45 protein-coding genes (2 of these 45 cut by a window edge) are annotated in these 57,671 nt (G+C 48.5%); 35 read left to right on the top strand and 10 right to left on the bottom strand.

The window, feature by feature from the left end:
• The 3 genes from rfbD to KXJ70_RS15895 all read left to right on the top strand — a co-directional run.
• Nucleotides 1-74: the 3' end of a dTDP-4-dehydrorhamnose reductase gene (gene rfbD, locus KXJ70_RS15905; protein WP_255558520.1), read on the top strand. 826 nt of this gene lie to the left of the window's left edge; the window shows 74 of its 900 coding nt (coding positions 827-900); its start codon lies off the left edge, out of view; the stop codon is at nucleotides 72-74.
• Nucleotides 75-128: 54 nt separating this feature from the next.
• Nucleotides 129-923, top strand: coding sequence for a glycosyltransferase family 2 protein (locus tag KXJ70_RS15900; protein ID WP_219044516.1), 795 nt, complete (start codon nucleotides 129-131; stop codon nucleotides 921-923).
• 107 nt (nucleotides 924-1,030) lie between these two features.
• Nucleotides 1,031-2,056, top strand: coding sequence for a hypothetical protein (locus tag KXJ70_RS15895; protein ID WP_219044515.1), 1,026 nt, complete (start codon nucleotides 1,031-1,033; stop codon nucleotides 2,054-2,056).
• 6 nt (nucleotides 2,057-2,062) lie between these two features.
• On the opposite strand, the gene glf is transcribed toward KXJ70_RS15895, so the two are convergent.
• Nucleotides 2,063-3,157, bottom strand: coding sequence for a UDP-galactopyranose mutase (glf, locus tag KXJ70_RS15890; protein WP_219044514.1), 1,095 nt, complete (start codon nucleotides 3,155-3,157; stop codon nucleotides 2,063-2,065).
• Nucleotides 3,158-3,443: 286 nt separating this feature from the next.
• Between glf and KXJ70_RS15885 the strand changes: the two genes are divergently transcribed.
• From KXJ70_RS15885 to KXJ70_RS15875, 3 genes are all read left to right on the top strand, one after another.
• On the top strand, nucleotides 3,444-4,409 hold the full coding sequence (locus KXJ70_RS15885; protein WP_219044513.1) for a glycosyltransferase family 2 protein: 966 nt from the start codon (nucleotides 3,444-3,446) through the stop codon (nucleotides 4,407-4,409).
• Between the two features lie 497 nt (nucleotides 4,410-4,906).
• Nucleotides 4,907-6,400, top strand: coding sequence for a SulP family inorganic anion transporter (locus KXJ70_RS15880; protein ID WP_219044512.1), 1,494 nt, complete (start codon nucleotides 4,907-4,909; stop codon nucleotides 6,398-6,400).
• Entirely contained in the window at nucleotides 6,400-7,251 is an 852-nt protein-coding gene (locus tag KXJ70_RS15875) for a universal stress protein (RefSeq protein ID WP_219044511.1), read from the top strand. The genes KXJ70_RS15880 and KXJ70_RS15875 overlap by 1 nt, the downstream gene beginning before the upstream one ends.
• Before the next feature lie 114 nt (nucleotides 7,252-7,365).
• Here the strand turns inward: KXJ70_RS15875 and pta are convergent, their stop codons facing one another.
• From pta to KXJ70_RS15855, 4 genes are all read right to left on the bottom strand, one after another.
• On the bottom strand, nucleotides 7,366-8,328 hold the full coding sequence (gene pta / locus KXJ70_RS15870) for a phosphate acetyltransferase (RefSeq protein ID WP_219044510.1): 963 nt from the start codon (nucleotides 8,326-8,328) through the stop codon (nucleotides 7,366-7,368).
• A gap of 125 nt (nucleotides 8,329-8,453) precedes the next feature.
• Nucleotides 8,454-8,786, bottom strand: coding sequence for an AtuA-related protein (locus tag KXJ70_RS15865; protein ID WP_219044509.1), 333 nt, complete (start codon nucleotides 8,784-8,786; stop codon nucleotides 8,454-8,456).
• 1 nt (nucleotide 8,787) lies between these two features.
• Nucleotides 8,788-10,158 (bottom strand): acyclic terpene utilization AtuA family protein, encoded by a 1,371-nt coding sequence (locus KXJ70_RS15860; RefSeq protein ID WP_219044508.1) that lies wholly within the window; start codon nucleotides 10,156-10,158, stop codon nucleotides 8,788-8,790.
• A gap of 54 nt (nucleotides 10,159-10,212) precedes the next feature.
• Complete coding sequence (locus tag KXJ70_RS15855; RefSeq protein ID WP_219044507.1) at nucleotides 10,213-11,001, bottom strand: enoyl-CoA hydratase/isomerase family protein; 789 nt, start codon at nucleotides 10,999-11,001, stop codon at nucleotides 10,213-10,215.
• A 479-nt stretch (nucleotides 11,002-11,480) separates the two neighbouring features.
• On the opposite strand from KXJ70_RS15855, the gene KXJ70_RS15850 reads away from it, so the two are divergent.
• Genes KXJ70_RS15850 through KXJ70_RS15810 form a run of 9 tightly spaced genes read left to right on the top strand, consistent with a single transcriptional unit; the run spans nucleotide 11,481 to nucleotide 22,016 of the window.
• Nucleotides 11,481-13,826 (top strand): TonB-dependent receptor, encoded by a 2,346-nt coding sequence (locus tag KXJ70_RS15850; protein ID WP_219044506.1) that lies wholly within the window; start codon nucleotides 11,481-11,483, stop codon nucleotides 13,824-13,826.
• A gap of 18 nt (nucleotides 13,827-13,844) precedes the next feature.
• Nucleotides 13,845-14,123, top strand: a complete 279-nt coding sequence (locus KXJ70_RS15845) for a hypothetical protein (RefSeq protein ID WP_219044505.1) — start codon at nucleotides 13,845-13,847, stop codon at nucleotides 14,121-14,123.
• On the top strand, nucleotides 14,120-14,737 hold the full coding sequence (locus KXJ70_RS15840) for a gluconate 2-dehydrogenase subunit 3 family protein (protein WP_219044504.1): 618 nt from the start codon (nucleotides 14,120-14,122) through the stop codon (nucleotides 14,735-14,737). The genes KXJ70_RS15845 and KXJ70_RS15840 overlap by 4 nt, the downstream gene beginning before the upstream one ends.
• Before the next feature lie 10 nt (nucleotides 14,738-14,747).
• Nucleotides 14,748-16,445, top strand: coding sequence for a GMC oxidoreductase (locus KXJ70_RS15835; protein WP_219044503.1), 1,698 nt, complete (start codon nucleotides 14,748-14,750; stop codon nucleotides 16,443-16,445).
• 40 nt (nucleotides 16,446-16,485) lie between these two features.
• Entirely contained in the window at nucleotides 16,486-17,397 is a 912-nt protein-coding gene (locus tag KXJ70_RS15830) for a ThuA domain-containing protein (RefSeq protein ID WP_219044502.1), read from the top strand.
• Nucleotides 17,394-18,578, top strand: a complete 1,185-nt coding sequence (locus KXJ70_RS15825; protein ID WP_255558517.1) for a Gfo/Idh/MocA family protein — start codon at nucleotides 17,394-17,396, stop codon at nucleotides 18,576-18,578. Before KXJ70_RS15830 ends, KXJ70_RS15825 begins: the two co-directional genes overlap by 4 nt.
• The gene (locus KXJ70_RS15820; protein ID WP_219044501.1) at nucleotides 18,578-19,630 is read left to right on the top strand and encodes a sugar phosphate isomerase/epimerase family protein; all 1,053 of its coding nucleotides are present in this window, start codon (nucleotides 18,578-18,580) and stop codon (nucleotides 19,628-19,630) included. The genes KXJ70_RS15825 and KXJ70_RS15820 overlap by 1 nt, the downstream gene beginning before the upstream one ends.
• A 46-nt stretch (nucleotides 19,631-19,676) precedes the next feature.
• On the top strand, nucleotides 19,677-20,978 hold the full coding sequence (locus KXJ70_RS15815; RefSeq protein ID WP_219044500.1) for an MFS transporter: 1,302 nt from the start codon (nucleotides 19,677-19,679) through the stop codon (nucleotides 20,976-20,978).
• A gap of 27 nt (nucleotides 20,979-21,005) precedes the next feature.
• A complete protein-coding gene (locus KXJ70_RS15810) occupies nucleotides 21,006-22,016 on the top strand; it encodes a LacI family DNA-binding transcriptional regulator (RefSeq protein ID WP_219044499.1) in 1,011 nt (336 codons plus the stop codon).
• A gap of 270 nt (nucleotides 22,017-22,286) precedes the next feature.
• Here KXJ70_RS15810 and KXJ70_RS15805 read toward each other — a convergent pair whose 3' ends face one another.
• The 4 genes from KXJ70_RS15805 to KXJ70_RS15790 all read right to left on the bottom strand — a co-directional run bounded on the left by KXJ70_RS15805 (nucleotide 22,287) and on the right by KXJ70_RS15790 (nucleotide 26,908).
• The gene (locus KXJ70_RS15805; RefSeq protein WP_219044498.1) at nucleotides 22,287-22,778 is read right to left on the bottom strand and encodes an AP2 domain-containing protein; all 492 of its coding nucleotides are present in this window, start codon (nucleotides 22,776-22,778) and stop codon (nucleotides 22,287-22,289) included.
• A 552-nt stretch (nucleotides 22,779-23,330) separates the two neighbouring features.
• Nucleotides 23,331-24,920, bottom strand: coding sequence for a class I adenylate-forming enzyme family protein (locus tag KXJ70_RS15800; protein WP_219044497.1), 1,590 nt, complete (start codon nucleotides 24,918-24,920; stop codon nucleotides 23,331-23,333).
• 2 nt (nucleotides 24,921-24,922) lie between these two features.
• Nucleotides 24,923-26,374 carry an aldehyde dehydrogenase family protein gene (locus tag KXJ70_RS15795; protein WP_219044496.1) on the bottom strand — a complete coding sequence of 484 codons (1,452 nt, stop codon included), beginning with the start codon at nucleotides 26,372-26,374 and terminating at the stop codon, nucleotides 24,923-24,925.
• Nucleotides 26,375-26,434: 60 nt separating this feature from the next.
• Complete coding sequence (locus KXJ70_RS15790) at nucleotides 26,435-26,908, bottom strand: styrene oxide isomerase (RefSeq protein WP_219044495.1); 474 nt, start codon at nucleotides 26,906-26,908, stop codon at nucleotides 26,435-26,437.
• 482 nt (nucleotides 26,909-27,390) lie between these two features.
• Here KXJ70_RS15790 and KXJ70_RS19610 point away from each other — a divergent pair, with 482 nt between their 5' ends.
• The 12 genes from KXJ70_RS19610 to KXJ70_RS19455 all read left to right on the top strand — a co-directional run bounded on the left by KXJ70_RS19610 (nucleotide 27,391) and on the right by KXJ70_RS19455 (nucleotide 44,534).
• Nucleotides 27,391-30,174, top strand: a complete 2,784-nt coding sequence (locus KXJ70_RS19610) for a winged helix-turn-helix domain-containing protein (protein ID WP_219044494.1) — start codon at nucleotides 27,391-27,393, stop codon at nucleotides 30,172-30,174.
• Between the two features lie 325 nt (nucleotides 30,175-30,499).
• The gene (locus tag KXJ70_RS15780) at nucleotides 30,500-31,399 is read left to right on the top strand and encodes a metal-dependent hydrolase (RefSeq protein ID WP_219044493.1); all 900 of its coding nucleotides are present in this window, start codon (nucleotides 30,500-30,502) and stop codon (nucleotides 31,397-31,399) included.
• 54 nt (nucleotides 31,400-31,453) lie between these two features.
• Nucleotides 31,454-31,783 (top strand): 2Fe-2S iron-sulfur cluster-binding family protein, encoded by a 330-nt coding sequence (locus KXJ70_RS15775; protein ID WP_219044492.1) that lies wholly within the window; start codon nucleotides 31,454-31,456, stop codon nucleotides 31,781-31,783.
• A 62-nt stretch (nucleotides 31,784-31,845) separates the two neighbouring features.
• Nucleotides 31,846-34,323 (top strand): efflux RND transporter permease subunit, encoded by a 2,478-nt coding sequence (locus KXJ70_RS15770; RefSeq protein WP_219044491.1) that lies wholly within the window; start codon nucleotides 31,846-31,848, stop codon nucleotides 34,321-34,323.
• A gap of 44 nt (nucleotides 34,324-34,367) precedes the next feature.
• Entirely contained in the window at nucleotides 34,368-35,756 is a 1,389-nt protein-coding gene (locus tag KXJ70_RS15765; RefSeq protein ID WP_219044490.1) for a DUF1329 domain-containing protein, read from the top strand.
• 48 nt (nucleotides 35,757-35,804) lie between these two features.
• Entirely contained in the window at nucleotides 35,805-36,809 is a 1,005-nt protein-coding gene (locus tag KXJ70_RS15760; protein WP_219044489.1) for a WD40/YVTN/BNR-like repeat-containing protein, read from the top strand.
• Nucleotides 36,810-36,860: 51 nt separating this feature from the next.
• Nucleotides 36,861-38,939: a DUF1302 family protein gene (locus KXJ70_RS15755; RefSeq protein ID WP_219044488.1), complete on the top strand. Its 2,079-nt coding sequence runs from the start codon at nucleotides 36,861-36,863 to the stop codon at nucleotides 38,937-38,939.
• Nucleotides 38,940-39,030: 91 nt separating this feature from the next.
• A complete protein-coding gene (locus KXJ70_RS15750) occupies nucleotides 39,031-40,407 on the top strand; it encodes a DUF1329 domain-containing protein (protein ID WP_219044487.1) in 1,377 nt (458 codons plus the stop codon).
• A gap of 41 nt (nucleotides 40,408-40,448) precedes the next feature.
• The gene (locus KXJ70_RS15745; RefSeq protein ID WP_219044486.1) at nucleotides 40,449-42,197 is read left to right on the top strand and encodes an acyl-CoA dehydrogenase family protein; all 1,749 of its coding nucleotides are present in this window, start codon (nucleotides 40,449-40,451) and stop codon (nucleotides 42,195-42,197) included.
• Between the two features lie 119 nt (nucleotides 42,198-42,316).
• Entirely contained in the window at nucleotides 42,317-43,198 is an 882-nt protein-coding gene (locus tag KXJ70_RS15740; protein ID WP_219044485.1) for an enoyl-CoA hydratase-related protein, read from the top strand.
• Nucleotides 43,199-43,629: 431 nt separating this feature from the next.
• Nucleotides 43,630-44,286 (top strand): aldo/keto reductase, encoded by a 657-nt coding sequence (locus KXJ70_RS15735; RefSeq protein ID WP_255558516.1) that lies wholly within the window; start codon nucleotides 43,630-43,632, stop codon nucleotides 44,284-44,286.
• Nucleotides 44,283-44,534 (top strand): hypothetical protein, encoded by a 252-nt coding sequence (locus tag KXJ70_RS19455; RefSeq protein ID WP_255558515.1) that lies wholly within the window; start codon nucleotides 44,283-44,285, stop codon nucleotides 44,532-44,534. Before KXJ70_RS15735 ends, KXJ70_RS19455 begins: the two co-directional genes overlap by 4 nt.
• 189 nt (nucleotides 44,535-44,723) lie before the next feature.
• On the opposite strand, the gene KXJ70_RS15730 is transcribed toward KXJ70_RS19455, so the two are convergent.
• Complete coding sequence (locus KXJ70_RS15730) at nucleotides 44,724-45,722, bottom strand: LacI family DNA-binding transcriptional regulator (protein ID WP_219044484.1); 999 nt, start codon at nucleotides 45,720-45,722, stop codon at nucleotides 44,724-44,726.
• 527 nt (nucleotides 45,723-46,249) lie between these two features.
• On the opposite strand from KXJ70_RS15730, the gene KXJ70_RS15725 reads away from it, so the two are divergent.
• The 8 genes from KXJ70_RS15725 to edd all read left to right on the top strand — a co-directional run.
• Complete coding sequence (locus KXJ70_RS15725) at nucleotides 46,250-47,164, top strand: alpha/beta hydrolase (protein ID WP_219044483.1); 915 nt, start codon at nucleotides 46,250-46,252, stop codon at nucleotides 47,162-47,164.
• Entirely contained in the window at nucleotides 47,164-48,954 is a 1,791-nt protein-coding gene (locus tag KXJ70_RS15720; protein WP_219044482.1) for a trehalase family glycosidase, read from the top strand. The genes KXJ70_RS15725 and KXJ70_RS15720 overlap by 1 nt, the downstream gene beginning before the upstream one ends.
• Complete coding sequence (locus KXJ70_RS15715) at nucleotides 48,947-51,250, top strand: TonB-dependent receptor (RefSeq protein ID WP_219044481.1); 2,304 nt, start codon at nucleotides 48,947-48,949, stop codon at nucleotides 51,248-51,250. The genes KXJ70_RS15720 and KXJ70_RS15715 overlap by 8 nt, the downstream gene beginning before the upstream one ends.
• 27 nt (nucleotides 51,251-51,277) lie before the next feature.
• Complete coding sequence (locus KXJ70_RS15710) at nucleotides 51,278-52,966, top strand: AMP-binding protein (protein WP_219044480.1); 1,689 nt, start codon at nucleotides 51,278-51,280, stop codon at nucleotides 52,964-52,966.
• A 78-nt stretch (nucleotides 52,967-53,044) separates the two neighbouring features.
• A complete protein-coding gene (locus tag KXJ70_RS15705; protein ID WP_219044479.1) occupies nucleotides 53,045-53,953 on the top strand; it encodes an alpha/beta hydrolase in 909 nt (302 codons plus the stop codon).
• Nucleotides 53,954-54,002: 49 nt separating this feature from the next.
• The gene (locus tag KXJ70_RS15700; RefSeq protein WP_219044478.1) at nucleotides 54,003-55,481 is read left to right on the top strand and encodes an AMP-binding protein; all 1,479 of its coding nucleotides are present in this window, start codon (nucleotides 54,003-54,005) and stop codon (nucleotides 55,479-55,481) included.
• Between the two features lie 134 nt (nucleotides 55,482-55,615).
• Entirely contained in the window at nucleotides 55,616-56,530 is a 915-nt protein-coding gene (locus tag KXJ70_RS15695) for an SDR family oxidoreductase (protein ID WP_219044477.1), read from the top strand.
• Nucleotides 56,531-56,618: 88 nt separating this feature from the next.
• A protein-coding gene (gene edd / locus KXJ70_RS15690; RefSeq protein ID WP_219044476.1) for a phosphogluconate dehydratase crosses the window boundary here: on the top strand, nucleotides 56,619-57,671 show its 5' portion. Its footprint extends 774 nt past the window's final position; only the first 1,053 of its 1,827 coding nucleotides appear in the window; it begins with the start codon at nucleotides 56,619-56,621; its stop codon lies beyond the right edge, outside the window.

The following is a 57,671-nucleotide window of genomic DNA, read 5'->3' as shown; positions in this document are numbered from 1 at the left end:
AGAAACTCTTGGCCGCTTATGGCGTGGCGCCAAGTGATTGGCGAGTGGCCTGTCATAAGCTACTTGCAAACTAGCATTAGCGAACTGCGCATGGCAGAAAAATTAATGGTTTGGAGTCATCACTACAGATGCAAGATTTGTTGAGCGAGTTAACCTTAGTTACAGTAACGTTTAATAGTGCTGAGGTGCTTGAAGCGCATATTGCGTCGTTGCGAGAAACTGCCACTGCAGCTATGCCGCGCTGGATTGTGGTCGACAATGCCAGCACCGACGCCACCGACGCAATTGCGGCCGCGAACAGCGATTGTGTCGAAATGCTGAAAAGCGACAAGAATCTCGGCTTTGGTGCCGCCTGTAATCTTGGGATTCATGCAAGCAAAACACGCTATGTCATGGTGCTGAACCCCGATACACAGCTTTCAGAAGCGGCTATCGATCAGTTGCTTGCTGAATTAAAAGCGCGAGGTGCGGCGATTGCCGGTCCCGCTTTAGAGCCGGAAGAAGATAAATCAATTATCGATGCGCCTTGGTTAGTTGGTGCTGTGTTGCTGTTTGATACGCAGCTAATGAATCCGGTCGGCTATTTTGATGAACGGTTTTTTTTATATGAAGAAGACAAGGATGTGTGCAAGTGTGCGAATGATGCGGGCTTAAAAGTTATCCATTGCCGCAATGTGAGTATCCCGCATGTTGGCGGCGCTTCAACGGTTAGAACTAGAACAGTAAATGAGTTTATTCATTTTCATAAGGGCCGATCCTATGTGCTTTATGCTAAAAAGCACGGTTTAGGTAGTGAGAATATTGATCGATATATCCAAAAGAACAAGAAGCGTATGCTGATTGCTTTATTCAGTTTTGGAGTAAATCGGTATGCGAGAGCTAAGGCAAAAATTAAGGGTGTTCGATCTGTGTCGGAAGCTTAAATTGACACAAAGCAGCGTACGTTAATCGCTAGGGAATAAAGTTTTATGTTGGTACCTAGTCGTTCGTGAAAATATACAGTTGTTAATTTGGTATGGCGGGAATGTAGATGCTTGATAAGGACTTTGATATTGTTTACGTCGCAGCGCCTGCAAATCAGGCTTCTGGCGGGCCAGAGTTATTACACCAACTCGTGGCGGCACTTCGGCAAAATGGTGTTAAAGCATATATTTATTATTATCGACGGATTCCCGGTCGTGATCCCATCCATCAAGAGTTCGCGGGCTATGGAAATTTATACGTTGATACCATAGATGACTCGCCAAAAAATATCTTGATAGCCCCAGAAACGCAAACTGATATTCTTGATAATTATACATGGTTGAAAAAAACTATCTGGTGGATGAGTGTTGATTTCTACTATAAATCCCTAGGGTTCTCAATCAAACGGCATAAAATGCTGAAAAATAAATGGTTGAGATATCTATTACTCCTTGGTAAGTCATCGAAGACTAAGCGCTATTTCTTTTTTTCTAAGGATGGTACAGAGAGCTATGTTCATTTTGTGCAATCTGAATATGCGCGAGGCCACTTGTTGGAAAAAGGAATTCATAGCGGGAGTATTTTATTTTTATCAGATTATCTAAATTCAAGTTTTATATCTCTAAGTGTTCAGGCCTTAAAAGTTGAAAAAAAGGACATAGTGGCGTTTAATCCCAAAAAAGGCGCTGAATTTACAAATAAATTGCGTGCTTCGATGCCTGATGTGGAATTTGTGCCAATAGAGAACATGTCACGCGCACAAGTCATTGAATTGCTGAGCACCGCGAAAGTCTATATTGATTTTGGCGAGCATCCTGGTAAGGATCGTATTCCTAGAGAGGCTTGTATCTTGGGGGCTTGTATTTTAACTGGGCGGGATGGATCAGCGGCTTATGATGTCGATGTTCCAATACCATCAGATTACAAATACAAGCGCCATCCCAACTCAATATCTGAGATAGATATAAAAATTCGCCAGTGCTTTGCTGACTATCATCTTCTCTGTAAAGATTTTGATGATTATCGAGAAATGATTCGTAATGAAGAAGCTCGTTTTGTTCGTGATGTGAGACAAATTTTTGTAAATACATAAATTCCTTCATGGCATTTTCTTTAAGTCTTTAAGTGCTGACGCAATTATTTGATGCATGTCGTAGTAGCGATACTCCGCAAGTCGGCCGCCGAAAAATGTATTATTCTCTAGTTTACTTAGTTCGCGATATTGACGATACAGGGCGTCATTTTTTTCATTATTGACTGGGTAGTAAGGTTCTAATCCGTCTTCCCACTCTGCAGGGTATTCCTTCGTGATGACAGAGTTCGGAGTGTCTACGGGGTCAAAATGTTTGTGTTCAATTATACGTGTGTACGGCACTTCCCGTTCAGTGTAATTGACCACCGCGTTGCCTTGCACATTAGGTTTACTGATTATTTCGGTTTCAAATCGTAGACTCCGGTATTCCAGCTTTCCGTAGCAATAATTAAAATAACGATCAATTTGGCCGGAATAGATAACGGTTTTGCTGATTTGATCTAGCTCATCTCGATGTTGGAAATAGTCCGTATTGCAGCGAACGTCAATTCCCGCGAGCATCTTCTCGATTATTTGGGTGTAGCCACCTATCGGAATTCCTTGAAACTTGTCATTAAAATAATTGTTGTCGTAGGTAAATCTCACTGGTAGGCGTTTAATGATAAATGCGGGCAGTTCGGTGGCTGGGCGCCCCCACTGCTTTTCTGTATACCCTTTGACCAGCTTTTCATAGATATCTCGCCCAACTAATCGTATTGCTTGCTCTTCGAGATTGGTCGGCGTCTTTTGACCAAGTTCAGATTGTTGTTCGTCGATTTTGGCCTGCGCTTGCTCAGGGGTAATTACACCCCAAAGCTGATTAAACGTGTTCATATTAAAGGGGAGGTTGTAAATTTTCCCCTTGAAGTTTGCTACTGGGGAGTTGGTATAGCGATTAAATTCTGCAAATTGATTAACGTAGTCCCATATTTCCTTATTATTAGTGTGAAAGATGTGCGCGCCGTACTTGTGCACTTGTATATCACTTATGTTTTCGGTGTATATATTTCCGCCGATGTGCTTGCGTTGTTCAATAACGAGTACGCTCTTACCGCGTTTTTTTAGCTCATAGGCGCAGGTGCTTCCGTATAGTCCACTGCCGACTATTAGGTAGTCATACATTGCTTTTATTTCTCCGAACTGTTTTTTGCTGGATTGACGCACGTGTCGCATCGTTGAGAATAAATCTTAGGTACATAATACCTAGCAATTATAGACAATGCTGTATAATGTTGTCGATTTGCGCTACTTGTAAGCTGGATTGTCAAGTACGTTTTGAAAGTGGTTGAGCCTTACTCGTGCTTTATAATTGATATTCGCTTTGTGCCGTCCGGTGTTCGCGCAATTATCGTCTTTAAAGTAATTATATTATGTCGTTAACTCATTTTTAAGAAACTATAGAGACCTAATGGACAGTAAAGAAAATATTTCGATAGTAGGTTGTGATGGCGGTCTTGTTTCGATAGCGATGTGTACTTTTAACGGTGAGCAGTATCTGGTTGAGCAGTTAGACTCGATTGTTAGCCAAAGTTACACGAATCTTGAAATCGTTATCGTTGATGATTGTTCGTCTGATGGCACCGTAGACATACTGAAAAAATATGCAAAATGCGATAGGCGCATTCGTCTAATATGTAATGATGAAAATCTCGGCTTCGTTAGAAATTTTGAGAAGGCAATTAACGAGTGCCGTGGTGAGTTTATCGCACTGGCTGATCAAGATGATATTTGGTTTGATGAAAAAATTAGTCGTTTGGTAGCGGATATTGGTGAAAATTGGCTGATATATTCGAAAGTAGCGGTTATTGATAGTGGCGGTGTTCGGCAGGATGTAGAATTTCCTACGGTAAATCGCCTAGAGGGGTACTGTGCCCTGTCACTGATTCTTAATAACTGTGTTACTGGGCATGCCTGCTTAATGAGGCGCGAGCTGTTAGAGCTCGCTATGCCTGCCATGTCAAAAATGCCCTACCACGATCAGTGGCTTGCGATTGTAGCTGCCTCGCGTGGAAAGCTGAAGGCTGGCAGTGAAATTTTGTCACTGTATAGAAAGCACAATAGTAATGCGGTTTGGAGCGCAAAATCGAAACGTCGAATTCCTAAGTATGTTCATGTCTCAAATAAAATTCAAAAGACCTGTGATTTTATATCTTTAGTGATTTCAAGCGGTGTTCTAGATTCCGATGAGAGGGGCCTCTTAGAGATACTTTATAGAAAGTACATTCGAAATGACATCGTGTTTTTTAATTACGAGTTGAAAAGGTTTCTTTTGTCGAATCATGATAAATTCCTTGGGTTATTCAAGGAAAAAGAGCGATACGTTAAGAGGCTGTGCCGAGGAAAGTGGTATTTTATTCTTATTCCCTTTGCTTGATGATGGTTTTTAGGTGTTGCGTTGTATTGATGTTGTTAGGTGGATGCTTCGTTGGCTTTGCTTCCATAGGAAGTGGCGGCTAATTTAAATCGTTGTGGGGTTTTTTTGCCCTTGGGATGAGGCCGATGTACACTTTTTATGCCGTAATGTGCGGCTTTTTAAGTGTTGTTATTCCGAAAAGCTATGCCGCTGGTGACGCATGGATCGCGAAAACCTCATCTAAAATACCGCATTGCTTATATAGAGAATGGTTTAGATTATGCTCGTCTGACTTAGGTCGCAGTTGTTAAGTGCGTCCAGCACTTAAAGCAAAGCAGTTTAGTGTCAGTTCATAGGTTTACAGTTATTACCTGAGACCGTTCCTGTTAGGTTCCTAGTTCCAAAATCAGTGGCGGGATTACGATCAGTAGGCAGCCATAATGTGCTAATTCACGGTGCTCCTCTTTACGTGTGTATAATGCGCGCTCTTCTGAGTGTCATTTTGTGTCGAGTTTTATATGTTATTGCTTTCAAAAAAAGAAGATTGGTTAGGAAATATTCGCGGCGATATCCTCGCGGGCTTGGTCGTCGCTCTCGCGCTTATTCCCGAGGCTATCGCCTTTTCTATTATCGCGGGTGTTGACCCAAAGATTGGTCTATATGCCTCGTTTTGTATTGCGGTGGTCACGGCAATTGTGGGTGGGCGTCCGGGGATGATTTCCGCCGCTACTGGGGCGATGGCTCTGCTGATGGTGACATTGGTTAAAGACCATGGCTTGCAGTATTTGCTGGCTGCGACCTTGCTAACTGGGGCGTTGCAGATTGTGGCGGGCTATTTAAAGCTTGGGCAGTTGATGAGTTTTGTGTCGCGTTCGGTTGTTACCGGCTTCGTCAACGCATTAGCTATTTTGATCTTTATGGCGCAGCTGCCAGAGCTAACGAATGTGACGTGGCATGTGTATGCCATGACTGCAGCTGGCTTGGGTGTTATTTATTTGTTTCCGCTGCTGCCGGTTGTCGGCAAGGTCATCCCTTCGCCATTGGTGTGTATTCTCACCATGACGGCGGTGAGTTTGTTGGTGGGGCTTGATATCCGCACCGTTGGCGATATGGGTGAGTTACCCGATACCCTGCCGATTTTCCTGTGGCCAGATGTGCCGCTTAATTTTGAAACCCTGGGTATTATCTTTCCCTACGCTGCGGCGATGGCGGTTGTGGGTTTGCTGGAGTCGCTGATGACAGCAACGATCGTTGACGATTTAACGGACACCGGTAGCGACAAGAATAGGGAGTGTAAGGGGCAGGGTATCGCCAATATTTTTTCTGGACTGCTGGGCGGTATGGCTGGTTGCGCGATGATTGGTCAGTCGGTGATTAATGTGAAGTCTGGTGGACGCGGACGCTTGTCGACCCTCTTTGCTGGCGCAATGTTATTAACAATGGTCGTATTCTTAAGTGATTGGGTGTCGCTGATCCCGATGGCCGCCTTGGTTGCAGTAATGATCATGGTATCTATTGGTACCTTCAACTGGTCTTCGGTAACGGGTTTAAAGTCCAACCCGCTATCGGCAAATATTATTATGTTGGCCACCGTGGCGGTGGTGGTGTGGACGCATAATTTAGCCTACGGCGTGTTTGTGGGTGTGCTGTTGGGCGCGCTGTTCTTCGCCAATAAAGTCAGTCACTTTATGTACATCAGCAAAGCGCTGAGTGAGGACGGGGCCACGCGAACTTATCATGTAGTAGGTCAAGTGTTCTTTAATTCAGCGGAGCGTTTTAACGCGGGCTTCGACTTTAAAGAGGTGGTTGATAAGGTGGTGATCGATTTGAATCGCGCCCACTTCTGGGATATTTCTGCGGTTGGCGCTTTAGATAAGGTCGTTATTAAGTTCAGGCGAGAAGGTGCTGACGTAGAGCTGATTGGTTTGAATGAGGCCAGTGAAACGATTGTTGATCGCTTTGGTGTTCACGACAAACCCGAAGAAATCGAAAAAGTACTAGGAGGCCACTAATGAATAATAATTATGTGTTGGCATGTATAGATGGCGCGAGTTTGACTACGGCGGTGTGTGATTATGCTGCGTGGATGTCGCAAAGAACGGGTGCGCCGTTAAAATTATTGCATAATATTGAGCATCGTCCGCAGGCGGCGGTGGCGGATCTGAGCGGCAGTATTGGCTTGGGAAGCCAAGAGGAGTTACTTGAAGAGCTAACGCGGGTTGAGCAGCAGCGCAACCGTCTGTTAATGCAGAAGGGTAAGTTGATGCTTGAGGCAGCTACGCAGCGAGTTGAGCAAGCTGATGTTGCTAACGTAGAAGCTTGGCAGCAGCACGGCAGTTTGCAAGAGTCTCTGGTTGAGTTAGAGGGTGATATTCGTGTGTTAGTGATGGGGGTGCGTGGCGAAGAGCATCGCGAAGGCCAGCTGGGCGCGCATTTGGAAACCGTTATTCGTGCTTTACATAAACCTGTCTTGGTTGTGAATGCGGCGTTCGCGGTGCCGAAGAAAATAATGCTGGCTTACGATGGCCAGGATGCGTCTCGAAAAGCCTTGGACATGGTTGCCTCTAGCCCAGTGTTTAAAGATATCCCCTGTCATTTGGTCTATGTCGGTGACGAGTCTAAGGCGAACAGTGTGTTGAATGAAGCTGCAGCCGTATTGCAGACCGCCGGGGTTAGTCACGAGCTTGTTAATTTGCCTAAGGGTAAAAGTGATGAGCAGTTGTGCCACTACCAGGCTGAGAATGATATCGACTTAACGGTGATGGGTGCATACAGTCATCATCCTTTGCGCGATATGCTATTGGGTAGTTTAACGGCCAAAATGCTGCATAAAACGAAGCGGCCTTTACTTCTGTTACGTTGATCTAACGGTGTAGGGTTTAGCTGCTTCTGAGTTGTTTTATCGCTGAATAAAAAATGGCGCGCTGAGTTCAGTGCGCCATTTTTTTTAAGCCCTGTTTGTTGTGCCTTGTTTTACCTACTCCGCTAGCACCGCTGCAATTACCGCGACATCGACGATATCTTCGGCGGTGCATCCCCGTGACAAGTCCATCCAGGGTTTTGCCGGCCCCTGCAAAATGGGGCCAATGGCCTTGGCGCCACCGATGCGTTCGGTGATTTTATAGGCGATGTTGCCTGCTTCTAAGCTAGGAAAAACAAATACATTTGCCTGGCCGGCGACAGTCGATTCCGGCGCCTTGCGCTGGCCGATGGCGGGCACAAAAGCGGCGTCGAATTGCAGCTCACCATCTATATCGAGCTCCGGCGCACGCGCTTTGGCTAGGGCTAAGGCCTCAATGACCTTGTCGACGCGGGGGTGGCTGGCTGAGCCTTTGCTCGAAAACGTCAGCATGGCGACCTTGGGCTGTTCTTTGGTCAAGCGCAGATAGCTCGCGGCGCTGCTGATGGCAATGTCCGCTAGCTCGTCGCTATTGGGGTCGGGTATGACGGCGCAGTCGGCATAACTCAGCACTCTGCCGTCGCGTAATTCCATCAGGAAAAAGCTTGAAACCAGTTTGGCGTTGGCGTTTAAACCTAAGCCTTGTATCCCTGCGCGCAAGACGTTGGCCGTGGTGGCGGTAGAGCCGGCAACGCCGGCGTCGGCATAGCCGATTTTAATCAGTACGGCGGCAAGTAATATCGGGTTTTGTAATGCGTCGCGGGCTTTGTCTTCGGTCATACCTTTGGCGGCGCGCGCTTTGGTAAAGGCTGCGATGGCTTTGTTGCGCCAAGATTCTGCGTCCGAACGTTGGTCAAAGATTTCTATATCGGCAGACAGTGGCGTGTTGTCTGGCGCGCTTATTAAGATGGGCGTCGCTAGTTTTCTCTGGACTAGGGTTGATGCTGCGCTTATTACTCTAGGGTCGTAGTGCTCTGGCAGAATAACGCGCTTAGGTGATTGTTTAGCCTGCTGATGTAAGGCGTTTAGTATTCCGCTCATGGCTTTTGCTTTCTTCGGCTTCAGGTGAGTGGGTATTGTGTTTTGCTTTGTCTAATTTGGAAAGCGAAAAAGCATTCAGGCCGGATAACCGGCCTGAATTGTCTTACGCATTTACTACCCGCTGACTAGGCAAGCAGTGCGTCAGGTATATCCATTTCCATATGCAGCAGCGCCAGGCTGTGTACCTTGCCCTGGGCATCCATGATCAGCGTTTCGGTGCCGCCACCACCAAGTGAATCTTCAAGAATGAAGTTCAATACTTGCAGGTTGGGCAATTCGTAACGCTTTACGTCGCCAAAGCAGATTTCCTTGAAGTGCTCTTTCACCACGGCAATGGTTAGGTTCTCACGAAGAAACTCATATAGTTCCGGTGTGCGAGCTTTAATACCCACATTAGAACCGTCACCTTTGTCGCCAGAGCGAGCAATTGCGACATCAAATAATTGTACACGGGCCATCTTACACTTCCTCCACAATGACACTGGTGGTGACTTTGGTTTTATCGATCAAGGCAGGCCAGTAACCTACAATCTCAGTCGGGCGTGGGCGACCAGCTGCAAAGCCGGTAACACCAACGGGGCCGCTAGTAATCAGCGGTGCTAGCTCGCGAGCTAAAATGTTGAGCAGGTTTTTGTCGTGGCTTTTGGCGCCAACACGCAGCAGGACTTCGCTGGGCTCTTGCTCCTGCTTCACAATGCCTTTGTAGCAAACATTGGTGCCAAACAATTCAACAAAGCGATCCGCTTCGGGGATGGGCTTGCCGTACATGCCAACGCGATCAAACAAAATAGCCGCGGCTAGGTTGGCTTTTTCTATGGCGTCTGGACCGGTATAAGTTAGTTGGCCAACAATCTTGTAACCGTCTTCATACGACATAGAGACTTTATACGTTGGTGTTGGTGCCGAGCCTTTCACCCCGCTGACACGCACGCGGTTCTCGCCGTCTTGCTCTAGCTTGATGGTGGTAAAGTCAGAGGTGCAGTCAGGCCCTAGATAGTTGACTGGGTCGCCCAGCTCGTACATCAGTTGTGAGGTTATGGTGTCGATGTTAACCAAGCCGCCGGTGCCTTCGTGTTTAGTAACCACAAAGGTGCCATCCGCTTTGGCTTCAACTACGGGGTAGCCGATGCGGGCGAAGTCAGGCACATTGCGCCAGTCATTATAGTTACCCCCAGTGCACTGCGCGCCACACTCCAGGATGTGACCCATGACAGTGCCTGCAGCCAGCTTGTCAAAATCGTCCATTGACCAGCCAAATTCGTAAATCAGTGGCGCCACAACCAGTGATGGATCGGTCGAGCGGCCCGTCACCACGATGTCAGCGCCTTGAGCTAGTGCGTCAACAATCGGCTTGGCGCCGATATAGACGTTGGCGCTCGACATTCTGTCGAGGATGGAATCCACCGCCTCGCCATTGTCTAGGTTTTTGAACTTCTCGCCAGAGGCGATCAGTTCCGGCAATTGGTCGAGAATATCGTCGCCTTCAACGATGCCAATTTTAATGCCGGTCATGCCCAGTTCTTTAACCACACTTTGAATCGCTTCCAGGCAACCTCTAGGGTTTACACCGCCGGCATTGGCGATCACTTTAATGCCCTTCTTTTGGCAGGTAGGCAAAATTTGGCGCAGCATTTCAACAAAGTCAGTTGCGTAGCCCGCGTTGGGATTGCGCAGCTTTTGCTTTTGCATGATGCTCATGGTGACTTCGGCTAAGTAATCCAAGGTCAGGTAATCCAGTGGGCCTTCTTCAACCAGGCGCAGCGGACCCAGGAGGCTGTCACCCCAAAAGCCTTGGCCGTTGGCGATAAGCACGGTTTTATCTTGGCTCATAATACGTTCCTGTTAGCGTGTTAATCGAGTTAAGTGGGTTCGGCTATAAAGCGATTATTTAATCCAAGCCGGTTTGCGTTTCTCTAGAAAGGCGGTCAGCCCCTCGCGGCCTTCGTCAGAGCCGCGGGTCTCGGCGATGCGCTGGCTGGTGTCGGCAATCATGGTGGCATCTATTTCGCCGTCGGCCACATCCAGTACTAGGCGTTTGGCTTCGCCGACGCTGCGGGGGCCATTGCGTAGCAAATTCTTGGTGATACCGGCAATGCACTCGTCGAGCTCGTTGCTGGCGACAACTTCAGATACCAAGCCCAGATCTAGGGCCTTCTGTGCACTGATTAGCTCGGCAGTGGTGAAATAGCGGCGCGAGGCGCGTTGGCCAATGGCGCGAACTACGTAGGGGCCAATGGTGGCTGGAATCAAACCAACCTTCACTTCGCTCAAGCAAAATACGGCCTCGGGTGAGGCTACTGCCATATCGCAGCAGGCAACTAAGCCGACGCCGCCACCGTAGGCGGCACCCTGTACCCGCGCAATCGTGGGCTTGGGTAAGTAATTCAATGTGCGCAGCATCTCGGCCAGCATATTGGAATCGCGCAAATTCTCTTCAAAGGTGTAGGTCGCCATGCGGCGCATCCAGTTCAGGTCGCCGCCGGCGCAAAAGCTCTTACCGGTAGAGGCCAATACCACAAGCCGTACAGCGGGGTCTTCACCTGCTTGCTTAAAGGCGGTGGTCAGTGCGGCAACCACGGTATCGTCAAAGGCATTGTGAATGTCGGGGCGATTGAGGGTGATGGTGGCAATGCCGCTGTCGCCCACGTGGTATTTGATGATGTTGTCGCTCATGCTGATCCTTAAGCGTGCTGAGTTAAGATCTCGTCTTTCGCTATTGAGGTTTGCTGTGATTATGATGGTCCTTAATATACCTGATTAATGGCGGATATAACAAGGTTGTGGAAAATTTATATTGAGCTGAGCTCAATAGAGGGTGGCTTGGGTGTGTCTGCGTAATAAAAGAATCAAAATGGTCAATCTGTGAATTGGTGTTGTATTGGGTTTTGTTAGTAAGAGTAGGCGTTTATTGGATATACCATAGTTAAGACTGACGCGCGTCATCATAATTTATCGTTTGGCTGTCGATGTCGGTAATGATTTTTGCGTCTGTTTGTTGCCATCATTCGGCCGCCAAGGTAAGGGCTACTTCACATAAATTGCATTATGGGGCTTGTATTTTGGAGGCGGTCGTCATTATGATGTAAACGATTACATAATAATAACTAATGCCCCAACAACGAGTCAGTTGGCGAAGGGGTGGGGAGACAGTCATGGTGTCTAAGATTTTTTGGGTGGCGGCGACTGCAGTACAGTGGTTTATCGTCAGCTCAGCTTTTGCTCAAACCAGTGTGACTCCAGATCGCGCGCCATCTGGCTTGATGATAGAAGAAGTTGTAGTGACGGTTTCTAAGCGTAGCGAGTCGCTGCAGGATGTGCTCGGCTCTGTATCGGCGTTAAGCGGCCAAATGCTGGCAGAGCAGAATATTCAGGATTTTCGCACCATGGCCCAGTTTATGCCGGGAGTGATCGTTCAGGGTGAGGAGGCTGGCAGTGAGCAGGTCGCTATACGCGGAATTAGCCGCACCCGAGACGGCCCATCGCCAGTGGCATTTCACGTGAACGACCTTTTTCTCGACTTGCGCGGAGAGCCCTATTACGACTTGCAGGCTGTGGAAGTGGTGCGTGGCCCATCGGGCACTGCCTACGGACGAAATGCAACAGCCGGGGCGATCAACGCCAAATGGGCTAAGCCAGAGTCTGAGCTGGGGATGGGAGGCAGTTATCGGCAGACGGACTTAAGTTCAAAAGAGCTGCGTGCCTATATTAATGTGCCTCTACTCGGTGCTGGCGATGACCGCTTGTTAGCCCGAGTAGCCGGTTTCGCGCGGGAAAAAGATGGCAACTATGACAATCTGCTGACACCAGATGACGCTGATCCGGGTAATCTGCAAGATCACTTTTTACGCATTTATCTGACGAGCCAGATAAATGATTCGCTGGCACTTGGGCTCCGAGCAATTAAATATCAGTATCGGACCAACGGCACCAATACGGTATTTTCCCCTTCACAGAAGGCGCGCCAAAGTGGTGAGCTGGAAGCATTGGGCGCGACTCCGCTGCCCGATGACCTGAGGCAAGTTCGGTCGCGGGCCCACGAGCGCTTCGGTAATTTCAAAGAAGATTTCACACGGGTATCGGCAGACATCACATGGTCGCTGGAAGAGCTGCCATTGCTGGGTAACATGGATGTGGTCGTTGTGGGTGGTGAAATGCGTCGCGATTGGCGGTCAGTATTTGACCTGGACGGCACCGAAGCGGCCATCACTGATGGGGTGTCGGAGCACCCCAGTGATGTTCGGCGCACAGCAGAACTCCGTTTTGTTTCAGATAACGCGAGTGGTGTGGATTGGTTGCTGGGATTTTTCGCGTATCGCAAAACCGATGACTGGCGGCAGGCTATCGACGTGCGCAGCCATTTGTCGCCATCGACGGTGGGCTTGCCGGATTGGCTGGATGTGATCTCCGGTCCTATCACTGCAGAGGTGCGGATCGATGGTATTCATATCGTCGATGATAGTCGGGCGGTATTTCTCAATACCAATTTGGACTTGGGTGAATTGTTTGATTGGCCAAATATTGAGGTGTCTGCCGGTATTCGCCACAATCGCGACGAATTTACCAATGAGACCGCCAGCTCGGTAAATGCCATTGTGACCCCGCTGGGTAACTTCCCGCTGGTTCAGGAGCAAGATATCAATCAGTACGCCGCCTTCGAAGAGACTACTGGTGAGTTGGGTGTGCGCTGGTTCTATAACGAAAGCGGTATGGCGTATGTGAAGGCAGCGCGGGGTTATAAGCCAGGTTTAGCGCAGCGAATCGAATCTTTAGAAGAGGGCGTGATTCAAAACCCAGTCGATCCTGAGTTTCTCGACTCCCTTGAGTTTGGTTGGAAGGCAAATTTCCTAGGGCAGAGTCTGCAGACCAATATGGCCTTGTATTTTTACGATTATCAGAATTTGCAGGTTAGCCAGATAACCCCAGGCGGAGTGATTACTGAAAATGCTGCCGCCGCATCAATTCACGGTTTCGAAATGGATTTGCGCTGGATGCCTACCGCCAGTCTTAGTGTGATGGGCGGCTTTGCGTGGACGGATGCTTCTTATGACAGCTACTGCGGTAACGATCCGGTGCGGGAGCAGGGTAGTCCAGCGCCGGGCTGTGATGCCAACGATCCTTTCGACTTTTCCGGGGAAACCTTGCCAGCATCGCCGGAGTTTGCGGTGTCGCTGTTGGCCAGCTATGTCGTTGAGTTAAATGACTGGGGGCGGGTGACTACCTCCGTGCAAACCAGCTGGACAGATCAAATTAACCGCCGGGGACTGGGTAACGACGACGATGTCGTGGATGCATACACCAATAGTTCTGTGCGTTTGGGTTGGCAAAACGCCAGCCGTCAGATCAAAGTCACCGCCTTTGTTGAGAACCTCGAAGATAATAGTGATTTGTTTTTCTCGGCGGCACCGCTTTTCCTAGGCAGTGATCGTCCCAGTCAACTTGTATTAATTGGCAATCTACCGCCGCGTGTTTCCGGTATCGAGGTGGAGCTAAACTTTTAAAAAAGGTGATTAGAGATCATGGTTAAACGCGTTGAAATTCGAGTTCCGCGTCTGCTGGCCGGGCTGGGGGTAGCGGTCTACCTCTATGCCTTGCTGGGCGCAACAGCGACGCTTTTTTACGAGCTACACCACCTTACAGGCATTGGCTTTATCTACTATGGCTATAGTGTTTTTAAAGCGGCCTCATTCTATTTTGGCGAATGGCACTACCAATGGTTGGTGTGTCTACTCGCCGGTTTGTCAGTGGCGCTGCCGTGGTGGCGTTATTTGCGGTCAAAGCTGGGAGGCCATTCATGAATCGTAGAGAATTTTTGGAGTGTGCGGCGCTGCTAATTGGCGGTGTTAGCGCTAGCCAGATGGGCATAACATTGACGGTGGAACAACAGCGGCACATGGCGTCGTCGCCCAATTATATCGATCGCAAGATGTCGTATTTTAACGCTGCGCAGCGCGCGACCTTGGCAATGCTAACGGAGACGGTCATACCGCGTACGGAATCACCGGGGGCCATCGATGCCGGCGTGCCGCGCTTCGTAGAGCTCATGGTTTTCGAGTGGCTCAATGAGCAAGAGCGAAACCTGTTCGTCGATGGTTTTGACGCTTTGATGGCACAGGTACAGCGCGACCATCAGCAACCCTTTGAAGCGCTAGCTGAAAAAACGCGAGTTAGTATTTTAGAGGATCTGGAGAGCGCGGCCTCGGATTCTAGTTGGTATTCATTTGGTGAAATACCGGTGTATGTCAGTGATGCCCCGTTTATTTGCCAGCTTAAAGAATTAACGATCTGGGGCTTTTTTACGTCTGAGGTCGGTGGCACGCAAGTACTGCGTTACGAGGCGATGCCGATGAAATTTGACGGTCATCAAAAACTGCGTGACGACGATAGCAGTTGGGTTTCAGTGCTGATTTAAAGGAACGGCTATGTCTGTAACAACACAATATGATTTTGATGCGATAGTTGTTGGCTCTGGAATTACCGGTGGCTGGGCGGCAAAAGAATTGACCGAAAAAGGCTTGAAAGTACTCGTGCTTGAGCGCGGCCGCGAATTGCGTCATGGCGCCGACTACACCGGCGAACATGCGCCGGATTGGAAACTGCCTTTTCAGGGCAAGCCCCCCCGCGAGTTGTATGCAGAAGAGTATCCGGTACAAAGCACGTCTTACGCCTTTGGTGAGGCAACGCGTCACTTCTTCGTTAACGACAAACAAAATCCCTATCAAACGGAAAAGCCGTTTAACTGGATTCGCACTGACGTGGTGGGCGGTCGCTCTCTGGTATGGGGGCGACAGACCTATCGCTGGAGTCAGCAGGACTTTGCGGCCAATCAGCGCGACGGTCACGGCATTCCCTGGCCAATTGGCTACGACGATATCGCGCCGTGGTATAGCTACGTCGAGAAATTTATCGGCGTCAGCGGCGAGAAGTTGGGCTTGGCTGAATTGCCAGATAGCGAATTCTTGCCGCCCATGGGGATGCATAAAATTGAGGAGACTATTCGCGGGCGTTTAAAACGCAAGGCGCCGGACGTGAATCTGACCATTGGTCGGACAGCTGTTCTCACCCAAAATCACAATGGTCGAGCGGCCTGCCATTACTGCGGCCCCTGTCACCGCGGTTGTTCCACTGGCAGTTATTTTAGCTCGCAGAGCGCGACCTTACCGGCGGCCACCGCCACCGGAAATATGACCTTGCGCCCCAACTCTGTGGTGGAGAAATTAGTGCTTGATTCTGAGACCGGCAAGGTGTCAGAAGTGCGCGTGATCGACAGTCAAACGGGTGAGCGCCTGCGCTTTCGGTCGCGCTTGGTGTTCCTGTGTGCATCCACCGTAGGCAGCACGCAGTTGTTGCTAAACTCTGGGTCTGAGGCATTTCCCAATGGTTTGGCAAACCGCAGTGGCGCATTGGGGCGCTACTTGATGGACCATGTTCACGGTATCGCTTCGATGGGAATTTTCCTCGACGACATGGATAGTTATTGGCATGGAAATCGGCCAAACGGTACTTATATTCCGCGGTTCCGCAATCTGCCTGGACAGGAAGACCAGAACGACTTCGTGCGGGGCTACGGTATTCAGGGCAATGTTGTGCGTATGAACTGGAAGGTGAATTATCACCGCAAAGGCTTCGGTGCCAATCTCAAAGACAGCCTTCGAAAGCCAGGTCCATGGGTATGGGCAATGGTCGCTTTTGCCGAATGTTTGCCAGACAAACGCAACCATCTTTATTTACATCCAAATAAACGCGACCGCTTTGGTATTCCTCAAGTGGTATTCGATGCGCAGTGGCGCGAGAACGAATACAAGTTGTGGGAAGATGCAGTCGGTCAAAGCGAGCGCATTTTGCGAGCAGCGGGCGCAGTGCTGAATTTGAAGCAGCATGAAAGTGACAGTCCGGTGGGCGGCGCCGTGCATGAGATGGGCACTGCCCGCATGGGTAATGATCCAACAGAGGCGGTGCTTAATGCCCACAATCAGGCCCACGATGTGCCGAATCTGTTTGTCACGGATGGCGCCTGTATGACGTCAGCGTCTTGCGTCAACCCGTCGCTCACGTATATGGCACTCACCGCCAGAGCCTGTGATTACGCAGTCAAGCAGATGCAGGCGGGGGTGTTGTGATTACCGTCGTGTGCCGCGCTGAGCAGCGAGGAAATAATAAATGAAACAATGGCTAAAGCGCAGTTTGTGGGTGGGCTTGGCAGTGTTACTGATCTTTGTAGCGGTAGCCTATTATCAGGTGCGCTCCATGGGGCTCATCCCACGTTACGACTACGATACTGAAGCGCCAAATCTACCGGCATTTAGTCGACCCGCGGTGCTGGTATTCACCAAGACCAACGGCTTTATTCATAAAGAGGCGATTCCTGTCGCTAAGTCGGTGTTGTCCACATTAATTACTGAACAGGGTTGGCAGGCCTATCTCACTGATAATGCGGCTGTGCATTCTCCGGAGTTGCTCGCTCAGTTCGATCTAATCATTTGGAATAACGTGTCTGGTGACGTACTTACTGAGCTCCAGCGCGACGCATTGCGGCAGTGGTTGGAGGGCGGCGGTGGCTGGTTGGGTATTCACGCCTCCGGGGGAGACCATAGTTACCGCTGGCAATGGTATGTCGACACCTTGGTGGGTGCGCAGTTTATCGGTCATACCATGCATCCACAATTTCAGGATGCTGATGTGCTGGTGGCTGATCCGGCCTCGCCGATAACCCAGCACCTGCCTTCTCCTTGGCTGGTAGCCGACGAAGAATGGTACGCCTTTGCGGCGAATCCCCGCGACAAAGGCTATGAGATTTTGCTGACTGTTGATGAGTCTTCATACCAGGTGAAGGGCGACAATCTGTTCGGCAGCGATCATATGCCGGGCGAGCATCCCATTGCCTGGCGTCATGCGCTGGGCAAGGGGCGGGTGCTGTACAGCGCTATTGGCCATCAGCCTCACACATATAGGCTGGCGGACTATCAGCGGTTTTTGGTAGAGGCAATGCATTGGCTTAGGTCGCCGCAAAAAACTGCGCAGCCGGATCCCGCTAAGGCAGTGCCGACCGTCCGGCGAGAGGGAGAGTTATGACCGCGCGTCGAAAAATCCGTATGGGCATGGTGGGGGGCGGCCCCGGCGCCATGATCGGTCCTATTCATCGTATCGCCGCTCGCTTGGACGGCGAGATTGAACTGGTGTGCGGTGTATTTTCTCGCAACCCTGCGCAGTCGCAGGAGACTGCCGAAAGTTTGTGTCTACCCGCGGAGCGCAGCTACCAAAGCTACACAAGCATGATGACGGCAGAGGCGGCGCTACCTGATGGTGAGCGTATGGACTTTGTCGTGATAGTCACGCCGAACGACAGCCATTTCGCGATTGCAGCGGAGGCGTTAAAGCACGGGTTTCATGTGCTCAGTGACAAACCTGCAACGCGCTCCTTGCATGAGGCGGAGCAGTTGGCGGAGCAGCTGCAGAAGACCGGTTTACTCTATGGGCTGACCCACACCTACGCCGGCTATCCAATGATAAAGCAGGCGCGAAGTCTTGTTGCTAGTGGTGCGCTGGGTGAGGTGCGCAAAGTATTAGTGGAGTATCCGCAAGGTTGGTTGGCACAGTCCGGTGTTGAAGCCGAAAGCAAACAAGCGGCGTGGCGGCTTGATCCTGCGCAGGCGGGAATAAGCAGCTGCGTCGGGGATATTGGTTCGCATGCTGCGCAGCTAAGTGAGTACGTTTGCGGCGAGCCTATCGCAGCGATTTGCGCTGATCTCAATGCGGTGGTTGAAGGTCGAGAAATGGACGATGACGCAACCGTATTACTGCGTTTTGAAAATGGTGCACGCGGTGTGTTAATCGCCAGCCAAATCTGCGCTGGTGAAGAAAATAATCTACGGCTGCGTGTGTATGGCGACAAAGGTGGCTTGGATTGGCAGCAACACGAACCAAATACACTGTGCCTGAAATGGGCTGATCGCCCTGCGCAGATACTGCGTGCAGGTGGGCCGGGGCTGTCACCGCTTGCCCTAGCCAACAGCCGCACACCGGCAGGCCATCCAGAAGGCTATTTAGAGGCATTCGCCAATCACTACCGAAATTTTGCCGGCCAGGTGCGTGCGCGACTGGAGGGCCGAGATGCCACCGAAGTTGAGCGCGATGTGCCCGGTATAGCAGATGCTCTGCGTGGTATGCGGTTTATCGAGGCGACAGTTGCGGCGTCGCAATCCACCCAGAAGTGGCATCACTTGCAAGCCATTGCGGCACTGGAGAATAAATAATGAAAGGTCCAGCTATTTTTCTTGCTCAATTTGCAGGCAGTGAAGCTCCCTTTGATACCTTGGAAGGTCTTTGCGCATGGGCTAAAGAATTGGGTTATGAGGGGGTGCAGCTTCCGAGTTTTGAGAGCAGCTTAATTGATCTGTCAGTGGCGGCGGAAAGCCAAGATTACTGCGATGAACTCAAGGGTCGAATAGCGTCTGCAGGTCTGCAGATTTCTGAACTGTCGACCCACCTTCAGGGCCAGTTAGTGGCTGTGCACCCAGCGTACGACCAATTGATGGACGGATTTGCTCCCGCTGAGTTGCGGGGCAATCCAGTCGCGCGGCAGACGTGGGCGGTAAATCAATTGAAGTTGGCGGCCAAAGCCAGTCAGCGCCTAGGGCTGACTGCTCACGCTACGTTTTCCGGCGCGTTGCTATGGCATACCTTTTATCCGTGGCCCCAACGTCCAGCAGGTTTAGTAGAGGCTGGATTTGCAGAGTTGGGCAAACGCTGGCGTCCGATTCTTGATGCCTTCGACGAGGCGGGGGTGGATTGCTGCTTCGAAATTCATCCCGGTGAAGATTTGCACGACGGCGCAAGTTTTGAGCGTTTTCTCGAAGCCGTCGATCATCATCCGCGGGCAAATATACTCTACGATCCCAGCCATTTACTACTTCAGCAAATGGACTATCTCGCCTTTATCGATTTGTATCACTCGCGGATTAAAGCATTCCATGTGAAAGATGCCGAGTTTCGACCCAATGGTCGCAGTGGTGTTTACGGCGGTTATGACAATTGGGTGGACCGCCCCGGCCGCTTCCGCTCACCCGGCGACGGGCAGATCGACTTCAAGGCGATATTCAGTAAATTCGCCCAATACGGCTATGACGGATGGGCGGTGTTGGAATGGGAGTGTTGTCTGAAGCATCCAGAAGACGGCGCTCGGGAAGGGGCGCCCTTTATTCGCGATCACATGATACGCCTCACTGATCGCGCCTTTGATGATTTCGCGGGCACGGGCGGCGACGACGCATTCAATCGCCAAGTGCTGGGGATCGAACCGAATTAATAAAGCCGCTTTGGCGGCAGCATAATGATAATAAGGGGTTGTTTCTATGGGTGAAGCGTTGGATCGTAAACGGCTTTTTCTGGTCGGTAATTTGTCGATATTTATGATCGGCTTAGGCTTTGCTGTGCGCGCTAGTATCGCGTCTGACATTCAGGCTGATATTTTTAATCAGATGAACTTGGCGCGCTCTGCCGCGCTGGTCGGCGAAGTGTTGGGGGCGACCTTTATCGGTTTTGCACTAACCCTTTTATTTGGTAGCGCGCTGGTCGACAAAGTTGGAATGCGAGCCATGATGCTCTTTTCTGCATTGGGGTATATCGGCGGCAGCCTGGCTGTCGCTATCGCCTCTTTCATGCCGCTTAGCGGAATAACGTATTGGTTAATTTACATAGGGTTTTTATTGACGGGCTTGGGTTGGGGCGCGGTGGAGGCGGCAAGCAATCCGATGATCACTGCGGTGTATCCAGATGAAAAAACCCGACGTTTGAATATACTTCACGCATGGTGGCCTGCGGGCATTGTCGTTGGCGGGCTGGCCGGCTTAGCATTTTCTGCACTCGACTTACCGTGGCAAGTAAATTTACTGATGCTGATAGTGCCCGGATTACTGCTGGCATATCTCACACTCTCTACCATTTTTCCAGAGTCAGAGCGGGTGCAATCGGGGGTTTCCTACGGTGATATGTTTCGCGAATTGTTTCGCGCACCCAGCTACTTCATTTGGTTCTTTGCAATGATGATAACTGCTGCTACCGAACTGGCGCCCGGTCAGTGGGTAGATTTGGCGTTGACCAATATTGTCGGAATGCAGGGCATTTGGGTGTTAATTTACGTCAGTACGCTGATGTTTGTGATGAGGCATTTTGCGGGCGCCATCGCTAAATATGTATCGTCAGTCGGCTTGTTGTTTTGCAGTTGTGTATTGGCGGCTATAGGCCTGTACGCGCTCAGTATCTCTAAGTCCCCGCTGGCCGCTTTTGCCGCAGCGACGGTGTGGGGAATGGGGGTGTGCTTTTTATATCCCACCATGTTGTCTGTTGTCAGCGAGCGATATACGCGTGGCGGCGCTTTATTTTTAGGTTTGACCGGCTTTGCCGGTGGGCTTTCTATTCAATTTTTATTGCCGAAAATGGGCGCAATTTTCGATACCGCAAAAATAGAAGCGGCCGGTGGTGTAGCGCGTTTGGCGAACTTGGAGGGGGCAGAGATGCTTGCCGTGTTGAGGTATGCATCCGTAGAATCATTTCAATCGGTCGCCATCTTGCCCCTGTTGCTCCTACCGGTATTTGGCATGGTTTGGTGGCGCGATCGCCTTACAGCGGCGTACAAAAATGACAGTGCGACATAGCCTGAACGTCGTCACTGAAGGAATCACATGGTAACCATTAAAGACGTCGCCAAACTGGCGGGGGTGTCGATCGCGACGGTATCGCGCTCGCTGGCCGAGCCAGACAAGGTGTCGGAAAAAACCCGAAATAAAGTCATTCAGGCGGTCGAGAAAAGTGGCTATGTTGCAAACACTTTGGCTCAAAATTTTCGCCGGCGCAGAAGTAACACCGTACTCGTGTTAGTGCCAGACATCGCCAATCCGTTCTTTGCCAATATTATTCAAGGTATCGAACGAGTCGCTCGGCAATTTAAGTACCGAGTGCTTTTAGGTGATACTCAGGGCTACGACGAGAATGAGCGTATTTACAGTGATCTAGTTTCTCACAAACAAGCTGATGGCATTATTTGTCTCGGTCGAAATATTCCCTTCCCGTATCGCAAAGGTCGACAGTCGCTCGACCCCGCCTGGCCGCCTTTTGTTATGGCCTGTGAGTACCATCGAGATATTCCCGTTCCGGCAGTGGGTATAGATAATGTCGCTGCGGCGGAGGTGGGGGTTCGCCATTTACTAAGCTTGGGGCATCGTCATATAGCCTATATTGATGGCCCCGAAGACTCTATTCTTTGTGAGGACAGGCTTCAGGGTTACAAAAATGCCCTTAAGTCCAGTCAGCTTCGTTATGAAAAGGGCTTGGTCGTGCAGGGCGACTTTACTTTAGCATCGGGTTATCGTGCTATGACCACGCTGTTGCAAAGGAAGCAGCGTCCGAGTGCGGTGTTTTGTGCGAACGACGAAATGGCGATTGGTGCTATGCAAGCCTGTCGCGACGCCGGATGTGAGTTGCCCGGGGATATCTCCGTTCTGGGTTTCGATGACATCGTTTTTGCTGAGTACACCAGTCCGCGTCTAACGACAATTCATCAGCCCCGCAATGAAATAGGCGAGCGGGCAATGACGCTGCTGCTCGATATTTTGTCTGGCGCAAGCCCAGCTGCCAACCGCGTTATTTTGCCGTTTAGCCTCGAGTTAAGAGATTCTACAAAACGTCTTGAATAAGTTTCAAATAAATTTAAAACGACACTACCCTGAAATTCACCTTAGACCCCTTTAGGTTTGGCTGGGTGTTAGTGCGTGTTGGCATGGATTATTCAGCATGCGAGCCGACTCAGGCGCTATTCAGTGGGGCGACGGTGAGCTGCGTCTTTCGGGGTTGGGTTAAATTTGAGTGCTGTGTGAAAACACTGCAGATAGCGATAACTGTCGGATCTCAGAAATTGCAGAGCGTCACACTGTATAAAATCGAAAGACATAGGTTTCCGTTTGATACTACTGTGACTTCTCTCCCCGCTCGCTGGCCCAAAACACGCCTTTTAATTTCGCGACGCCAGCTTTGCGCGCAGCTATGGCGAGTTTATGTGCCTTTTTCTCGCCGTATTGTTGGAAAGAGAATGTTGCCTTGCCGAAGGTGCCTGGTTTTTCTCCGGGCCAGTGTGCCTCCCAGTACCAGAGCTCTTTAATACAATTATTTTTTAGTTTGTATCTCTTCGCGTAGCTGTAAACCCCAGTAATACCTGACTTATTATTACTGCGCTGGATATTACACATTGCTTGACGCGTAGTGGGTGGATACTTATCTATGATCTCATCGCGGAAGACTTTCGCCGCAGCCAGGGCTTTGCGCTTGCCCTTATAGGTTTTATCGGGGAAATTCTTGACGTGCATCTTGTTCTGTCTACGCAGGCTGACCCGCCACGCATGTGTGCGATGGTAGTCATCATCAATTCGAGTTATGCCGTACATGGCTTTGCTTTTTGGCATGAGGTTCCGTGTTGTGTGCTGAATCAATATCGGCGTGATTATATCAACATGTACAGGATAGGTTTAATACCTTGGGCATATAAATTACCTAAAAAATGGCAAAAGACCCTATTCAGGCACTTGTTGTTTGCGCAAAAGATGGTTTATAGCTCTATACACCACGCTTTATCACGCTGGACTCTATAGTCGTGATTTGTTCATTTGCGACAAGGTCTCGCTTGAGTCAGCGATGTCATTCCATAAACGGCGCCCTGAATAGCATCAAAATCGCGAGCTAAGCTAGTATTCACAATGCAAAATTCAGGATTTCGCTCACAGGTCGTAAGAAGAGATAGGAAGTGCGCGATGGCCTGTGATCGCATAAATCTCAGGGTAAGGGGTAAGGATGTGGCTGATTTTTATTGAACTAAATATAGTTGCTCCGACTTGCACAGAAAGATAGCCATAAAAAAGGTCGCTGTCTGTGCAAGTCAGAGCTATTACAAATGAATAAAAACTTAACTGTGCCGCCCGCGTTTCGACGTTTTCTATTAGAACGCTTATAACCGCGAATTAATTTGCGGCCTCAGCGTTGGCTAATAATGGTGCGCTTTCGGTGGGTGTAGCATAGGATTCTCGCAGTTTTCGCTTCAGTATTTTCCCGCCTGCGTTGCGCGGAATACTATCGATAAAGACAATGAGTTTAGGTACCTTAAATCCGGATAGATACTCGCGAGTGAATTCTGATATCTCTGAGGCATTCACCTGTGATTTTACAACGAGTAGTGCCAGAACAATCTCGCCCCATTTTTCGTGAGGTGCGCCGATGACAGCGGCGTCGGCAACAGCTGGGTGTCGCATGAGGACGGATTCAACCTCCAGGGACGATATATTCTCACCACCTGAAACGATGATGTCCTTCAGTCTGTCGACAACAAAAAGATAGCCTCGCTCGTCGATACGGCCGATGTCGCCAGTGAGCAAATAGCCATTCTGGATAGCTTCATTTGTAGCCTCTGGATTATTCCAGTACCCCTTCATAACCAGGTCAGATTTTACTCTTATTTCGCCTATCGCCCCCTGGGCGACTTCACTGCCATCTGGGGCGCATATTTGAATATGGCTTCCAATGATAGGATGACCCGCCGAGCCAAACAGTGAAGAATCCCTTGAGTCGAAAATTTCTTTGTGAGCTCTCGCGCCAAGCATCGATATAACACTATGGGTTTCAGTCATTCCATAAATCTGTACAAAATCACATGCGAAGTGCTGACGCCCTGCGCGCAGTACCGGCTCACTTATTGGCGAAGCACCATAAATAATACTTTTTAGGCTGCGATAGTCATAATTCTTTCCGTCACCCAATGACGTGCAAGCTTGGATCATTGCGGGAACTAGCGTCGCATGTTCAAGCTCTTCGGAGCTTATCAGTTCACACGCCGCCTGGGGATTAAACTCACTTCTCAATATCAACCTTGCGCCTTTGCTTAGGCACAGCAATGAGATGAAGATGCCACCTACATGAAACAGCGGCAGCGTTTGATACATTTTTTCATTGGGTAGAATAGCGATATCAAAGGTAAGTGAAATTGCTATTAGCTGGGATACACAATTTCCTTCGGTCAGCACTACTCCTTTAGGGAAACCACTGGTGCCGGAGGTATACACTTGAAGGTAGTCCCGCCGGGGTGTAAAGAGCAGCTCATTTTTCTCGACGGACTGTTCCGATAACCAGCGAGCAAAACATAGCCCAATTTCAGGATTACTACTCGATTTATCTTTTAGAATAAATACGTTTTGGCACTCGATGTCGCCCAGCAGGGTAGCGGTTTCTTCGTCCATGATGACGCACTTAGATTGAGCATCATCGATGATCCAGCAAAGTTCGCTGCGGGTAAGCCTGCGGTTGATGGGAACAATAACGGGGCCACCAAGTAATGCCGCCGCTAAGAGAACGAGCGTCTCGTAGCGGTTTTTGCAGATCAGTGAGATACGATCATTCTGAGTTAAACCCAGTGATCTAAACCCGTTTACTGCTTGCCAGGCATTCATTTGTAAGCGTGCAAAACTGTAACTACCATTTTCGTCGGCCACTGCAATGTCATGGGGGCGCGTTTCGCAGTAGAAATTAATTGACGAAAAGGGATGAATACCGGAAGTCATTGTTAGCCTCCCATCAACGAAATTAGCCGACGAGCGATATTTCCATACGGCGGGTAAAGAAGCTTAATACCGGTGAAACGCCCGATTCCGCGCTGTCTGAAGACCGGCTTCATATGAGAAAAAGTGGTGAATCCTTCCTTGCCGTGATATGACCCAAATCCACTGGAGCCAACTCCCCCGAACGGTTGTGCGGCTTGCAGATACTGCATCATCACGTCGTTAATAGTCACTCCTCCGGCGTGGGTAGATTCCAGCACCTGTTCTTGCAGGCGACGTGAATTGGAAAATAAATACAGAGCAAGCGGTCTTTCTCTTTCATTAACAAATGAAATTGCCTCATCGGTTGATGCGACTTCAATGATTGGGAAGATAGGACCGAAAATCTCTTCCTTCATAACGCGACTATTGAGATTCGGGTTGATCACCAGCGTGAGTGGAAACTTGCGGCTTGCGATGTGTGCAGGGGTCGGGTCTTCCATGCGGATAATGGTGGCACCTTCAGCTTCAGCCTCATTGACTAAGGTCGTCAAGCGATCGTAGTTTGCGGTGTTGATTATTGATGTGTAGTCCTTAGAGGAGATACCCTCCGGAAAATGGTTGCGAAAGTGCCTGCTTATCCACACCTTAAAGTTTTCAGTACTTCCCTTTGGGAGCAAGGCGTAATCAGGCGCGATACACGTTTGGCCAGCGTTATAGGTTTTTCCCCAGAGTACCCGCTTTGCAAATTCATCAATAGGGTATTGGTCGTGGACTATGACCGGGCTTTTTCCGCCCAGCTCTAGCGTAACGGGGGTTAGATTTTTAGCGGCGGCCGCCATAACGAAACGTCCAACACGTGTTGAGCCGGTGAACATTAAGTGATCGAATGGCAGTGCCGAAAAGGCGGCTGCGGCATCCGCTTCACCGCCCACGATAGAAATGTGATCGTTGTCGAATACGCTGGAGATAATTTTTCGAAGTACGTTTTCTGAGGCTGGCGTGCATTCAGACATTTTGACTATGCAGCGATTGCCCGCAGCGATAGCAGATGCTAAGCCAGAAACAGCAATGTTTATAGGATAATTCCACGGAACAATAATGCCGACCACGCCGCGCGGTTGAGGGGCGATTTTGTTCTCGCCGGGCAAAAACCAAATACCGGTTCCGCGCGATCGTGTTCGCATCCAGCTCGCCAAATGTCGGCTTGCGTACTCGATATTACCAACACTATTGCTGATCTCAGACAGTCTGGTTTCTTCCGTGCAGCGACTGCCAAAGTCCTTGGATAGTGCGGCAATGATGTCGTCACTGTTGTCCGTTAGCGCCTCTTTAAGTGCTTTAAGCTGGCGCCTTCTCTCGTTTAAAGAGGGAAACTTATTGTTCTCAAACGCGGCTTTCTGTTGATGAAAGGTCGAGATAAAGTCATAGGGCATGTCGGCGCTCGCCGGCCGGTCATTCAAATTTAATATGCTCATACGTTCTCCGTTTCTCAATGGTGAGTAAAATGGCGGTGGTTCTAATTGCTGCCGGAGGTGTTAGTCAGAAGGTTCGGCGCGGAGCATCGAAATAACGGCGTAGAACAGAGTTACTGCGCCAATTAAGGCCGGGAAAAACGCGAGCGCGCCGGCTAAGCTCGCTTCACCGAGGACATTTGACTCAAGCGTCAATCCGCGATTGGGCGCGAACATGCCAAAAAGATAAAACATAAAGTTGGCCCATACAGCTATTATTGTCCCCATAAAAACGCGAAAGCCTTGGGTATCGTTTAGATACACGGCACGCATTGCGCATCCAAGGGCTACCGCCATAATGCCATTCATCATCATCCCGATATGCACGGTGCGCCAGCCAGCGGTGCTACCTGGCACGGTGAACTCGATAAGAACGGGGATGGGGCTGAGGGACGCGCCGCCGAGCATAGAGAAAATAAGTACAAAGCCAGTTACTAAGGAAACCAAGATGGCTGCTAGCCCGTGGCGTATTAAGCTAATTGAATAGTGACGTTGCATTTTGTAGCCCCATTTGATGTCGTATAGACCGAATTCACAATAGCTCTGCGATTAACGGAGCTGCTTGTGTCGTTTGTATTGTTATTACTGAGGCCTATCCTACATAAGTTTCCAGGTTTGCAACCCGATCAAAGTGTCGGGATTGATATATTTTTATTAGTCAATCATAGTTGTACGAATTTTGGGCGCCGCTGCGTGATACGTGGCTTGGGTAGCCGTAATTGGGGATTGTGCCGGCATTGGCGTGGGTGACTCGCCAGCGATTTGGCGGGCGCGCGATGGTAAAACTTTGCTGCGGCGTGTCAGTGAATCAATGCAATGTCAGTGTCGATAGTAAGTTTGATGCGCTGAATCACATTTTTAGTGACTAAAATGTGTTCGGATTGTCAGCGGACGGTTTTTTGGCAAAGCGAATGACTACCACCTGTGCTGTACGGCATAAAAATTCACCTTAGGTGGATTAATAATAAGGATAATATTTTGTGGATGAAGTTGGGTTAACATTTAGTCAGTTTCAAATTCTCGAAACGAAGCTTAAGCCGCCTAGTATAAGAGCAGAGGCGCTTACGAGAGATCAGTTATCTCAGCGCGCAGTGTGTGACACATCAGGCACGGGTTTGCTGACTATTGTGGCTTCCGCTGGCTCGGGTAAGAGCACCTTGATGGCCGAGCTGTTTAGTAACTCCGAAAAGAACAGTAAGTATTGTTGTTGGTTGAGTTTGGATGAGGACGACAATGAGTCATCTATTTTTTATAAGTACCTCATAGCCAGCATATACAATCTAGATCCCAAGAGCGCTACTCGTGAATTGGCCTTTCTTAAGGCAAACCCCTCCAGGAATTACAACGCCCTATTTGACTCGCTGTTAGCCAGAATAATATCGATTAAAAGCAAATTCGTTCTGTTTGTAGATGATTTTCAGTTCATCGATAACCCGGATATCGTTCGATTTTGGAATAAACTGATTACCAATACGCCTGCGAATATGTGCGTGGTGATTGCGAGTCGAAACGCTTTGCCGCTCGATCTAAGTCGTCGCCAGGTTTCGGGGATGATAACGGAAGTAAAACAGGAAAAACTCAATTTAACGGCCAGTGAAATCGTCAAGTATTTACAGAGTATCCATAATATTGAGTGCTCTATTGAGTCGGCGGAAACCCTACATAGATCTACCGAAGGGTGGGTGGCTGGTATTCAGCTAGCTGCCCTGGCTATGTCAAATTCCACTGAATCGGTGACGACATTTATTGAAGGATTTACGGGAAAGGACAAATCACTAACAGAGTACCTGTTAAAGACCGTGCTGGGGGGCTTGCCCTCAGAAGTGCGAGAGTTCCTTTTACTTACCTCCCCCTTAATTCGATTCTCCGCCAGTCTTTGCAACCATGTTAGTCATTTGGCTAATGGCCACGCAATGCTGGATTATCTGGATAAGAATAATCTTTTCATCGTAAGCGAGGATCGCGAAGCGGTTTGGTTTAGATACCATCATTTATTCGCTGATTTTCTGCGATCAGAGCTTAAAAAGGTGAATCCGGCTAAGTATAAAGAGGTCTGCATTAACGCGGCTAAATGGTGCGAAAATGAAGACATGCTTACCGAGGCAATACAGTATTATTTAACATCGAAAAGTTTTGAAAAGGCGGCGGATTTAATAACGACTAGAGCGCCAGATTTTGCCTTACTGCGGGGAGATCACTATACCGTACTCGATTGGATGCGCCGTTTGCCGGCAGAATACCATGCCAATCGTCCAAGACTTTTACTGGTGCATGCATGGTCTAGTGCATTTAGTCGCGATCCTGAAAACGCAGTCGACCTTTGCCGGAAAGTATTGGCCGGATTGGCGGATCCCAGCTTGTTCTTGTGGTCACTAAGTGATGTTGATAAAGACGAGTGTTATTGGCGGGCCAAATCGACAGAGGCGATTGCGACAGTATGCGCGGATGAATTAGTGACTAGCTCCGCACTGTGCGAGAGTGCGCTGAGTGAAATCCCTTCGACGGAATTTTTTAATATCTCATCTATCCATAATTGCTTGGGTTACGCATTGCTCGGCCGGCGAGAATACCTGAAAAGCGTGCATCATGCGGCAGAGGGATACAAGTACAGCATTAAGGCGGGCTCTAATTACGCGTCTTTATGGGCAGAATTCGTAGAAGGTGTCGCAAATATTGAAATGGGTAAGCTGCGGATGGCTTTTGAAAGTGCATCAAAAGCATCTTATAAAGCAGGACCAATAGATGACAATAATATATATCTTTGTGCAATGGCGGATTTCATTCACACCGATATTAATGTGCAAAAATGTAACTTTAATCTCGTTAAGAGAAATTCCTACTATGGTCGCTCCTTTCTCTCTCTTTACGGCCCAGTTGAGCCATTGTTACTGGCATTTCGCAATGAAGCGCGACAGTTGGCGTGGGCTGGAAGTTTAGATCTAGCACGCCAGGTCTTACATCAGGGGCAAGAAACCGCGTTAACGACCAATCAGCCACGCTTGCATTTTGGCTTAGTCGCAGAGGAGATTGAACTTCAGATTTGGGATAATCAGACCGCGGCGGCAAGGGAGACTGCGCTGCGAAATGATTTCTTCAATATTCAGAAAGAGGATGTGCCGGAAGAGCTAATACCCGCTTTTTCGGACACCTCGCAACTACTTCTCGCTCGCTTGTATCTAGCTGAAAATAAGGTCGAAGAGGCCTACAAAATCATTGTGAAGCTCATCAATTTAACCCAGATGAAGTACAGCGAGAGCATGCGCCAGTTGTATACCTTGCGAACAATGAAAGCAGTAGCACTATGGCAACTTGGCAGTAAAAAAGAGAGTGCCAGGGAATTGGATAAAGTCATCACTGCGGCCTGCTTAGAAGATCACGCTTATCCAATTGTTGTGTCTGGGCGCCGAGTTGTGCCTATCTTGGAGGAAATGCAAGCCAAGCGCGCCAATGGAATTTTAAGTGGCGAGCTTAGTGTAAAGCATGAGTTTGTAGACCGGCTGCTCCGTCTTTTAAATGGTGATGCGAGAGATACGGTCGGCGATAGCAAATCTGAGTCGTATGAAGGGGATAGCTGCGAGTTGACTAACCGCGAAGTGGATATACTTAAGTTAGTTGGTGCGGGAATGACTAACAATGATATTGCACGAGAGTTAATGCTATCAATTGCGACGGTTAAATGGCATCTCCATAATGTTTATCAGAAAGTCGAAGTGCGTAGCAGAACTGCAGCGGCAGCCTACGCGAGAAAGATAAATCTTATCTGATTCAAACCGCGCTCTATCTGAGCTAGATAGTCAGTATCTGAGCAAGTTTAGCTTTAGAGGCTAGCGTTTTATCAGCTCGATAGAGGGGGTTTGCCCTCCTTTTTAAGAAAATCACCATATTTATTGCTTATTTTAAGCATAATGGTTGCGAATAAAGTTTGTCGTAACTGATTGATATGTAATGTTTTTGTTGTGTTTATGTGCGTGCTACCCAACCTTTAGGTGTGGGTGTGGTTTTATAAACTTACTAAACCCCATCTATCGGTTTGTCTTGGTTCCATTTGATTGTGTAATCCTAGCAACATAAGAACTAAGGAGAGTAGCCATGAATACACTTTCTTGTGGTCATCCAATGGATGGCTTTCCGGTGCGTCCCCTTCAATTTGATTTGAATAAAGTCGAATTTAACGACCCGTTGTGGAGCCGAACTAAGCCAGAATTCTCATTATTCATTAATTCGCTGGGAGTGCATGTTCCGTATTTTGAGCGCTACCTGGTGAGAGCATTATCTTTGGCTAAAAAGCTTATAAAAGACGAGTCGCTACTGCGCGACGTGTCCGCCATTATCGGTCAAGAAGGTCATCACGCCAAAAATTTTATTTCCGTAAATCAGTGGTTGTCAAAAAGATATCCTGAAATTGAGTACTACGATAAGCGAGCGCGAAAGTACTTTTCGGACCATGCAAAGAATGACGATATGAGGCGCTTACTCGGCTTCACTGCAGGATATGAGACATTCACATTCCTTGGCGGAATCATCATTTTAGACAAGCACGAAGAGTGGTTTAAGGACAGCGACGGCGTGATGAAAGCCTTGTGGATGTGGCACCAGGTTGAAGAAGTTGAGCATGGAGCGGTGGCATTCGACGTCTATAAATATTTGTATGGCGAATTTGAGTGGTATCGAAAATGGATGGTGTTGTCAGCCTTGGTGCATATCGCAAAAGAAACCATTGAATGCTATTGGTCGATGGCAAAAGTAGAGGGTTGGCTAAGAAACCCCTTTGTGGCCACCCAAAAAATGTGTTTCTGCTTTACTACTTTGGGGCGATTCCTTAAGTCAGCACTGCCTGTATTCAAAAGAGATTATCACCCAAGGCTGCACCCAAAAGTGAATACGATCCAAAATCCAATCCAAATTGCCTGGCGCCGATACGAGAAAGGTGGAGGTGATGTGCTTGAGATCGACCGTCAGCGCATGGCCGAAATAATGAACGTGGCGTAACACCAAAAGTAATTCGAATTTAATTCAGTAACTTTAGCTGGGAATGATATTTAGGTGAAAAGTAATTCAGAAAAAGTGGATATTATATTTATAGAAAGTAGTGGTGTGGAAAAAACGGTATCTGCAAGTGTTGGTGTAAGTCTTATGTCGGTTGCTAAAGACAATATGATTGAGGGAATCGACGCTGATTGCGGCGGGTGCTGTGCTTGCGGTACCTGCCGAATATACGCCGAAACTAATATCGATGGGTTATTTCCCGACCCGGATGAAATGGAGTCGGCCATGTTGGAGTTTGCTGCAGACGATGGTTCGGCGCAAAGATTAAGTTGCCAGTTAGAAGTGGGCGCGGCGTTTTCAGGTTTACGTGTGCGCGTGGTGGTCTGATCTAGAGCGCGGCTTGATGATGAGAATAGTAATAATAAAGTATAAAAATATAGGGTCTAACAATGGATAATTATCGATTTCGTATTGCTGCATGGGTGATGCGTAACAGATTGATAGCGGTATTTTGTTTTGTTTGCATTACCGTGTTTTTTGCTGTGGGAATGCGTGGGCTAACCATAAAAACCATATTCTCGGATTTACTACCTAAAGATGATCCCTACGTTCAGGTGTTTAGCGATCATCCTAATTTCGGTAATCCCTTAACTGTAACGGTTATGATTAAGCGCACGACCGGCGATATTTATAATGCCGATACATTGCGTAAAGTATGGGAGTTTACTCGCGCGATAGATCTGGTGCCTGGAATTAACCACGACTCACTTATCTCAATAGCGACTGAGAAAGCGCGTTACGCAGAAGCTACGCCAAATGGCGTAGATATGCGTCCCTTGATGGAAGACACCGTGCCATCTTCGCAGGCTGCACTGGATGATTTTCGTCGCCGAGTTGAGCAAAGCCCCAATGTCCGCACCTTCTACGTTTCAGGTGATGAAACGGCGACCATCATCACGGCTGCATTCTTGGAAAATCTCCTGGATTATGATGTTGTTTTTTCATCAGTACAGGAATTGGCAGCTAAATATCGCGATGATAATCATGAGGTATATGTGGTTGGGCAGCCTATCCTGACGGGTTGGGTTTATAAGCTGCAAGAACAAACATACATGATATTTGGCATTACATTGCTGGCCTTGGTTGTCGCGCTGGCTTTGTACATGCGTAATATTGCCGGTACTTTAACGCCCATTATTTGCAGTTCGGTAGCAGCAGTTTGGGGTTTTGGCTTGGTGGGGTGGATATCCGCGCCGATAGAGCCCTTGTTGATGATTGTTCCACTGCTATTGGTTGCCAGATCCTTCTCACACTGTGTTCAGTTTAGTGAAAGATACTACGAGATTTATGCACATCTAAAGGATAAAAGGAAATCTGCCGAAGTAGCAATGGGCGTCATGATGGCACCCTCAATTCTGGGGGTTATCACCGATGCTTTAGGCATCATATTTATCGCCCTGGCGCCAATACCTGCAATGGAACGATTTGCTTTGTTCTGTGGATTCTGGGCGATTTGTATCATTCCGACCGGGGTCTTCTTAATATCAATTGTACTGTCATACTTGCCGACGCCACGAAATATTGAACGTCTTTCGTCTCAGGATGACACCAGGGGTGTTCAGGCTCTACAGCTTAAAACTCTGCGTATACTAGCAAAATGCACACACGGTAAAGCTGCGCGAGTTACAACCGTTGTCACCGCTTTAGTTGGCGTGGTTGCTATTGTTATTGCAATGAGAATTGAAATCGGAAATCCGGTTGAGGGTTCCAATCTCCTGTGGGAAGACTCTGAATACAATACTGCTATCCGGGCGATCAATAATCACTTTCCGGGTGTGAATACGCTGGAGATAATTCTCGAAGCCAAAACCCGTGATGTCAGTAATCGTGTTGCCAGGACACCGGAAGTAGTGCGAGTTGCCTTGGAAATCCAGTCGCTAGTAGAAAATGATCCGGTATTGTCCCCGCGAGCAACGCTGTCATTTGCCGATTATATGATGGAGGCAAATCGTCTGTTTTCCGGCGGGGATCCGAAATGGCTGCCGCTGGATCCGACGGTTTCAGCTATTCGAGCGGCGGGAACGGCGGTGGTCTTTGGGACTAACCCAGTGAACTTCTCGCATATATCAGATTATGAATTTCAAAACTCAACAATATCACTTTGGTACAAAGACAATAAGCAGGAAACCGTTGATGCCGCGCTGGCTAGTGCGCAGCATGCTGTTGATAAAGTTGGTGCCGATCATCCTGAGTTCACGGTAAGAATGGGCTCCGGAACTATTGCGCTGCAACAAGCTATGAACTCCGTTGTTAGCCGGTATCACTGGGTGATTTTAGCGCTACTGAATCTCGCTATTTTTGGGGTTGTTGCCTTTGCTTATAGATCCTTTGTCGCCGCAGTCATTGTTCTAATCCCGGTAAATTTATCCAACTTCATGCTCTCCGCAACAATGCATATTCTGGGCATTGGCCTGGATATTAACTCCGTGATGGTTGCCGTTCTCGGTGTCGGAGTGGGGATAGATTACGGAATTTATCTTATGTCGAGAATATGTGAGGAATACTCAGAGGACGTGGGTTGGGCGAGCGCAATTACAACGTCCATTACTACTACGGGTAAAGCAATTATGTTTACAGCATCAATCATGCTGCTAGGAATAATGCCTTGGTATCTGCTTTCGGATCTTAAGTTTATGGCAGATATGGGCTTGCTTCTGGTGGCGATAATGTTGATTAACATGATTCTGTCGCTAGTCGTGCTGCCGCTATTGATTTGGCTTATTAAGCCTAGGTTTGCGACACGAGATGATCTTATGGTTGGCGAAAGTATAGATCTAAGTATTTTCACCAGGCAATTAGAAGAAGTAAGCGAAGTTAAGAATAAGGTTTATCCATCAAAAGGTAATGTCGATCTAGTAATTAATTAGTTGCGAAGATAATTATTTCTATAATAAGTGAGAGGATTTGATTAATGATAATTAAAAAATATGACCACAATTATGGCCGTCGTCAACTTCTTAAGAACATGGCGGTTGGTGCGGCCGCTGGTGTGCTTATGCCATTGGATAAGCTTTTCGCCGCAGGTGCGGACCTCGCTAAGGCCTATCCTGACGAAATAATGTCAATAGACATGTATACCAAGGGAAAAATTAACACTGGAGATTACTTAACAGCAGATAACGTAGACATTGTTAAGGAGTTGCTAGATCCCATTGTGTTTGACCAAATTAAAACCATGGGGCGTAGAATAAAGATTAGACCTACGACCACGGATTTCAGTGTCATGTTTCCGGCGGAGTTTCATGCAAAAACCATTGAGAATATGAACAATGGTGTTACGGCAATTTTTGACAAGCAGGGTAATGTAATCACCAAAGACGGTAAAAACTGGACCGGTGGATTGCCCTTCCCAAGTCCAAAAACCGGCGCGGAAATTCAGGCGAATCTTGCGATGAGCTGGGGGCGTGCCGATTACAATCAATACGCTATCAACGATACGGTTTTCAATCCCGACGGCACCAAGGCCTACGATTACGAATTTATCTGGGCTGAACTTCAAGTGCAGGCGAGGTTAGATGGTACCGTATTCAGAAACATGAAAGACCTGCTGCGTTTCCAGACTGTTTATTTTACGTCTACTCAGGATGTTGCCGGCAGTTCATTCCTTTCAACGTGGTATTACGATCAAGCTAAATTCCCGGAACTGTACGGCTACTTGCCACAGTTCCGCAGAGTTAGACAGTTCCCAACCAATCAGCGTTTTGAGCCGCTTATTCCAGGTGTCACCTGGTTCTTGTCTGATCCGTGGGCGGCAGGTGACCCGATGCTGACATGGGGTGATTACAAAGTCATAGAGCGCAAACCGATGCTTGGTGGTTTCAATGCCAAGTGGAATGGCGATGACGAGAACTGGCGTGCGGGAACGCATGGTGGGCCGAACGGAGATACCTTTTGGGACACCGATTATGAACTGTCACCCGAGGTCGCAATTCTCGAATCTAAGCCAGTGGGTTACCCACGTGCGCCAGTAGGGCGACGTCTGGCATACATCGATATGCGCAATAATATGTACTGCGGAAACATACGATTTGATCGTCAAGACAAGCCGTGGGTTAACTTTGAAACTAACTTTGGGCAATACAAACTCGGCGACAAGGTTGTATTGGGACCAGATGGAAAATCCCCGGCGTGGTCGTGGATAAACATTCACTCCTTTGATGCGCAAACTCGTCGTATGAGTCGCGCGGCACACCAGAAGGAAAATAAAGGCGGCCATAAATCGGAGTTCAGCTTCGACCATGATAAGGCATATAGCCGCTTCTTTACCCAGCAAGCACTGCAGCGCCTAGGTCAGGTGTAATTGTTTGGCCGCAGTTAGCGCTGCGGCGTTTTTTAAGGTGCTATAGAAATGATAAGTAAATTGAAGAAGTGCTGGGTACTGTTAATGGTTGTGATTGCGGCCTCCAGTGTTGTCGTCGCCGAGAATATTACCGCGAGCTTGATTGTTGGCGGAACACCGCATCAGGCGCTGTTTGATGTCACGTTAAACGGTCGAGATGGTTTTGCCGTTGGTGCCGGTGGCCAAATTTTTCGAACCGATGACGGCGGCAAAACCTGGCTTCTGGAGCTTAATGATAGTGCGCTTTCGCTATTGGGAGTGAGCTTTAGTGGTGCCAATGCGGTTGCCGTCGGTCAGTTCGGCGTCATTCTAGTCCGCAACAGCGAAGGTCACTGGCACAAGGTTGAAAGTGGCACACAGGAACGAATTTTTAATGTCGATATGAATCGTAAGGGACAGGTCGTGGCCGTCGGTGCATTTGGACTGATCCTTAATTCCTCTGACCGCGGTGAGACCTGGAAAGACGTATCGCCGGATTGGAGTGACAAATTTTATGACCCGGATATGCGTCTTGGCGGACTATTTGAGCCAAATATATACGGTGTTCAGATAAATGAAGAAGGGAAATCCTGGGTCGCCGGGGAGCTGTCCCTGGTAATGGTGTCCGAGGATGCTGGTGAGAACTGGGTTGTTAAGCACGCCGGCGGTAGCTCGGAGAACGGCGTTTCCTCCACTTTGTCCGCCATTACGATTCGCGATGACGGCACAGCGTTCGCGGTTGGCCAAGAGGGCTACGTTCTCAAAAGTCTTAATGACGGCGACACATGGGATGTCGTAAAACCCGCCACGCACCAAAATCTTTTAGGGGTTTCATCCCTTCATTCCGGCTTGGTTGTTGCGCCGGGAATGAGAGAAATATTGCTAAGTTATGACGATGGCGAGAGTTGGACATCCGTAAAGGGCCTGGATGTCAATACAGGTTGGTACGGGGCGGTTGCCATATCGGCTGACACCGAGGATGTGATTGTGGTCGGTAATAACTCAAACATTATAAAAATAAATTATAGAAGATAGTTTTAAAAACGTCTTACACAAAAAAATAATACCATTCAGGAGATATCTCATATGACGTTATTTCGAGTAGTTGGTCGCCCATTGGTTTTACCCCTTGCCTTGTGTGTCGTGCTGAGCGGCCCAGTAATAGCGGATGATGGCTGGTTTGAAGATTTTGATGTGTCTTTTAACGGCTTTGTTCGTGCGGAGATCGCGGGGAGTACCAGCGGCGAGGAAAATCCGAACAATCAAGGCGGAAACCTTCAGAATAATCAGAATGCTTCACGTCAATCATTTCTGCCACCTGCGCTTAATCCTCTTAGTGGCGTTGGCAGTTTGCTGGGCCTGGGTGGCGTGGGGGCATGGGGAACTACACCGCTGCCCTTCGCGGATACGGTAAGGCGCGGTGATTTTGTAAAGTCGACGTCGAACGATTTTAACTATGCTGTAGTTCGTACAGAAATTGAAATGAATATGCAGTTCAATTATGAGTGGAGATTCATTGCCAGGGTAAGAGCAATGTTTGATCCGGAAGTGTATGACGCATTCGATGCGAATGATGTGGCGGGATTTCAAGGTGGGTTAGAATCTGGCCCGCATGCAAACTCAGCGCTGTATGAAGGTACTCCCAGCTACTTTGATTACCTTGCCGACCAGGGTGGTAATCCAAATCCACTGGAGTGGACCGGAAGCAACTATCAAGTCTATTTTCCTACGTTCTTGCTTGAATACGCCTCGGGCGATTTAAGTTTGCGTTTAGGTAATCAGCAAATTGCCTGGGGACAAGCCATCTTCTTTCGAGTCTTTGATACGCCCAATGGTTTAGATTTACGGCGCCATTCCCTGTTAGATAGAGGGCTGGAGGAATTTTCAGACAAGCGTGTTCCCATGTTGTCTCTGCGTGCGACCTATCAGCTGAACAGCGATATCTTACTGGACGCCTATGTTGGTCGCTTTCAGCCTTCGGTATTCGGCAACCCGAATACGCCATACAATATAATCCCGTCTCAATTCACGGTTCACGACACCTATGAATCAGGTGGCTACGACGACAAGATCTCTGGCGGATTCCGTCTTAAAGGTGATTACGGTCAGTTTGGTTGGCAAGCATCTTTTGTAAGCCGATATGCTACGGAGGGAACATTTGCCTGGACCAAGTCCGGCGTAAATAAACCGCTGAGCGGATTAGTTGGAAGTGTAATCAACACCGCGTACAACGCTAAATTACCTGCCAACTCCGTCGCTTGCCCAATCTATAACTCAGCTACCTGCAGACTTTATGGCGATTCCGGTGAGGCGATGGCTAACTCATCGTTTTCGGTCAATCCTGGCGGCGTGTATTCGGCTGACGAGTGGTTCCAATATGCAGCACTGGCAAGGCTGGATGCAATCGGAGGTTTGAATGCCGCAGTTAACGAGTTTGACGGTGCTCGCGATATATATGCTTCTGTTGCAGGAAATGTCAGTGAGTCAGTTGCTGAGCTCAACACCTTCTTCATTGCCGCCGGTGGCAGTTTGCGCGGGCATATAGAGCGCACCTATCATCGCGAGAACGATTTCGCCTTAGGTGCCAGTTATGTAAACGAAAGTGATAACAACTTCCTGAACCAGTTAATTTTTAACCTAGAAATTCAATATACCCCGGAGCGCACATTTACAAACCCGACACTATCGCGACAAGCAATTAAAGAGGATGAATACACAGTGGCGATCGTGGTAGATAAATGGCATCGCTTTTCCGAGAGTCTTCCCGGTACGTATATCGTTTTTCAAGCCTTGACAAAAAATCGAAGTGATCTGGTGGGGCGTCACCTAAGTGGCTACGGCCGTGTTGGTCTCGACAGTTTGTCTCCCGGTGATACAACAACGCTAAAAGATGCCAAGACCGGTAATGCAAGCTACATCGTGTTTGGCTTCCTGCAGCCGACTGCCAATAAGATATTTGAAATTGAGTTGGCGACATTGATTGATCTTGATGGCGGCATACTGTTTCAACCGGGCGTGCGATGGAATCCTGGTAGAGGCTTAACTGTTGAAGCTTTTTATAACCACATCGATGGCAATGTGTGGGGCGACAACCCAAATACCAATATGATTTCATCTCTTGATTTTGCAGATGAACTCTCCTTGCGGGTAACCATGCAGTTTTAATCTGGCTCGATATTTACAATTTCATGGGAGGCTTTGGCCTTTCTTTGGTCGGAAGCAATTGCTTCCGACCCTTTTTTTGTAAGGATTGAGAATGCATTTATTAAAGTGGTCATCGAGATTAAATCGCCGGGAATTCCTGCGCTACGGCTCTGCGTTTGCCGGTGCAGGCGTGTTGGCGCCGCTATGGCCGACTATTGCGTCTGCCGGAGATGTCAGTAAGGCCTATCCTGATGAGCTACTTTCCATTGAGGTGTACACAAAAGGCAAAATCAAGGTTGGTGATTATATTACCGCTGAGAATGTTGAATATGTAAAAGATCTACTAGATCCCGCAAAGTTTAAGCATGTTTCAGAAATGGGCCGCAGGTTAAAGGTTGTTGCAACAACAACTGAATGGATGAATATGGGACCTTGGGAGTATCAGAACGCGACCCTATCAAACCAGGGTTTAGCCAAGTTTGATAAAAGCGGCAATGTCACCATTGCCGATGGTAGCCCCTGGATTGGAGGGCATCCATTTCCTGCAAGCAGTTCGGCACTGGAACTTTTCGCTGGATTGACCTTGTCGTGGGGTCGGCACGATGCAAATCTCTTTGCGATGAAGGAAGTTGATATAAATCCTTTGGGTGAAATAGATTATAAGTATGATTTGGTGTGGGCTGAGCTATCTCCAGTCGGCAGATTGGTATTGGAACCGAAACCCTATTGGCCAGAACATCAAAGTAAGTTGCGATTCAATACCGTTGTTTACACTTCGCCAGAAAGTGAGCGCGGAGCCTCTTACCTTAATGTGTGGCCATATGATCAGAATAAATTTCCCGATTTATACGGCTATGTTCCTTACTTTAGACGAATTCGTCAGTTCCCCACTAACCAAAGGTTTGAGCCACTGGTACCTGGGTCGGCGCTGTATCTGTCTGACGCATGGGCGGCAGGCGATCCCTTGCACACATGGGGGAACTACAAAGTCATTGGTCGTCAGCCGATGTTGGCCGGTGTGTCTGGTGGCTGGAATGCCGAGCATGATAACTGGGAACATGGTGTCCACGGCGGTCCTAAGGGCGATAGCTTTTTTGATAGTGTTGTAGAGATGGTCCCAGAGGCAATTGTCTGCGAAGCGGAGCCGATAGGGTTTCCCCGTGCGCCTATTAGTAAAAAGCGGGTGTGGTTTGATGCCAGAAATCAAATGCCGCTAGCGATGGTGACCTTTGACCGAGCCGGGCTTCCATTTCGCTCATTTGATGGTTGCTACTGTCAATTTATAAACGGTAAGAAAAGCGTAATGAATGGCAAGCACCCTTATTGGTCATGGGCCTACTTTCACGCCTATGAGTTTCAGAGCGGGCGGATTACTAGGGTTGAACACGTAAAGGAATTAAAGGGCGGACATAAAAGCTCGGTTAATGACGCAGATATTTTTCAGCGCTACTTAACGCATTCCGCCCTGTCTAGGCTCGGTCGTGTCTAGCGTGGCGATGTTTCTAAAATTACAGAATTGAGATGGATGCAATGAATTATTACAAGGCAAGGACTGATGATACTGTTCACACGATTCGCTCTTTAATTAGGAGTTGTCAGCTTGGCAGTTTGCCTATCTATCAAGATGTTGATGAGTCTCTAATTACTGAGGTCATCTCAGGTGCGGCGGCTTTTGCTGAAAAATTTGTGGCGCCTATCAATAGGGACGCAGATAGGGATGGGTGCTATATAAATAACAATGAAGTTGTGGTGCCGGCGTGTTTCAACAATCTCTATCAGGATTATATTAAGGCCGGTTGGCCGGCTGTTTCATGTGAGCAAAGTCATGGCGGACATGGTTTGCCAGGTTTGGTTTCCTGTGCGGTGAATGAAATTTTTATGGCGGCTAGTCTGAGTTTCTCTCTCGTATCGCTATTGTCTCAGGGCGCGATATCGGCGATCAAAAAGCACGGCAATGAGTCGCTGAAAGCCCAGTATTTGTCGAAACTTGTATCTGGACAATGGACTGGGACGATGAATTTGACTGAGGCGCAGTCGGGGTCTGATCTCAGTACCGTTCGGGCTGAGGCCTTACCTTGCGGTGATCACTATTTAATTAAAGGTCAGAAGATTTTTATTAGTTGGGGCGATCATGGTATTGCAGAGAATATCGTTCATTTAGTGCTGGCCCGAGTTAAAGGCGCATCTGATGGTGTATCAGGTTTGTCACTTTTCATTGTGCCAAAGTATTTATTAAATAGTGCCGGTGAGCCGGAGCATCGAAACGACGTATTCCCCATATCAGTTGAAGATAAATTAGGTATTCATGGTAGTCCTACCTGTGTTCTGGATTTCGGCGGAAATAGTGGTGCGACTGGATTTCTGGTAGGGGAGGAAGGGCGCGGTCTTAGCTATATGTTTACGATGATGAATCACGCCCGAATTGGTGTGGGGCTCCAGGGTGTCGGTGTGTCGGAGCGGGCTTATCAAGGCGCATTGGCCTACGCAAAAGAGCGAGTCCAGGGCGGACGTGAAATTATTCATTATCCCGATGTGCGCAGGATGCTTATGCAAATGCGTGCCTTAACCGAAGCCGCTCGTGTGATGGCTTACTACGCGTATGCACAACAAGATATTGCCGATGCTGATAGTGATGACGGCTTTGCGGCAGCTCGCATTGCGCTGATAACGCCCTTGGTGAAGGCCTGGTCTACTGAGATCGTAAACGAAGTCACCTCCTTGGGCATTCAAGTGTATGGCGGCGCGGGCTTTATTGAAGAGTTCGGTGCAGCGCAGCTATATCGTGACGCCCGTATCTTGGCAATATATGAGGGTACCAATGGCATACAGGCGCTCGACTTCACAAAACGGAAAGTAATACGCGACGGCGGCAGTGAAGTAAAACGAATGATTCATATGATGCGGACAGATGCATACAAATTTCAGCGCTGCGAAAGCGATATTTCTGATATGGGCATGAATTTAATGGAGGCCGTCATGGTGCTCCAGACCGCTACTGATTGGATCTTGGCAAACAAGGGCGATGATGACTTCATTGAAAGCGTCGCGTTTGATTACTTGATGCTTACCGGCTATGTCTGCGCCGGGTCCCTGGTTTGTGATAAGGCGATGCTATCAAGTGCAATGCCATCTGATAGCAGCGACGTGGATTATCTTTCGGCCAATATTTCGATAGCCGGCTTTTATATCAATAAAATATTGCCACGGGTTCACGCTCATTGGATTGCTATTCGCGCTGGCTCAGAAGATGTTATGGCCTTGTCTATCGCGCAGTTTTAATTACCTGGTTTTTACAATTGCTAGTTAGCCCTTTGCCGGGTAATGCAGGCGGGAAACTTCCTGGGTGATCAAATTAGCTAAACACGAGTTAGGATATTTTTAGGGAAGATATTTTAAAAATGAACAACGAAGCAGAATTCAAAAGTTTTAAATTTAATGTAGAAAACATGGTTGCTCACATTGTATTAAGTAGCCCGGAAAAGAGGAACTGCTTAACACGTGACTTCTGGCGTGAACTGCCATTGGCGGTTAAATACGCCGAATCTCGGGGTGATATTCGATGTATTTTAATTCGGGCCGACGGCGCGATGTTTAGCGCGGGTATTGATCTGGCGTTACTAGATTCTCTAAAGGTGTTGGGAAGTGAGCTAGACGTGTCGCGACGTGCTGATTATCTCCGCCGCACGATTTTGTCGGTGCAGAACTCTATCTCCTGCCTTGAACAGACTCCCATCCCTGTCGTCGCGGCGATTCAGGGCGCCTGTATTGGTGGCGCCCTGGATTTGGTCTGTGCTGCCGACATTCGTCTTGTAGAAATTGGTACGACATTGACACCGCTGGAAATGGATCTTGGCTTTGTTCCCGATTTAGGGACGGTTCAGCGTCTGACCTCGACCTTGCCTTATGGTGTAGTCGCTGATTGGCTAATGGATTGTCGATCCTTAACTGGCAGTGACGCGAATAGTATTGGTTTCGCCTCCCGCATCGCTCAATCTCCGCAAGAGCTGACGGAGCTAGCGAAGAATTTGGCCGAGCGAATAGCGCGACGTTCACCCATTGCGGTTCGCGGTGCAAAAGAAATAATGAAATTTACCAAGGCCTACGGCGTTGAAGCCAGTCTCAGATATACGGCGGCATGGCAGTCCGGTGCATTCCCCGGCGACGATATTAACGAGTGCTTTGATGCAAGACGCGAAAAGCGGGCGCCAACACATGACATGATGGTGGATGATCGAAGTTTATATGGAATAGAAGACAAGGGACGTGGGGATATTACTTGAGGGTTAGAAATTGTAGTATCGCAAGCAAATAATTTTCTTATTGCAGGTTATATGATCATCTCTAATACTGACCAGGTGGCTAGTGAATGTTCACACACGTCTGACTTGTCGCTCAGAATGTAGATCAGGAATAACTCCTCTATTTGTCGAGTGTGGTCTATCAGATTAAGATAGCTAAAAGGCTGGAGAGTCATTATTTTATCCGTAAGCCTTGCTTGTTGAGTTGTTAGTCTAGTAGCGCCGCAGTGTGTAGTGAGAATATTGGCAGTATCTTGGTCGCTAATAATTTTGCCTTGTTGGGCTGTTGTTGACGGGATGCATCGTTAGGTTCAAGCTAAAATCTTTGTGTTATGTCATCATCTAAGCGAAATGCATTACATCGGCTGCGATGAAACTTCGTGACGAAGTATATTTTTTTTGGATGAAATAATATGACCCTATCACGCGCACCGCTTACGCGGGGCTGCCCAGAATTTTCGCGTTTTATTGCTGGCTTTTGGCGACTTAATCACTGGGGTATGTCGCCTCGACAGCTGCTTGCTTTTGTTGAGCAGTGCGTAGAGCTCGGTGTGACCACTATGGATCACGCTTTTGTTTATAGTAGTGAAAAGCCTTTTGGCGATGCTCTTGCTATAAAGTCAGAACTCCGGCGGCAGGTGGAGATTGTCACTAAATGCGGAATCCGGCCGGTGGGCTTTGGCCCGCTCGGTGGCACTGCAGTTAACCACTATGACTCCAGTTCGCAATCAATTATTACCAGTACAGAAAATTCTTTGCGCGAGTTGCGCACCGACTATATCGACCTTTTATTGATACACCGCCCAGACTACCTGATGCATGCTGAGGAAATCGCCTCGGCGTTTGATACATTGCTTTCGTCGGGTAAGGTACGCGCTGTGGGTGTTTCCAATTTTAGCGTGCAGCAGTTCGCTTTGTTGCAGCAGGCTTGTGACCAACGCTTAGTGACAAACCAAGTCGAGTTTTCTCCGTACAACACTGCCGCGTTGGACAGTGGCTTGTTTGAGCAATGTCAGACTGGTGGTATCAGCCCTATGCTTTGGTCTTGTCTGGCAGGGGGGCGCTCATGACACCGTTCGATGACAAGGGGTGGCGTGTTATGTCTGCGGTGCAGGAGGTTCAGGATGAGGTGGGAGCAGAAACGGCGGAGCAGGTGATATATGCTTGGACGCTCGCATTACCTTGTAAACCCTTTCCGCTGCTGGGAACTGGCAAAATTGAACGAGTTAAAATGGCTGCAGGAAGCGAAAATTTCAAGCTCAGCCGCGAGCAGTGGTATCGTATCTGGGAGGCTAGTAATGGCGCTCCAGTGCCTTGATTATTTCTGCTTAGGCAGGCTAAACAAAAAATTGTAGCTAGAATCTGCTTGGCTTAGCGGAGGAGTGTATCAAGGTATTCCTTTTAGGGCCCGTATCTTTGCTAGGAGGTGCAAGGCTCTGCTGCTGCAAGAGTTCGGCGCATTCTTGGGCAAATAATCGCTATTATTGTCGATTAAAAACTGATTGGCCTACGTTTCGCGTTCTATTAATTCTGTTCGAAGCATCTCACTTTCTTGAATTTCACCTTCAATTATTTTCATCAGCTTTGCGACAAGAAGAATGCCCGCAGCGGAAGTGTCTTGCTTAACAGTGGTCAGTGACGGGCTGTGATAAATTGAAATAGGGCTGTCGTCATATCCGCACACGGTGCAGTCAGAGGGGATGCTTAGGCCCTTTGCCTTTAGTGCCGAAAGCACTCCTATCGCCATGGTATCGCTGCCCGCGAAGATTGCATCGGGATGCCAGTCATGTGAATCTAGCCAATGTAGAACGGCATCACGACTGGATTGAAAGGAAATGTCTTTAACTGCCAGCTCTTCCAAAGCACCTTTCCATTCAGAAGAGAAACCTGAAAATCGGAGTTTCATCTCGTCGTGATCGTCTGGCCCAACAAACATGGCAGATGTCCTGCCTAGCTCCGTAAATCTTTTGGCGACTAATTTTCCGCCTCGCTTATTGTTGCTCCCAACTACGCAATATTCTTTCTTTTGCGGCTCTGCTCCCCAAACAACAAACGGAACGCCATTGTTCGCCAGAGAGGTGAGCTCACCTTCCTCGCCACTTTGGCCGAGGAAAATTATACCGTCTACTCCTTTGCTAGAAAGCATTTGTTCGAGAGGTTCGGAGTGGACTGACTGAGTGGAGCAAAGCAGCACGTCTTGACCTTGGTTAGCTAGTTCATTGGAGATATTTCCCAGTAGTTCAAAATGGAATGGATCGGAAATTCGACTCTCTGGAAGGTGCGGAAAGTCAATAACGACAGCGATTACATTGTTTCTTTTGCGCCGGAGATTCTGTGCGCTTCGATTGACAATATAGCCATGGCGTAAGGCAATCTCTCTGATTCGCTCTTTCGTTTCTTCGTTGACTAATGGGCTGCCTTGTAACGCTCGCGAAACGGTGGGGCGGGAGACTCCTGCTAGCCGCGCAATGTCTACCATGCCTATAGGACGCTTTTTGTGTGTCATGGAGTTATTTCATTTCCCAGTGTTTGTTAAGCAGATTTGCGATGGATACGCGATATTTCTATTGTGCTTGCCCAGTACTTATACGCTATCAGTTTCAAGAAAGGTTGTCTGGTGGTTGCTATTTGTAATGCTGCGGTTCCGATTAGCTTGGTAGTTGCTGATAGCTGGGGTGCTTCCCTGTATCTCCGAGCGGTATCGATCAAATGCATCTGCGAACGGGAATTGTATGCTCAAATGCACAGGTTTGCAATTTAGGGGTTTTTTTATGGGGAATGGTTTAATTGTATGGCGGCGTTAAATCTGTTTTTTTTAATAAAATATATGTAAAACAGTTAGTTAATTATAATATTGAGGCTTGTAGTGTACGGGTTATTACGTAATTCCGCCTTATTGCAATCGTGTGCATTAATTGTTAGATTGTGCTCACTGTTATATGGCTGTCGATCATGTGTGGTGTGTGTAGGTGGGTGCGCTTCTTACGTCATCTGTGTGTCGAATAACTATAATTTAAAAGATTGGAGTTCATTGTGCGTTCGATTCTTTCACTTAAAGGCTGGCGTTTACGGGGTTTTATGGCGGTTTCCGAGATACTGGTCGCGCTTCGACTTTTTCCTGGCGGGGCAAAAGTGATGCAAATGCCTTTGGAAAAGCGTGCGGCTATGGGGCCTTCTCCTTGGATGCTCCTTCCGATCCCCGAAGTGACCGTAGAGCGAGGAAGCGTGAACGGTCGGGAGTGCGTAATTCCGGTGAAAAAATTCCTGCCCAAGGTGAGTAGTGATCGAGCTTGCCAAATACTGTTTATTCACGGTGGAGGCTGGTTTGCCGGAAACGAAGATTCGCTGGATTATCTGTGCACTAATTTGTGCGACCGGCTGGGTCTAGACGTGACCTCTGTTGGATATCGCCTAGCTCCCGATTTTCCTTTTCCCGCCGGATTGAATGATTGTGAGGATGTGTTGAAAACTATTGCCGTCGATGGGCGTTCGGTAATTGTTGTTGGCGACAGCGCAGGCGGCAATCTTGCTGCCGCGCTGTGTCTCAAGGCAAGAGGGGAGGTCAAAATTGAGCGACAGGTTCTTATATATCCCTTCCTTGATGGCACCTTGCAATCGGCGTCGATAGACCCTCCGCGTCTTGGTTTGCGGCGTGAAGATATGGTTGATATGGTCAATGTGTATAAGGGTAATGCGAAGGCGAGCAACCCCTATATATCACCGATCTGTTCGACTGACCTTTCGGCACTTCCTCCAGCGTTGATCATAACCGCTGATTGCGATCCTTTAAGAGATGATGGATCTAGGTATGCGGATTGTCTTCGTGAAGCGGGTGTGCCTGTGCGATACGAAAACTATCTGCGGATGCCGCATGGCTTCTTGTCGTTAGCCAGCATATGTTCAGTCGCGCCTGAGGCGATTGATTTGATCGTTGGAGAGTTGCGTTAATGACTCTATCGCAATTACTGGAATTTGAATGGCGCGTTGCTGATAAGGCGACGCTGGGCGTGTCTGGTATCACCGCCATCGAAGCGAGGGTGGCACATGCCACCCGGTTGCGAAAATCTCAGCGTTATCCGGAAATTCCGTCTGTTAATGAACTGCATTTACCCGATTCAGCGCCAGCGAAGACGGTTATTCCCAGTCTAGCTTCTCCCGGCTTGTCAAGCCCATTGGTAGAAGAGGCTCGGATTATAGGGCTGTATGACGACTATAAGCCTATTTCAGATTTTACCATGCGGTCTGTGGATGAAAACTTTACCAAACATTGGGCGCGGAAATTCGCACTAGTGGACTCACGTGGCGCCGAAAGGCGGCGAGATGTGTTAAAGGCCTATATTGACAGTGCGTATGGACCCGAAGAGCCGTTATCCATCGCCCCCAACGGTCTGTTTAAGCAGCGAGTTACGTTGCAACACAGTGACATATTAATTGTAAATGCGTTTGATTATGTTGAAGCGCACTGGTCCAAACTTTGCAAGCTATCGTCTGGCGTCGCTTCGGGCTCCCTGATTCCCACGCCTTACCCTTTTCTAATTCCTGCAGGACGATTCCTAGAGTCATACTATTGGGATACAGGATTCAGCATCGATGGGTTGATCCTCACCGGTAGGTTGGAGTTAGCGCAAATGCAAGCGGAAAATCTGCTTGAACAGATAAGGCATTTTGGATTTGTGCCCAACGGAAATCGCGATTACTACCTAACCCGATCTCAGCCGCCGTTGTCCAGCCGACTGGTTCGTTCAGTGGTTGAGGCTACCCAACGAAAGGCAAAGGAGAGTAATGATAAGTTACTTTCTGAAAAACTAAGGCATTGGGTTTCAGATCGGGCTGTCCCTTTGCTTGCCGGTGAGTTCGATAATTTTTGGTCTGATGAAAACCGACGATTTGATCGCTCTTACGGGCTTCACCGCCACTGGGATGAGCTTGATGTTGAGCGTCCAGAGCGGTATGGGAAAGATGACGAGGCGCTGTTAGGGAAGAGTTTGCGAGATGTTAGAGCTATGGCGGAATCGGGGCTCGATTTCACTGAGATATTTAACGGCGATTCCGCTCGCAACGAAATTACTAATTTTGCGCCAGTACTTCTGAATGCGCTTCTGGCAGGGTTTGCCTCAGATGTTGCTTGGCTGAGCAGATTCTGTGGTCTGGCATATGAATATGAGCGGTTCACGGCGATTGCATCGGCGCGTAGGTCGTCTATTGATAGGCATTTATGGGATGAAAAGGCAGGCTATTATCGCAGTCTGAATCTGTCCAATAAGCAGTTTAGTCCGGGAGTGGATTTTACAACGTTTGCTCCGCTGTACGTTGGGGTCGCGTCAAAAAGACAGGCGCGTTTAGTTGCCATGTCATCCAGTGAGTTATTACGACATGGAGGGCTTGCAAGCAACACTGTACGCCCCACAGTTCATCAATGGGATGGTGGCAATGGTTGGGCGCCAGCTCAAATGATGGCTGTTGCTGGCTTTTTGAATTATGGCTACACCGAGCAAGCAAAAGATATTGCTAATCGATGGACCAGAACATTGGCTGAAATTTTCCATAGGCACGGTGGCTTTTACGAGCGCATCGATGTGGAGCATTGCGATCTGCCTGAAAGTAATCGCCATCAGTATCCTGTGCAGGAAGGCTTCTTGTGGACCAACGCCAGCTTTGTCTGGATGCTGAATAAAGTGCTTGGCTTTGAACTTATCCACGCTAGTGACGAGATCGCCGCGGTGGTCGGATTTGATTGATGAAAATAATAATTGGGAGTTAAAAGTGATGAAATTCCAGATGAAACAGTTCGGTGTCTTGATTGCATTTTTTATTTGCGTGCCATCCGTCTACGCTCAAAAGAAGGTGTCAGATGGGAAGTCACAAGCAAGTAGTACTCGTACTATAGAAGAAATTATAGTTACTGCGACAAAACGAAGCGAAAATCTCAGAGAAATTGCGGCCAGCATTTCCGCATTTTCAGGTGAGGATCTCGAGGCGCGAGGGGCGCAAGATGCCGCGGACATCATTAAGCTTGTTCCAGGGGCTAATATGACTTCGACGGGGGACAGTCCAGCGCGAGTCACCATCCGAGGAATCTCGTCAGATATCGGAACGAGTTCCACGACGGGGATTCTCTTTGGCAATGTGTCGTTCTCTGATACTTATGTGCCCTTTGTATCGTTGGATCCTAATCCGTTTGATATGCAGTCAGTTGAGGTGTTGAAAGGGCCTCAGGGAACACTCTATGGTGCTTCTGCCCTTAACGGCGCTGTCCGCTACGTTCCGGAAAGACCAAGCTTTGAAGGGAATGAGTTGAAATGGTTTGCGCAGCAGACTTCGATTAAAGGTGGTGCTAAGGAGCCGACTTACGGCGCTGCGCTGAATGCGCCTATTGTATCGGACAAGCTGGCACTGCGTGCGATGGCGTTTAAACGCACTGCGCCGGGATATGTCGATAATCTACAGCTAGGCCAGAAAGATGTGAATGAAATCGAGCAGGAAGGCGGACGTGTGTTGCTTGCTTTTCAGCCCACTGCCAAGTGGGATACGTTGTTCACTGCTGCGTGGCAAGATACCTTGAAGAAAGACGTGGGAATTGTGGACTCAGACAATGGTGCATTGGTGACCAGAAATCGGCCGCGCAGCAGCCCAGATGATACCGACTACAAATTAGCAAATCTTTCATTGAGCTATACTTGGCATTGGGCAGACTTCGTCTACGACGGTTCTTATGTCGAAAAGACGGGCGACAGGTTTTTTGATGCCTCCTCGCGGGTTTCAGGCAGCGGAGACTTGGCATTGCAAGCACAAGCTTATACTGGTGAATCCGAAACAACAGGTCACGAGTTTCGCATTGTGTCCAACGATGAATTCAACCAGGATTTCAAGTGGACGATTGGCTACTTCGATTGGAAACAGGATATTCAGACTACACTGACCGTACCAGTTGCTGTTGACGCTCCTTTTGTTTTACCTATTTTGGATTTTCTTTCTCCACTGCAATTGCAGAGCAGTGACCTTTTTACCGCGCAAGGTAACCCTATTGTTCTTGGATCGGTTGCAGATGTAGTGGTTGAAGAGCAGGCTATTTTTGGCGAGATTAGCTACCGATTAACCAAGGATATTGAGGTAGCGGTGGGTGGCCGGAAGTACAAAACCACGTCGGGTGGTGACAATAGACAAAATGGTCTATTTGTTTTGACCCAACAAGGTTCTCCCAATTTTACCTTGTCAGGCCGTGTTGAGGAGGACGGATTTAATCCCAAGCTTTCTGTCACATGGAACGTCACTGACGAGATCCTTACTTATGCTTTAGCGTCTAAAGGCTTCCGAGTTGGCGGCGTTCAGTTTGGAGTGACTACGCCACTGTCTCAAAATTCGGCACCAGAAACGTTTGAGTCTGATACGTTGTGGAATTACGAGCTAGGTATTAGAACAGAGTGGTTTGACAACACATTGAGATTAGATCTGACTGCGTACCAGGTCGATTGGGATAAGCCCCAAAGTTTACAGCCGGATGCCTCTGGCTTAGCAGTCTATATCGACAACGTCGGCGGTGTGGAAAGTAAAGGTCTTGACGTGGCAGTACAGTATCTTTTTCCTTGGGCCGGTCTGATGCTGACATCTTCTCTATCCTATGCCGATACAGTCACTACCGCAGAGTTTTCTACCTCTGATGGTACTGCAATACCTTCGGGGTCTCGGTGGCCTCTTGCACCCAAGACACAGTCAGCCACCACACTATCGTTTCAACAGATCTTCGGTAACTGGACCGTTGGAGGGTTTGCAAGCTACACCGCTATTGGATCAACTCAGCCCTTCTTTAATGGCATGGAAATTTATGGCTATCATCAAGTCGACTTGCAGTTAAGCCTGTCGAATGAAAGCTACAAATGGCTCCCAAAAATTTCGCTTATAGCAAATAACGTTACTGATGAACGTGGGATTACCAACGCATTTACCTCTGGGCTTCCAGTGCCTGAGGCTGCGGCCAATGAGTTTTATTATATTACTCCCATGTCATTTAGCGTGCGCCTATCTGGCAGTTTCTAATAGCGATAGAAGTTAGAGGTCAATAATATGAAGTTAAGTAAAAGCTACAGTTGTGGGGATGCAGACCAACCGTTAATTTACGACACAATTGGGAATTATTTCAATCAAGTAGCAGATCGGTTTCCGGATGAAGATGCGTTGATAGTGCGGCACCAGAACGTCCGCTGGAGTTATCGAGAGTACCGATATGAAGTTGATCGCCTTGCGAAAGGTCTATTAGCTCTTGGTATTCAACCCGGCGATCGAGTGGGTATTTGGGGGCCTAATAGTTTTGAATGGTGTGTTACCCAATTCGCGACGGCTAAAATCGGCGCCATCATGGTGTGCGTTAACCCTGCTTATAGGCTTTTCGAACTTGAGTACGCCCTGAATAAAGTAGAGTGTCGTGTGCTTGTCACCGCCGAGAGCTTTAAATCCAGTAACTATCTGGATATGCTCAATGAGCTCGGCCCCGAAATTAAATCAGGTGATGCCTGTGCGCTAAAGATCGAAAAATTGCCGCATCTCGACATGATAATTCGTATGGGGACAGAGCTTACGGACGGTATGCTTAACTTCCCCGCTGTATGTGGGATGGGTGGTGAGGTTGAGTCTCATCGTTTGTTGACGCTGGCGCAAGATTTGCGCCCAGATGATCCAATTAATATTCAGTTTACGAGTGGCACTACTGGGCGGCCAAAGGGAGCCACGCTGACCCATTGCAATATTCTTAACAACGGCAACCTGGTCGGACGTGCCATGTCTCTGAACGAGCATGATCGCTTGTGTATTCCTGTTCCGCTCTATCACTGTTTTGGTATGGTGCTGGGCAATCTCACCTGCGTCACCAGTGGAGCCGCGGCGGTTTTTCCAGAGTTAGCTTTCGATCCGGTATCCACATTAGAAGCGGTGCAGGAAGAGAAGTGCACGGTATTGCACGGCGTCCCTACCATGTTTATTGCCGAGCTAGATCATCCTAGCTTTTCCAGCTTTAACCTCTCAAGTCTGCGTACCGGTGTGATGGCTGGTGCGACATGTCCAGAACAAGTCATGCGGCGGGTGATATCAGATATGAATATGGAAAATATCTTAATTGCTTATGGGCAGACCGAACTCAGTCCAATCAATCTGATCACCAAGCCCGAGGATTCATTGCGCAACCGAATCGAGACTGTTGGGCGGGCCGTTCCACGAATTGAAGTAAAAATAGCTGATGACGACGGTAGGGTAGTAGAGGTTGGGGAAAAGGGCGAGGTATGTACCCGTGGTTATTCGGTGATGCGTGGCTATTGGAATGATGAAGAGAAAACTCGCGAAACCATCGATACTGGCGGTTGGCTGCACTCTGGTGATATCGGTGTTATGGACGAAGATGGCTATGTACGTATTGTCGGACGAACCAAGGACATGGTGATTCGGGGCGGCGAAAATATTTACCCGCGTGAGATCGAAGAGTTTCTTTATACCCATCCGAAAATTCAGGAGGCTCAAGTGTTTGGTATTCCTGATGAGCGAATGGGAGAGGAAGTGTGTGTTTGGGTTAAATTGAAAAATGGAGAGGGCATGGATAGCGAAGAGTTGCGGGCCTGGTGTAAGGGGAAGATCGCCCACTTTAAGGTGCCTCGCTATGTTCAGTTCGTCGACGACTATCCTATGACGGTTACGGGAAAGATGCAGAAATTTAAAATGCGCGAAGCCATGTCTGAAATGCTCGATGAGCAAAGACTTGAAGTTTGATATCACGACTCGTGAAAACCTTTGACGAATATCTATTTAACACCGCGATTGGATTAAAATAATATACGGAGATTTACAGTGATTGATCCCGAAATAGCCCCGTACATTCCACCGAATGTCGATATTGACACTGTTAGCGTAGACGCGCTTCGAAGCTTTAGCATTGAGTACGCGCAATCGCAGCCTAAACTTGAGCTGAGCCGAGTGGAAGATATGTCGGTCGAAGGTTTAGCTGGGCCGATTCCCATTAGAGTCTATTACCCATCCGATGTTGAATCTTTGGGAATGATTGTATTCTTGCATGGCGGAGGCTGGTGTATGGGCAATCTAGATACGCACGATGCGGTTTGCCGTCAACTTTCTCATGTCACCGGGTTTGCGGTCAGTGCTGTTGACTACAGATTAGCTCCGGAGCACAAATTTCCTGCCGGATTGCAGGACGCAGAAGCCGCAACTATTTGGATACTGGACAATGCGGCAAGTTTGGGATGCGATCCCTCTCGAGTGTTGATTATGGGTGAGAGCGCGGGAGGAAATTTGGCGGCTGTTATTGCTCAAAGGCTCCGCGCTAGATTGCGTTACCAAGTACTGGTATTCCCAGTGACAGATTTTTCTATGCCGTTTCCATCGTACCAGCGTCATGCGAAGGCCTTGGGGCTTACTACCGAATCGGCACAGTGGTGCAAAGAGCAATACTTGGCCAATCCCGAGCTGGATCAGCTTAACCCCGATGCTTCTCCATACCTGCGAGTTGATTTAAGCGATTGTCCGCCTGCATTTGTGATGACCGCTGAAATAGATCCTGTTTGCGACGACGGTGAAGCCTATGGAATGCGGCTTGTCGAAGCTGGTGTTCCTGTAACACTGAAGCGTTACTTGGGTATGCCTCACGGGTTTCTCGTGTTGCCATACAGTCTGCGTAAAATAAAAAATATATACGATGACATTGGGCGCATGCTTGAGCGCGATGTTGCGAAAAATAGATAAAAATTTCTAATAACTGCCGTTTGATATAGTGCCAACTGGAGAAAACTTAGTGACCCAAGAACTTACCCCTGGGGCAAGGCTTACTCAACTTGCTAGCCTGCATCCCGACAAAACCGCCCTGATCTTTATTAAGCAGGATGGCAGTCATGACTTACTTACGACTGGCCAGTTGGAGCGTTGGGCTAATAGGGTAGCGCGCCGGTTGTCGGAATATGATGTTGTGCCAGGCAAGTTTGTTGCTATTCATTTCCCGAATTGCCTAGAGCATGTTGTCGCGACGTTGGCGATCTACAAATTGGGTGCTTGTCCAATGCCACTGGCCTATCGTCTTCCGGATTCTGAGAGAGATGCAATGATTCAGCTGGCTAGCCCAGTGGCTATTTTCAGTGATGTCGAGGCACTTTCGGGTATAAGTCGCGATGAAATGCGCCAAATTCAGAATTCTGATCGCTATCTAGATTCATCACTGCCAGATGCGATTCCACAGCCATTTAAGGCGATTGCGTCCGGCGGTTCCACGGGAACGCCTAAATTGATTGTCTCTCCTCTGGCGTTCTATTTTCCGCCAGAAAGCCATCCGTTTGCTTTATTAATGGGTATTGCTAGTGAGGACGTCTTCTATTCTCCGGGGCCGTTATATCACAATCAAGCTTTTTTATTTACGCAAATTGCTTTGTTTGCAGGAGCAACTGCAATCATCAATGAAAAGTTTGATGCTGATCGCTGTTTGAATGCCATTCATGAGTTGGCGCCGACTATTGTCAGCGTGGTACCTACGATGATGCTGAGAATGGCTCGATCTGAATTTTTTCAGAAGTGTAACTTTGCCAGTATCAAGCGTGTTTGGCATATGGCGGCTCCTTGTCCGGAATGGGTTAAGCAGATTTGGCTCGAAAAGATCGGTGCTGAAAAACTTTATGAACTTTGGGCGGCGACGGAGAACACCGGCATCGCGGTGATTACGGGTTCCGAATGGTTGGAGCGCAAAGGTAGTGTGGGCCGGGGATTTAATACTGAAATCAGAATTTTGGATGAGAAACGTCGTCAGCTGCCTTGCAATGAGGTTGGTGAGATATTTACCCGCTTTGCAAAAGGTGGCGCGCAATACTGCTATCTCGGCGCTAAGCCTTTGGAAACTCTTGAGGACGACTTCGCCAGTGTTGGTGACTTGGGTTACGTTGATGATGAGGGCTATCTATTTCTCACAGACCGCAGGACAGACCTCATTATTTCGGGAGGTGCAAATATTTATCCTGCAGAAGTTGAATCAGTTATTTTGCAAATGCCGGGAGTTGCTGATGTCGTTGTTATTGGTTTAAAGGATGATGATCTCGGGCGCCGTGTACACGCGGTAATTCAGACAATTGCGGGTGAGGATGCACCTAGTTTTGAAGAGCTAAGTGTCTATGTGAAGGCTAATTTGTCGCTTTATAAAGCGCCGAAAAGTTACGAAATATTGGAAGCTTTACCTCGGGATGAGGCGGGGAAAATTCGCAGAAGCAAACTTCGCGATGAGCGCGGAGGATAGTTGATTGCTTTGTGGACTCGGCAATACGTAGTTTTTCATAGCTGTAGTGTCGTCGAATTTTCAGAAAGTGAATGACTATTTGTATGAATTGAAGTGTTTTTTTCAAAATTAAACTCAAGTAAGTGATTTCTAATATGTCAGAGCAAATCCGGTTTGATAATCGTGTTGTCATAGTTACCGGCGCTGGAGCGGGCTTGGGCCGCTCCCATGCCCTCGAATTTGCACGTCGTGGCGCAAAGGTTGTGGTCAATGATTTGGGTGGTAGTGGTCACGGTGAAGGCAATTGCGTAAAAGCGGCCGAGCAAGTGGTTGATGAGATTATCGCACTAGGTGGTATTGCTGTTGCCAACTGTGACTCTGTAGAACAAGGCGAAGCCATTGTTCAAACCGCCGTTGAACACTTTGGCCGGGTGGACGTGGTTATCAATAATGCTGGAATTTTGAGGGATACCAGTTTTCAAAAAATGACTGATCAGGACTGGGAACTCATCCATCGAGTTCATACCTTCGGTAGTTACAAAGTTACCCACGCAGCATGGCCGTATATGCGCGAACAGGGCTATGGACGAATTATAAATACCGCGTCTGGGGCAGGTATTTACGGCAATTTCGGTCAAGCAAATTATAGTAGTGCTAAGCTCGGACTGTATGGCTTCACTAGAACCTTGGCCATTGAGGGAGCGCCAAAGAATATTAAGGTCAATTGTATTGCTCCGGTTGCAGCTTCTCGCCTTACCGAAGCTATACTTCCGGCCGAGGTGATTGCAGGCTTGAAGCCGGAGCTTGTAACGCCGCTCGTAGTCAAATTGGCCTCTGAGCAACAGGCGGAAACAGGAGAGTTATTTGAGGTCGGTGCCGGCTGGATTGCTAAATTGCGTTGGGAACGAAGTCGTGGCGTCAAATTTGATCCACAAGCACCGTTAGGTGCAGAGGCTGTAGTCGCAGCTTGGGCCGATATCATTGATTTCACGGACTCCGAGTACCCCCAGACGATCCAAGACACTTTGTTGCCTGTCTTCAATAATCTAGGTATTGAACCTTCGCTATAGTTAGCGGGTACTACGCCACCGAGTGGATACGTTCCTATTGGAATTATTCATTTTTGCGTTAATTGAACATATTTAAGGATTGCATTGTATGCATAGCGTCACTAGTGAAATCGCAGGCGTTACGCAAAGAATTATTCAGCGCAGCGCGTCGTCGCGGCGCGACTACCTGGCGCAGCTGGACGATAACTGCGGTACACGGCCCACACGTCAGCATTTAAGCTGCGGCAATTTGGCCCATGGCTTTGCCGCCTGCGAGCCCACCGACAAGGACCGAATTCGCCTTATGGAGGCGTCTAATATCGGTATCGTCACGTCCTACAATGACATGCTGTCTGCCCATCAGCCCTATGCAGATTACCCTGAACGACTTAAAGCCGCGATCCGTGAAGTGGGTTCCACGGCTCAGGTTGCCGGTGGTGTGCCCGCCATGTGCGATGGGGTGACTCAGGGGCAGGCGGGGATGGAGCTCAGCCTTTTTAGTCGCGACGTGATTGCGCTGAGTACGGCTGTTGCCTTGTCCCATCATATGTTTGACGGTGTGCTCTGCCTTGGGATTTGCGACAAGATTGTGCCGGGGCTTCTTATTGGCGCCTTGCGTTTTGGTCATCTGCCGATGATGTTTGTGCCTGCGGGACCTATGCCGTCGGGCATTCCCAATAAAGAAAAGGCGCGGGTGAGGCAGTTGTTTGCCGAAGGCAAAGCCAGTCGCGCAGAATTGCTGGAAGCCGAGTCCGCGTCGTACCACTCTGCTGGTACCTGCACATTTTATGGCACTGCCAATAGCAATCAAGTGATGATGGAAGCGATGGGCCTGCAGCTTCCCGGCAGTTCCTTTGTGAACCCGAATACCTCGTTGCGAGACGCGTTGACCCGCGAAGCCGCACAACACATCACACGTATTACCCAGCAGACTCCGAGTCCCAGGTCCTTAGGCGAGGTCGTTGATGAGCGCGCCATCGTCAATGCGATAGTCGCGCTGCTCTCCTCCGGCGGTTCGACCAATCACAGCATCCATTTGATCGCCATCGCGCAGGCCGCCGGCATTCTGATCAACTGGGATGACTTTGATGATCTTTCCGCGGTAGTGCCATTGTTAGCCCGCATCTATCCCAATGGTCAGGCAGACATTAATCACTTTCAT

The organism is Zhongshania aquimaris (assembly GCF_019312595.1).
Classification (GTDB): Bacteria; Pseudomonadota; Gammaproteobacteria; order Pseudomonadales; family Spongiibacteraceae; genus Spongiibacter; species Spongiibacter aquimaris.
Note: the sequence above shows the minus strand (reverse complement) of the source record. Positions and strands in the feature narration are given on the sequence as shown.

What these genes read in the sequence shown, in the direction of transcription:
- KXJ70_RS15850 (WP_219044506.1), top strand. Translation starts at nt 11,481, where the DNA reads ATGGTGTCTAAGATTTTTTGGGTGGCGGCGACTGCAGTACAGTGGTTT.
- KXJ70_RS15800 (WP_219044497.1), bottom strand. Translation starts at nt 24,920, where the DNA reads ATGACTTCCGGTATTCATCCCTTTTCGTCAATTAATTTCTACTGCGAA.
- pta (WP_219044510.1), bottom strand. Translation starts at nt 8,328, where the DNA reads ATGAGCGGAATACTAAACGCCTTACATCAGCAGGCTAAACAATCACCT.
- KXJ70_RS15740 (WP_219044485.1), top strand. Translation starts at nt 42,317, where the DNA reads ATGAACAACGAAGCAGAATTCAAAAGTTTTAAATTTAATGTAGAAAAC.
- KXJ70_RS15875 (WP_219044511.1), top strand. Translation starts at nt 6,400, where the DNA reads ATGAATAATAATTATGTGTTGGCATGTATAGATGGCGCGAGTTTGACT.
- KXJ70_RS15750 (WP_219044487.1), top strand. Translation starts at nt 39,031, where the DNA reads ATGCATTTATTAAAGTGGTCATCGAGATTAAATCGCCGGGAATTCCTG.
- KXJ70_RS19455 (WP_255558515.1), top strand. Translation starts at nt 44,283, where the DNA reads ATGACACCGTTCGATGACAAGGGGTGGCGTGTTATGTCTGCGGTGCAG.
- KXJ70_RS15745 (WP_219044486.1), top strand. Translation starts at nt 40,449, where the DNA reads ATGAATTATTACAAGGCAAGGACTGATGATACTGTTCACACGATTCGC.
- KXJ70_RS15865 (WP_219044509.1), bottom strand. Translation starts at nt 8,786, where the DNA reads ATGGCCCGTGTACAATTATTTGATGTCGCAATTGCTCGCTCTGGCGAC.
- KXJ70_RS15760 (WP_219044489.1), top strand. Translation starts at nt 35,805, where the DNA reads ATGATAAGTAAATTGAAGAAGTGCTGGGTACTGTTAATGGTTGTGATT.
- KXJ70_RS15885 (WP_219044513.1), top strand. Translation starts at nt 3,444, where the DNA reads ATGGACAGTAAAGAAAATATTTCGATAGTAGGTTGTGATGGCGGTCTT.
- KXJ70_RS15770 (WP_219044491.1), top strand. Translation starts at nt 31,846, where the DNA reads ATGGATAATTATCGATTTCGTATTGCTGCATGGGTGATGCGTAACAGA.
- KXJ70_RS15780 (WP_219044493.1), top strand. Translation starts at nt 30,500, where the DNA reads ATGAATACACTTTCTTGTGGTCATCCAATGGATGGCTTTCCGGTGCGT.
- KXJ70_RS15825 (WP_255558517.1), top strand. Translation starts at nt 17,394, where the DNA reads ATGACCGCGCGTCGAAAAATCCGTATGGGCATGGTGGGGGGCGGCCCC.
- KXJ70_RS15815 (WP_219044500.1), top strand. Translation starts at nt 19,677, where the DNA reads ATGGGTGAAGCGTTGGATCGTAAACGGCTTTTTCTGGTCGGTAATTTG.
- KXJ70_RS15755 (WP_219044488.1), top strand. Translation starts at nt 36,861, where the DNA reads ATGACGTTATTTCGAGTAGTTGGTCGCCCATTGGTTTTACCCCTTGCC.
- KXJ70_RS15820 (WP_219044501.1), top strand. Translation starts at nt 18,578, where the DNA reads ATGAAAGGTCCAGCTATTTTTCTTGCTCAATTTGCAGGCAGTGAAGCT.
- KXJ70_RS15795 (WP_219044496.1), bottom strand. Translation starts at nt 26,374, where the DNA reads ATGAGCATATTAAATTTGAATGACCGGCCGGCGAGCGCCGACATGCCC.
- KXJ70_RS15695 (WP_219044477.1), top strand. Translation starts at nt 55,616, where the DNA reads ATGTCAGAGCAAATCCGGTTTGATAATCGTGTTGTCATAGTTACCGGC.
- KXJ70_RS15880 (WP_219044512.1), top strand. Translation starts at nt 4,907, where the DNA reads ATGTTATTGCTTTCAAAAAAAGAAGATTGGTTAGGAAATATTCGCGGC.
- KXJ70_RS15895 (WP_219044515.1), top strand. Translation starts at nt 1,031, where the DNA reads ATGCTTGATAAGGACTTTGATATTGTTTACGTCGCAGCGCCTGCAAAT.
- KXJ70_RS15810 (WP_219044499.1), top strand. Translation starts at nt 21,006, where the DNA reads ATGGTAACCATTAAAGACGTCGCCAAACTGGCGGGGGTGTCGATCGCG.
- KXJ70_RS15710 (WP_219044480.1), top strand. Translation starts at nt 51,278, where the DNA reads ATGAAGTTAAGTAAAAGCTACAGTTGTGGGGATGCAGACCAACCGTTA.
- KXJ70_RS15845 (WP_219044505.1), top strand. Translation starts at nt 13,845, where the DNA reads ATGGTTAAACGCGTTGAAATTCGAGTTCCGCGTCTGCTGGCCGGGCTG.
- KXJ70_RS15840 (WP_219044504.1), top strand. Translation starts at nt 14,120, where the DNA reads ATGAATCGTAGAGAATTTTTGGAGTGTGCGGCGCTGCTAATTGGCGGT.
- KXJ70_RS15790 (WP_219044495.1), bottom strand. Translation starts at nt 26,908, where the DNA reads ATGCAACGTCACTATTCAATTAGCTTAATACGCCACGGGCTAGCAGCC.
- glf (WP_219044514.1), bottom strand. Translation starts at nt 3,157, where the DNA reads ATGTATGACTACCTAATAGTCGGCAGTGGACTATACGGAAGCACCTGC.
- KXJ70_RS15720 (WP_219044482.1), top strand. Translation starts at nt 47,164, where the DNA reads ATGACTCTATCGCAATTACTGGAATTTGAATGGCGCGTTGCTGATAAG.
- KXJ70_RS15900 (WP_219044516.1), top strand. Translation starts at nt 129, where the DNA reads ATGCAAGATTTGTTGAGCGAGTTAACCTTAGTTACAGTAACGTTTAAT.
- KXJ70_RS15735 (WP_255558516.1), top strand. Translation starts at nt 43,630, where the DNA reads ATGACCCTATCACGCGCACCGCTTACGCGGGGCTGCCCAGAATTTTCG.
- KXJ70_RS15730 (WP_219044484.1), bottom strand. Translation starts at nt 45,722, where the DNA reads ATGACACACAAAAAGCGTCCTATAGGCATGGTAGACATTGCGCGGCTA.
- KXJ70_RS15835 (WP_219044503.1), top strand. Translation starts at nt 14,748, where the DNA reads ATGTCTGTAACAACACAATATGATTTTGATGCGATAGTTGTTGGCTCT.
- KXJ70_RS15855 (WP_219044507.1), bottom strand. Translation starts at nt 11,001, where the DNA reads ATGAGCGACAACATCATCAAATACCACGTGGGCGACAGCGGCATTGCC.
- KXJ70_RS15830 (WP_219044502.1), top strand. Translation starts at nt 16,486, where the DNA reads ATGAAACAATGGCTAAAGCGCAGTTTGTGGGTGGGCTTGGCAGTGTTA.
- KXJ70_RS15805 (WP_219044498.1), bottom strand. Translation starts at nt 22,778, where the DNA reads ATGCCAAAAAGCAAAGCCATGTACGGCATAACTCGAATTGATGATGAC.
- KXJ70_RS15860 (WP_219044508.1), bottom strand. Translation starts at nt 10,158, where the DNA reads ATGAGCCAAGATAAAACCGTGCTTATCGCCAACGGCCAAGGCTTTTGG.
- KXJ70_RS15765 (WP_219044490.1), top strand. Translation starts at nt 34,368, where the DNA reads ATGATAATTAAAAAATATGACCACAATTATGGCCGTCGTCAACTTCTT.